The organism is Nonomuraea harbinensis, from assembly GCF_019396385.1.
In the GTDB taxonomy this organism is placed as follows: Bacteria; Actinomycetota; Actinomycetes; order Streptosporangiales; family Streptosporangiaceae; genus Nonomuraea; species Nonomuraea ferruginea.
This window is the reverse complement of the sequence record NZ_JAHKRN010000018.1, coordinates 1-56588: the sequence shown is the minus strand read 5'-3', so window position 1 is coordinate 56588 and position 56588 is coordinate 1. Positions and strand designations below refer to the sequence as shown.

The following is a 56588-nucleotide window of genomic DNA, read 5'->3' as shown; positions in this document are numbered from 1 at the left end:
GTCACCCCGCGCGAGGTCGACCCGATGCGGCTCGTCGTCGCCGACGGCCGCACCTACCTGGAGTGCTGGTGCTACCGCGCCGAGGCGATGCGGCTGTTCAGGCTCGACCGGATGCTCGGCGTCGAGGTGCTCGACGAGCCCGCCGACCCGCCGGCCGAGGCCGAGCCGATCGACGTCGCCCAGGGGGTGTTCCGGCCGTCGCCCACCGACGAGCTGGTGGAGCTGGAGGTGACCGCCGCCGGGCGGTGGGTCGCCGAGTACTACCCGTGCGAGCAGGTCGCCGAGCTGGGCGAGGGGCGGCTGCGGATCGCGCTGCGGGCCCGCGACGACGACTGGATTCTCAAGCTGGCGCTGCGGCTCGGTGACACCGGCCGGGTCGTCTCGCCGCCCGGGACGGCCGAGCGGGTGCGGGAGGAGGCCGAGCGGGCGCTGGGGCTGTACGCTCACCGGCCATGACGTGGATCCTGGTGTCGATCGGGCTCGGTGTGGCCGGGCTGGCCGTCCTGGCGGTCGCGGCCGTCCGGGTCGGCGCCGCCGCGTCCAAGCTGAACAGGGCAATTGTCCATGTTCACCATCAATTCGATCGCAAAGAGGACGCCAGGGGATGAGGCAGAGGCTCCGGCAGCGTACGATCGGGGGGAAACCGCACCTCGCTCTCATCATGAAGGGGGTCACATGAGCCTGGGAGCTCCGGAGATCATTCTGATCCTGGTGGCCTTGGTCCTGCTCTTCGGAGCCAAGAAGCTGCCGGATCTCGCCCGTGGCGTCGGCCGGTCCCTGCGCATCTTCAAGGCGGAGACCAGCGGGCTGACCGATGACGAGAAGCCCACCGTGGTGCAGGCCCAGCCCCAGCCACAGCCCCAGTCCCAGCCGGCGCCCCCGCCGCAGCTCCAGGCCACGCCCGTGGTGGAGCTGTCGGCCGAGGAGCAGGCGCGCCAGCTGGAGGAGCAGGCCGCGCGGCTGCGTGCCGCGGCCCAGACCGAGAAGCGTTCCTGACCTCGTCCACCTCGTCCCGAGGACTCATCGATGGCGCTGCTGAAACGGTCGGAGCCCAAGGCGCCGCGTGACGCCGAAGGCCGGATGCCGCTCATGGACCACCTCCGCGAGCTGCGTAACCGGCTGCTGATCGCGATCGCCGCCGTGACGGTGGGCGTGATCGCCGGCTGGATCGTGTCGGGGCCGGTGTGGGAGGTGCTCAAGGACCCCTACTGCTCCACGACCCAGTCACACCAGCTCACCGGCGAGTGCAGCCTCACCTACAACGGCATCTTCTCGTCGTTCTTCATCACGCTGAAGATCTCGCTGATGGTGGGCCTCGTGCTGGCGTCGCCGGTCTGGCTCTACCAGATCTGGGCGTTCGTCACCCCCGCGCTCTACCGCACCGAGAAGCGCTTCACGATGGGGTTCATGGCGCTGGCCATCCCGCTGTTCGTGGCGGGCGCGGCGCTGTCCTACCTCATCATGGACGTCGCCCTGGGGTTCCTGCTCGGCTTCAGCCTCGACGGCACGGTCGCCACCATCGCGATCGACCAGTACCTCGACTACGTCCTGATCATGCTGTTGATCTTCGGGGTGTCGTTCGAGCTGCCGCTGCTGCTGGTGTTCCTCAACGTCATCGGGGTGCTGCAGCACGCGACGGTGGCCAAGCACCGGCGGCTGGTCGTCTTCCTGATGTTCGTCTTCGGCGCGATCGTCACCCCTGGCGGTGACCCGATCACCATGATGGCGCTGGCCACGCCGATGATCGTGCTGTTCCTGGGCGCCGAGCTGTTCATGTACCTGCGGGAGAAGCGGCGTCCCGCCGGCGAGTTCGACCACCTGTCCGACGACGAGATCTCGCCGCTCGACCTCGGCTCCGATCCCGACGGCAAGCTGGAAGAGGATTCCGGTTCCGCGCGGTAGGGGGTAAGTTCCGGGGCGTGGCCCCCCATCTCGCCCTGCTCGTCAACCCTGCCGCCCGCGGCGGCCGGACGCTGCGCCTGCTCGAACCCGTCGCCCGCAGACTGCGCGCGGGCGGCGCCGAGCTGTCCGTGATCGTCGGCGACGACGCCGCCGACGCGCTCGACCGGGCCTGCCTCGCGGTCGCCGAGCGGCCCGACGCGCTCGTCGCCTTCGGCGGCGACGGCCTGGTGCACCTGGCCGTGCAGGCCGTGGCCGGCACCGACGTGCCCCTCGGCATCATCCCCGCCGGCACCGGAAACGACATCGCGGCCGCGCTCGGCCTCGCGCACAAGGACCCGATCGCCGCGGCCGGGACCGTCCTGCGGATGCGGCCCCGGGCGGTCGACGCCGCCCGCATCGGCACCGGTGACGGCGAGGAGCTGTTCGCCGGGGTGGTGTGCTGCGGGTTCGACTCGCGGGTGAACGAGCGCGCCAACCGGCTCACCTGGCCGCCCGGCATGGCCCGCTACCTGCTGGCCACCGCGCAGGAGCTGCGCTCCTTCGAGCCCATCCCGTTCCGGGTCACGCTCGACGACGGCGAGCCGTACGAGCGGGAGGCCATGCTCGTGGCCGTGGGCAACACCTCCTCCTACGGCGCCGGGATGCGGGTGTGCCCCGACGCGCTGCCCGACGACGGGCTGCTGGACGTGATGATGGTGGAGGCGCTGGGCAAGGCCGAGTTCCTGCGCGTGTTCCCCAGCGTCTACCGGGGCACCCACGTGACCCACCGGGCCGTCACCGTGCGGCGCGCCAGGAGCGTGCGGCTGGAGGCCCCCGGCGTGGTGGCCTACGCCGACGGCGAGCGGATCGGGCCGGGCCCGGTGACCTGCGAGATCCGGCCGGGAGCGCTGACCGTACTGACCTGACTTTGTAAAGGCGGCCGGCCCGGAGACGATCACCTTGGGACCGACCGGAATGGCGGTTTCGATAGGCTTGCGGGTATGACAACGCCAGCGGAACGCTACGCGGCCTTCCGTCAGAAGTACTCCGGTGACGAGGCCGCTCTCCGGTCGTTCCGGGGCCTGTACGAGTTCGAGCTCGACGACTTCCAGATCGACGCCTGCCGGGCGCTGGAAGCGGGCGACGGCGTGCTGGTGGCGGCCCCGACCGGATCGGGCAAGACGGTCGTCGGCGAGTTCGCCGTCCACCTCGCCCTGGAGCAGGGCCGCAAGTGCTTCTACACGACCCCGATCAAAGCGCTGTCCAACCAGAAGTACAACGACCTGGTCAAGCGGTACGGCACCGCCAAGGTCGGCCTGCTGACCGGAGACAACAGCGTCAACGGCGAGGCGCCCATCGTCGTCATGACGACCGAGGTGCTGCGCAACATGCTCTACGCCGGCTCGGCCACGCTGGCCGGGCTCGGCTTCGCCGTCATGGACGAGGTCCACTACCTCGCCGACCGGTTCCGCGGCGCGGTCTGGGAAGAGGTCATCATCCACCTGCCGGAGTCGGTCCGGCTGGTCGCGCTGTCGGCCACGGTCAGCAACGCCGAGGAGTTCGGCGAGTGGCTCGGCGAGGTGCGCGGCGACACCACGGTCATCGTCGACGAGCACCGCCCGGTGCCGCTGTGGCAGCACATGATGGTCGGCAACCGCATCTACGACCTGTTCCTGCCCGATGACGACGTGCCGCGCATCAACCCGACGCTGATGCGGGTCACGCGCGACGCCGAGCGGCTGATGGCCGGCCGCCGCGGGCGCGGCTACAACCGGCCGTCGCGGTCCAGGCCGCCCGACCGGGCGCAGGTGATCGAGAAGCTCGACGCCGAGGGGCTTCTGCCCGCGATCACGTTCATCTTCTCCCGCGCGGGCTGCCAGGCGGCCGTCCAGCAGTGCCTGTACGCCGGGATCCGGCTGACGACCGAGCGGGAGCGCCACGAGATCCGCCAGCTGGTCGACGAGCGCACCGCCCACCTGCCCGACGAGGACCTGGCCGTGCTGGGCTACCTGGAGTGGCGCGACTGCCTGGAGCGCGGGCTGGCGGCCCACCACGCGGGCATGCTGCCGGCCTTCAAGGAGGTCGTGGAGGAACTGTTCACCCGCGGCCTGGTCAAAGCGGTGTTCGCGACCGAGACGCTGGCCCTGGGCATCAACATGCCGGCCCGCAGCGTGGTCATCGAGAAGCTCGACAAGTGGAACGGCGAGACCCACGCCGACCTCACCCCCGGCGAATACACCCAGCTCACCGGGCGGGCCGGCCGGCGCGGCATCGACGTCGAGGGCCACGCGGTGGTGCTGTGGCAGCCCGCCATGGACCCGCTGTCGGTGGCCGGCCTGGCCGGCACCCGCACCTACCCCCTGCGTTCCAGCTTCCAGCCCTCCTACAACATGGCGGTCAACCTCGTCGGCCAGTTCGGGCGGGAGCGGGCCAGGGCGCTGCTGGAGGAGTCGTTCGCGCAGTTCCAGGCCGACCGGGCGGTCGTCGGGCTGGCCAAGCAGCTGCGCAAGCAGGAGGAGGCGCTGGAGGGCTACCAGGAGGCGATGACCTGCCACCTGGGCGACTTCGGCGCGTACGCGACGCTGCGCAGGCGGCTGTCCGACCGGGAGGCGGAGATGTCCCGCCAGCGCGGCGCGGCCCGGCGCGCGGCGGCGGTGCGCTCGCTGGAGGCGCTGGAGCCCGGCGACGTCATCCGGGTGCCCGGCGGCCGGCGGGCCGGGCTGGCGATCGTGCTCGACCCCGGCCGCAACCCGCGCAACAGGTCGGCGGCGACGGGGCCGACGCCGCTGGTGCTGACCATCGGCAAGCAGGTCAAGAAGCTCGACCCGGCCGACTTCCCGGTGCCGGTCGAGCCGCTGGAGAAGATCCGCATCCCGAAGAACTTCAACGGCCGCTCGCCGAAGGAACGCGCCGACCTGGTCTCCACCCTGCTGGCCAAGATCGGCGACCGCGACCTGGGCAAGCCGCCCAGGGCGCGCGACCACGCGGTGGAGGACGAGGAGATCAACGACCTGCGCCGGCAGATCAGGCAGCATCCCTGCCACGGCTGCGACGAGCGCGAGGACCACGCCCGCTGGGCCGAGCGCTACCACAAGCTGCTGCGCGAGACGCAGGGGCTGCGCCGCAGGGTGGAGGGCCGCTCCCACGTCATCTCGCGCACCTTCGACCGCATCTGCTCGGTGCTGGAGCAGCTGGGCTACCTCCACGGCGAGCACGTCACCGACGAGGGCCGCCGCCTGGGCCGCCTCTACACCGAGCTCGACCTGCTGACCGCCGAGTGCCTGCGCAGCGGCCTGTGGGAGGAGCTCGACCCGGCCGAGCTGGCGGCGTGCGTGTCGGCGCTGGTGTTCGAGTCGCGCCAGTCCGACGACGCCCGCAGGCCGAAGATCCCCGCCGGGCGGGCGCAGGACGCGCTGACGGCCATGATCCGGTTGTGGGGCGAGCTGGAGGGCATCGAGGCCGACCACGGCCTGTCCACCATCCGTGAGCCCGACCTGGCCTTCGCCTGGGCGGCGTTCCGGTGGACGAAGGGCCACAGCCTGGACGCGGTGCTGATGGACGGCGTCAACGGCAGCGAGCTGGCGGCCGGCGACTTCGTCCGCTGGATCAAGCAGCTGATGGACCTGCTCGGCCAGATCAGCAGCGCGGCCCCGCCCGGCAGCGCGATCAGGCAGACCGCGACGAAGGCCGTCGACGGGATGCGGCGCGGCGTGGTGGCGTACTCGTCGCTGGTGTGACCGCCCGCGCGCAGCGGAGCGTCCCCGCGACCGTGCTCAGGACCGTGCTCAGGACCGTGCCCGGGGACCTGCTCAGGGGAGGGCGAAGCGGACCTCGCGGGTGGCCGGCTCGGCCCTGATGAGCCGTACGGTCACGTGCTCGCCCAGCGGCAGGTCGCCGTCGCAGCGCGCGATCACGGCCGGGTCGGCCAGCTGCACCAGCCCGCCGCCGCGCTCGTGCACGTCGACCACCATCGCGGTGAACTCCTGCCCGATCAGGTCGCGCAGCAGGTAGGCCTCGACCAGGTCGACGCAGGCCCGCTCGGCCGCGCCCGCCCGCCGGCCGGAGACCGCCATCAGCTCCGGCAGCTCGGCCAGCGCCCGGCGCACGTCCGACGGCACCGGCTCGCCCGCGGCGATCGCCAGGCACACCTCGCTCGCGTAGCGGTCCACCAGCCGCCGCAGCGGCGCCGTCACATGCGCGTACGGGGCCGCGACCGCGGCGTGCTCGGCCAGTTTCGGCGGCGTCCCGTCGAAGGCCGCGTACCCGGCGCCGCGCAGCAGCACCCGCGCCTCGTGCAGGAACGCCGCGTGCCGGGGCAGCTTGGCGTCCAGGCCGTGCACCACCGCCCCGTAGGCGGCGCCCTCGGGCCACGGCACCTCCAGGGCCAGCGCCACCCGGCGCACCCGGTCCAGGTCGGCCGGGCGGGGCGCGGGCAGCACCCGGAGGACGCCGATCTCCGCCTCCAGCATCAGCTGCGCCGCAGCCGTCCCCGCCAGCAGCGACAGCTGGGCGTTCCACGCCTCGGCGGGCAGCGGCAGCCGATACTCCAGCCGGTAGCCGCCGTCGGACGGGACCAGCTGCTGCTCCGGCGTCGGGAGCGTCACCCCGCCGCGGTCGCGCTCCAGCGCCAGCCGAAGCCCGCCGATCTCGGCCAGCAGGCCGATCGTGCCGTCGGCGGTGCCGGTCTCGACCGCCGCCTGCACGTACTCGTAGTCGAGCCGCTCGCGGCTGCGCACCAGCGCCCGCAGCACGTCCACGCCGACCGTGCGGCCGTCGCCGTCGAGGTCGATCCGCCAGACCACGGCGGGCCGCTCCGCGCCCGGCAGCAGGCTGGCCGCGCCCTCCGACAGCACCGGTGGGTGCAGCGGCACATTGCCGCCGGGCAGGTAGACGGTCGCGCCCCTGGCCCGGGCCTCGGCGTCGATCACGCCGCCGGGGCGGACGAACGCGCCCACGTCGGCGATCGCGTACCAGACCCGGTAGCCGCCGCGCAGCCGCTCCAGGTGGAACGCCTGGTCCAGGTCCATCGAGCCGGGCGGGTCGACGGTGACGAACGGCAGCCCGGTCAGGTCCTCGCCGCCCGGTCTGGGCACCCGGGCCACCCAGGCGGCCTCCTCGGCCACTCTGGCCGGGAAGGCGTCCGGCAGCTTCAGCTCGCGCCGGATCCGGCCGAACCCGTCTTCGAGGCGGGCGGGGACCCCGGCCGGGACCCGGATGCTGGTCGTCTTCGACACGGGGTCAACCTATCGGGCCGGGCGACTCGCGGCATTAAACCTATATGTCGGATTCTCGTGCGCCCTAGCGGTTCAGCACGTCCAGCAACCTGTTGAGCGGCCCGTCGAGCCCGTAACGGTCGGCCAGCGCCACCAGCGCCTCCGGGTCGCGCGGCTTGGCAGGCAGCGTCAGGTCGGCGTCGGGCAGCGGCGCGTCGTGCGCGACCTTGACCACGACCGGCGCGGCCTCCAGATAGTCGCGCGCGGCGGCCAGCTTGTTGCGCGCGCCCGCGGGGAACCCCTCGGCGCCGCCCCCGTCGAGCGCCTCCAGCATCGCCGCCAGCGAGCCGAACCGGGTGACCAGCGCCGCCGCCGTCTTCTCGCCCACACCCGGGACACCCGGCAGGCCGTCGCTCGGGTCGCCGCGGAGCGTCGCGAAGTCGGCGTAGCCGCGGCCCGGGATGCCGTACTTGGCGCTCACCCACGCCTCGTCCACCAGCTGCAGGTTGCGCACCCCGCGCGCGGTGTAGAGGACCCGCACCGGGCGGGCGTCGTCGACGAGCTGGAACAGGTCGCGGTCGCCGGTCACGATGTCCACCGCGCCGGGCGCCCGGTACGTGAGCGTGCCGATGACGTCGTCGGCCTCGTAACCCGGCGACTGCGGCCGGGGGATGCCGAGCGCGTCCAGCACCTGCTCGATCACCGCGATCTGCGGCACCAGCGCCTCCGGCACCTCCTCGACGTCGCCGTGGGCGACCCTGTGGGCCTTGTACGAGGGCAGCGCCGCCACCCGGAAGGCGGGCCGCCAGTCGGCGTCCATGGTGGCCGCCAGCCCGGTGGGGGAGTGGCCGCGCACCAGCGTGGCCATCATGTCGATCAGCCCACGCACCGCGTTCACCGGCATGCCGTCGGGCGCGGTGATCGTCTCAGGGATGCCGTAGAAGGCGCGGAAGTAGAGCGAGGGAGTGTCCAGAAGCATCAGCACGTGCCCAGTATGCCCACCGCCAGCAGACACGCGTCGTCTTCCGGGTTCGGGCCGCCGATGTCCTCCAGCAGCCGGTCCAGGCCTTCGTCCAGGTCGCGGCCCGGCAGCTTGCACGCCGCCGTCATCACCAGGTCCAGGCCCTCGTCGATGTCGCGGGTGCGCCGCTCCACCAGCCCGTCGGTGAACATCAGCACCAGGTCGCCGCTCCGCAGCCGGGTCGTGGCGAGCTGGTAGGGCACCTCGCCGGTGGCGCCCAGCAGGATGCCGCGCGGCGGGGCGAGCCTGCTGGCCACGCCGTCGCGCACCAGCACCGGCGCCAGGTTGCCCGCCTGCCCCCAGGTGAACACCCGGGTAGCGGCGTCCAGATGGCCGATGATCGCCGTCGCGGTGGTGTCGGCCAGGCGGTGCAGCACCAGGTCGTTCAGCCAGGTCAGCAGCTGGTTCGGCGGCTCGCCCGTCATCGTCAGCCCGACCAGGGCGTGGCGGAGCTGGGCCATGTGCGCGATCGCCGGCAGGCCGTGGCCGGACACGTCGCCGATGGCCAGCAGCGCCCGCCCGTCGGGCAGGGCCGCCGCCTCGAACCAGTCGCCGCCCAGGCTCGCCGTCTTCTCCGCGGGCACGTACCGTACCGCGATCCTGGTGTGCGGCAGGTCCAGGCAGCCGACCGGCTCCGGCAGGATCGCCTCGCGCAGCGCCAGCATCACGTGCCGCTCCTCGGCGGCCTGCACCCGCGCCTCCAGCAGCTGGCGGCGCGACTCCGACATGATGCGTTCGGCGCGGCGGCGGCCTGTGATGTCCTGGATCACCCCGTGCACGCCGGTCGGCCCGCCGGGCGCCATCAGCGGCTCCAGGACCATGCGCAGATTGCGCACGTCACCGTCGGTACGGCGGACGCGGAACTCGGCCTGGACCGGCTCCACGCCCTGCGTCACCGTCCACAGCAGCTCGTCGAGCGCGGCCAGGTCGGCGGGCTCGACGTAGGCGGCCAGGTTCGCCAGAGGCAGCGGGCCCTGCGCCGGGTCCCTGCCGAAGATCGCGTACACCTGCTCGGACCAGACGATGCCGCCGGTGCGCAGATTCCACTCCGCCCAGCCCATGTTGCCCAGCCGCTGGGCGTGCGCCAGTCGGGCGGCGAGCAGCTCGATGTCGCCGTCGAGCATGCTCATCGGGACCTCCGGCCGGTGTGGGAACGGGACATTTGACATCACAGTACGTGATGATGCACGTGCGCTGTGTGTCTGGGGAATGGGGTGTGGTGAGAGCTTTTCGCGGATTTTAGGCGAGTACATTAAGCCTGTGACGTCCTCAGACTTGTATCCCGTGTCCCGCCTGGCCGCCGTGCGGGAGGCCACCGCCAAGGCCGGTGTCGACGCCCTGCTGCTCACGCCGGGCCCCGACCTGCGCTATGTCAGCGGCTACGACGCCAAGCCGCTGGAGCGGCTGACCTGCCTGGTGGTGCCCGCCGCGGCCGACCCGTACATGATGGTGCCGAGGCTGGAGCTGCCGGCCGCGCAGGCGTCGCCCGCCTCCCGGCTCGGCCTGGAGTTCGTGGCCTGGGACGAGACGGACGATCCCTACCGGATCGCCGCCGACCGGCTCGGGCCGGTCGGCAAGGTCGGCGTCGCCGACCGCATGTGGGCGATGGCGTCGCTGCGCTTCCGCGACGTGCTGCCCGACACCGAGCAGGTGCTCGCCGGGAGCGTGCTGCGCGAGCTGCGCATGCGCAAGTCGCCCGCCGAGGTGGCGGCGCTGCGCGAGGCCGGCGAGGCGATCGACGCCGTGCACCGGCAGGTGCCCGGCTTCCTGCGGGCCGGCCGCACCGAGCGGGAGGTGGCGCGCGACATCGCCGAGGCCATCCTCGCCACCGGCCACGCCACCGTCGACTTCACCATCGTCGCCTCCGGGCCCAACGGGGCCAGCCCGCACCACGACGTGTCCGACCGGGTCATCCAGGCCGGCGAGCCGGTCGTGGTCGACATCGGCGGCCAGATGCCCAGCGGCTACTGCTCCGACTCCACCCGCACCTACTGCGTCGGCGAGCCGCCGGCCGACTTCGCCGCCTACTACGAGGTGCTGCGCCGCGCCCAGGACGCGGCCTGCGCGGCCGTCCGCCCCGGGGTGTCGTGCGAGTCGATCGACGCGGCCGCCCGCGACATCATCGCCGAGGCGGGCTACGGCGACCACTTCATCCACCGCACCGGCCACGGCATCGGCGTCGAGGGCCACGAGGACCCGTACATCGTCGCCGGCAACGGCGAGCCGCTGGAGCCCGGCTTCGCCTTCTCCATCGAGCCCGGCATCTACCTGCAGGGGTCACACGGGGCGCGGATCGAGGACATCGTCGTCTGCACCGAATCAGGCGCCGACCGTCTCAACGCCACCACCCGGGAGCTCGTCGTCGTGTGATCGTGTGCCGCCCCGGTGTCGTCAACGTCGTGATGCCGGGGCGCGCGAACCGGCCCGTCGTGGCGTAAGGGCGGGTGGTGGGCGGCGTGGGGCGGAATGTCGGGGGTGATCGCTAGCGTCCGTGCCATGCCCGTCGCCGTTCCGGCGCATCGTGCGCCTGGGACGCCCCCTGCGCGGGCGTGACCAGGCGGAGGTGCTCAGGTGAACCCGTGGCGGGAGGTCGTCGACCGGATCGAGGACGGGACGCTCGACGAGCTGGTGACGTTCCTGCACTCGCTCAACGACCTCGGCAGGCGAGCCGTCGCCGCGCACCTGCCCTCGTACGTGGCCGAGGTGCGGCGCGAGGGCATGGAGGGCCGCTGGTGGCTGCAGGACCGGGCCCCCAGGTTGCGCGCCGCCGGGGCCGCGTGCCTGAGCGGGGCGGCGCAGGTCGCCGACTGGCTCGACCGCCAGGACCTGCGCCAGGTGCGCGACCCGCGGACCGACGCCGCCCGCATCGTGTCCCTGCTCTCCCCCCGTACGGACGAGTGGCGTGCCGACCTCGCCGTGCGCCTGGTGGAAGGGCTGCGGCCGGTGCGGCGGCGCGGGTCCGACGAACGGGTGCCCAACTGGGAGCTGGCCGCCGCGCTGGTCGAGGCCACCGGCGTCGAGCCGCCCGGCAACGACGCGTTCGCCGAGGGCTGGGCGTGGCGGCTGGCCATGGCGGTCTGGATGACACAGGACGTGCCGCCGCTGCTCGACGTCGTGGCGCCCCGCCTGTTCGAGGCGGCCGGGGTGGCCGCCGCGCTCAACTGGAGCGAGGCCCGCAACCATGGCGTCTCCGCGGCGGCACGCCTGGCGGGCATGGCCGCGGACGGGCTGGTCAAGCGGGAGACGATGGTCGACGGCTGCGCCGGCCGGTTCATGGCCGGGGGAGCGCCCGAGGAGGTCGCGCCGTTCGTGACGCTCTGGAGCTGTCTGGCCGTGGACGTCACCGAGATCCCGGTGCTCGACTTCGTCCGCCTGCTGCCGTCGGCGTCCCCGGCGCTGGCGGGGCTGCTGACCGGGGAGCTGCGCCGGGCCGACGCGGCCGGGCTGCTGGACGACGAGCTGTTCGGCGAGGCCGTGCGGTCGCTGGCCTTCCGCCCGGAGAAGAAGAACGTCGCCGCGGCCCTCTCCTGGATCGCCGACCGAACCACGCCCTCCCGGGCCCCCGCCGCCCTGCACGCCCTCGCCACCGTGTTCACCGAGGAGTCCCCCGCACTCCGCGACCGTGCCGCCCGCCTCGCCACCACCCTCGCCCACCAGGCCCTCACCCCTTCCACTCCGGAGTCCCCCGCCGCTCCTCGCCGGAAGCCCGCGAAGGGCCGCGCGCACACACCGGCCACCGAGCAGCCGCAGAAACCGGCGGTTGTCGCAAACGGCGAGAACTTCACTCGGGAGGTGAGAGACGTCGAGAACCTCTCCAGGAAAGCGCGGGCCACCGAGGACGTCGCCAGCGAAGCGGGGGCCGCCAAGCACCTCGTGAGGGATGCGGGGCCCTTCGAGACGCTCGTGAGGGAGGTAGGAGACGGCGGGACCCTTACGCGCGGCGCGGGAGATGGCCTCGCCAGGGAGACGCAGGCCACCGAGAACCTCATGAGGGATGGGCGGGCCGCCGAAAACCTCGCGGGGGAGGTGGGAGACATCGAGAACGTCGCCGGGGGCGGTGCGTTGGAGGCGGTGGAGGTGGTGCGGGAGGCGGCGGGCGGGCTGCCCGTGCGGTGGCGGGAGCGGCTGGGCGCCGTCATCGGGCCGATCCCGGTGCGGGAGGAGGTGGGGCCGGTTCCGCCCGCGCCGGTGCCCGGCGGGCTCGCGCCGCTGCCTCCTCCGATCACGACCCCCGGCGAGGTCGCGTACGAGCTGGGCGCCATGAGCTGGCAGATGGAGCTGCAGCGGGCCGAACGGATCCTCGCCGCGCTCGTCACACTGGCCCACCGCGACCGCGACGCCCTGGCCGAGGCCCTGCGGCCGTGGCACCGGACGGCGGCCGAGCGGCAGCCGTACCTGCTGACCGGCCCTCAGCAGGACCTGCAGCGCTTGCTGGCCCGGTGCGCGCTGGCGGTGGTGGCGCCCGGCGAGAGCGGGGTGCCCGACGACATGGTCGCCCAGGACGTGCACTGGAACTACCCGCACCCGCTCCAGCGGTTCCTGGCCCGGCGGCTGAACGAGGTGATCGAGCTGTTCGAGTCGGGCGGGAGCGTCCCCGTGCTGCTGGCCACCCCCACCGAGCCCACCGGCCACGTCGACCCGGTGACGCTGCTGGAGCGCATGGAGTCGCCGGGCGGCGCGGAGCCGCTCGAAGCCGACTTCCACCAGGCCCTGCTGCGCCTGCCGCGGCGGCTCGACCCCGCACTGGCCGAGCGCGCCGACCGGCTCGGGTCCGCGCCCGGACGGGCGCTGGCCCACTGGCTGCGCCGTGGCGGCCTGCCCGATCCCGACGTGACGTGCCAGGTGCGGACGAGGGCGAATCAGTACGGTTCCGCGTCCGTAGAGGTGGACGGCCGGATCGCGGCGCCGCGAGAGATCCCGCCGCCGATCGCCGAGCTGTGGACGCCGTTCGAGGGGACGCGCTACCTGTCGTACCCGCACACCATGGCGGCGTGGCCCGCGATCATGCCGTCGCACCGGGAGGTCGTCGCCGCCCATCTGGCCCGCTTCCTCCCTCAGGGCTTCAGCCGCAGCGACGGGGTCCAGGCGATCGTGGCGGCGCTCGCGCACGCTGACGGACCCGCAGGCGACGCGGTGGCGGCCGTCGTCACCTTCGGCCTCGGCCACCGCCGGCCGGAGCGGCGCGGCCACGCCGTCGACGCGCTCGTCACGCTGACCACCCGGGGCGAGCTGCCCGCCGCCGCCGCGGGCCGGACCGTCGTCCAGCTCCTCGGCGCGGACGCGGTCAGGCTGGGCGCACTGACCGAGGCGCTGCAGCAGGCCACGACCGCCGGCGCGTACACGGGGGTGTGGGGTGTTCTCGCCGAAGCTCTGCCCGCGCTGCTGCCCGCGCCGGGCGAGCGGCCCCGCGCCGGTCTGGCGGGCCTGCTGGCGGTCGCCGCCGAGACCGCGGCGTACGCGCGGACGGCAGGCCCCCTGCCACCGTTGGCCCCGGTGCGGGGACGGCCCGGGATCGAACGGCTGGCCGAGGTGGCGGCCCGCCGGGGAGGCAGCAGGATGGCCGAGGAAGCCCGCCGTCTCCTGGAACTCGTCAGCGGCTGACGGCCGGGCGATCGTGGGGCCGAAGCCGGGGCGGGCAGCCGCGGCTACGCGGCGGGGATCACGCCGGCCGGGGCGGTGCTGGTGTTGTCCGCGGTGCCGTCGTGGCCGGGCGGCGGTTCACGGCCGGCCTCTCCTGCGCAAACGGCAGCCGCTGCCCGCGCGAGTGTGACCGCTGCCACACCGTGATTCAAAGGTGTATCAAATCCGCTCCAACCACCTCTGGGAAAGGCGAGGGAGGGAGGAAGCGATGTTCGTGGGGAGAGAAGCCGAGCTCGACCTGCTACGAGCCGAGCTGCGCCTGTCGGCCGCCGGGCCTGCCCGCAGGGCGGTGGTCGAAGGGCCGGAAGGCATCGGCAAGACCGCTCTCATCCGGCAAGCGCTCGGCGACGCTTCCAAGGTCCGGACGCTCGCCGCCTGCGGCGACGCCGGCGAACGGCACCTGCGGTACGGGATCGTCCGCCAGTTGCTGCCCGACGTGGCGGGGGACGATCCGTGGACCGTCGGCCAGGCCATGTGTGAGGCGATCCGCCGCTCGCAGGCCGACGGGCCCGTGGTCGTGCTGGTGGACGACGCGCAGTGGGCCGACCGGCCGTCGCTGCGCGCGCTCTGCTACACCGTGCGGAGGCTCGGCGGCGAGCGGGTGCTGGTGCTGGTCGCCTGCCGCGACGCCGACGATCCGTGGCTGCCGGTGGGTCTGCGGCGGCTGCTGACCGGCGACGGCGCCTGCCGGATCTCCCTCCAGGGACTCTCGGTCGCGGAACTGGCCAGGCTGCCCGAACGGGCGCCTGAGGGCGCGACCGGGGGACGGCCGCCGAAGGACATGGGGAGTCCTGGAAAGGCGGCCGGTACGAGGCGGCGGCTCCCGGGGGGAGAGAAGAACGGGGAGCCGCCGCCCGGGGAGGAGAGCGGGCGCGCCGGGCCGGCGCTCATGGTGCTGAGCAGGGGACCCGGCGCCACAGGGGCGAGCACGGGCCAGGCGTCCGCCAGGGAGACGCTGCCCCCACAGGCGGCGGCGCGGCTGCACGCGCACACCCTGGGCAACCCGCTGCACGCCCGCGCGATGCTCGCCGCCTTCCCGGCGTCGGCGCTCGCCGATCCAGGGGTGCGGCTGCCCGCCCCCGTCACGTACGCGGCCACGTTCACGCGGCGGCTGCGATCCTGCGGGCCGAGGGCGCGGGCGCTCATCGCGGCGTGCGCGGTGCTGGGGGACGGCTGCACCCTGTACGAGGCCGCCACGGTGGCCAGGGCGATGGCCGGCACAGCGGCGAGGGCTGGAGCCGACCACTCCCCGGAGACCGGAGCGCGTACGGAGGGAGCGACCGGCGCCCGGACACCGGAGCTGGACGCGCTGGAGAACGCGGTGGAGGCCGGGGTCCTGGTCGAGGAGGCCGGGCGGGCGATCCGGTTCCGGGAACCGCTGGGGAGGGCCGCAGCCTACGACGCTCTCGGAGCCGGGACGCGGGCGCGGCTCCATCTGGCCGCCGCCCGGATCGCCGGCGACACCGGCGCCGAGCTGCGCCACCGGGCCGCCGCCGCGTCCGGCCCCGACGAAGGGCTGGCCGAGGAACTCGCCCGGTACGCGGCCAAGGAGGCGCAGCACGGGCTGTGGCACGAGGCCGCCACCCACCTGGAGCTGGCCGCCGGGCTCACCCACTCCGCCGGAAGGCGCGACGAGCTGCGCACCACGGCCCTGGAGCACGTCCTGGTCGGCGGCGACGTCGTCCGCGCCGCCCAGCTGGCCGCGTCGCCGAACGCCGACCCGCGCCCCGTGCGCCGCTACGTGCTCGGCAGGCTCGCCCTGGCCGAGGGCCGCCTGGAGGACGCCGGGAGGCTGCTGGAGGAGGCGTGGTCGCACCGGGAGCCGCCGTACGCGGCCGACGTCGCCGAGCGGCTCGCGTGGCTGCGCCTGCTCGGCGACGACCGGCCGGAGGCGGCCCGGTGGGCGAGGCTGGCGCTCGACCAGCCGATCCAGAGCCGCGCCGCGCGACCGTACGACGTGCTGGCCCTGGCCGGGGACCTGTGCCCGCAGGCGCCTCCGGGGAGCCTGGCCGAGGCGGTGCGGCTGCTGCGCGAGGACGAGGTCGGCCCGGCCCGCGAGGTGCTCGACCGGGCGGCGGGCGAGCTGGCCGAGGCCGGGCTGCCCTGCCACCGGCTGCTCGCGCTCGCCCTGCTGGCCGTGGCCGAGTACCGCGACGGTCGCTGGGACGACGCGGTCGAGCGGGCCGAGCGGGCCGTGGCCGAGGCCGCAGGGCTGGGGCAGCGGTGGCTGCTGCCGTGCCTGGAGGTGGTGTGCGTGGCGCCGCTGGCCGCCAGGGGCGAGCACGACCGGGCGCTGGCGCACGTCACGGCGGCGCGGGAGGAGGCCGGGCGCCAGCGCAGCGTGCTCGGCGAGACGCAGGCTGATCTGGCCATGGCCGTGCTCGGGGCCGGGGCGGCGCCGCCCACCGCCGGGGACGCGTTCGTGCCCGACCCGCGGCCGCAGCTCGTCGAGACGTTCGTGGCGGAGGGCGCGCTGCAGGAGGCGCAGGTCGTGCTCGACGGCCTGGCCGACGCCGGTGACGGGCCCCGGGCGCGGGCCCAGCGGGCCAGGCTCGAAGGTCTGCTGTTCGCCGCGCGGAACGTTCCAGCCGCCGCCGAGGAACGCTTCACCGCCGCGCTCGAACTCGCGGGCGACTCCGGATGCCGCATGGAGGAGGCACGTGTGCTGCTCGACCTGGGCCGGCTGCTGCGCCGTACCGGAAGGAGGAGGCTGGCGGCCGAGCGGTTGCAGGCCGCGCGGGCGGACTTCGCGGGGCTGGGGGCCAGGCCCATGGTCGCGCGGTGCGCGCAGGAACTGGAGGCGTGCGGGCTGGAGCCGGCGGTGACGGCGCGGCTGGGGCTGACGCCGCAGGAGTTCAGCACCGCGACGCTGGTGGCCGACGGGCTGACCAACCGGCAGATCGCCCGCGAGCTGCTCATCAGCGTCAAGACCGTCGAATACCACATCGGGAAGATCTACACCAAGCTCGGCATCGGCTCCAGGGTGGCGCTGGCCGCCCGGCTGGCCGCCTACGGGGAGAACCCCTAGCCGGGTCCTGAGGCGGGAGCCTGCCCGGCTCCCGCACGGTGACGGCCGCGCCGGGAGGAGGGGACCGGCGCGGCCGGCCACGAAGCCGCGTGGCGGCGGGAACGGCGATGCTCATCCAAGGGTCCTGGCGGCATCGCCGGGAACGCCCGCCACGCACGGCCGGGTGCGCGCACACAGCGCGCACCCGGTCATTCCCACCGCATGGGGAATCCGCCACCCGATGGACCCGTCAGACGCGGATCCAGGAGGTGACGACGGGCCCGCCCCCGCGCGGGACCACCCGGAGCCGGAGCGGGCCGGGTGCGAGGGCGTCGGCGGTGAAACGGCCCAGCGCGTCGGAACGCACCCGCTGCTCACCGTCGCGGCGCTGCACGCGGATGTCCGTCTCCTCGGCCGGGACCAGCCGCCCCATCAGGCGCGGCCCCGACACCTCCATCTCCACCTCCACCGTCGCCGTGCGGAACGTCAGCAGCCGGGGCGCGCCCGATCCGCGGACCCGCGTCGCGGCCTGCTCGTCCCACGAGTCGAAGGCGAGCAGGGCCAGCTCGGCGTCGAGCGTCCGGAGCGTGAACGCCTGCATGGCGTCCTCCATCAGCTGCGGCGGCACCGGATCCAGCAGGCGCGCGATCACGCGCAGCTCGTTCTCCAGAGCGAGGTCGTCATCCATGTCGTTCACTCGGAACTCCCGGATACTCCGCGTCGTTCCACCAGCGTTCCGAGCCGCTTCAGGCAGCGTCCCCGCATGGGACCGACGCTGCCCACCGCGATGCCCAGGCCGGTGGCGACTTCCTGGTAGGTGGGCTTCGGCGAGGCTATGAGGACGCGCAGCAGGAGCCGGCAGCGCTCCGACAGCTCCTGGAAGGCCGCCCAGACCTCCTGGGCGCGCTCGGCCTCCGCGACCTCCTCCTCGGCTTCCAGCAGCAGCAGCTCGGGCGAGCGCTCGTCCACGTCGAACCCGATCAGCGCGACGTCGCTGACCGGGATGGCCCGGCCGCTGGTGCGGATCACGCGCAGCGCTTCGTTCCTGGCCGTGGCGGCCAGCCAGGCTCCGGCCCGTTCGGGGTCGCGGATCCTGGTGAGATTCTCGGCGAACCGGAACCAGGTGGTCTGCGCGACGTCCTGGGCGTCGGCCGCAACCGGCAGGTAGGCGCGGGAAACCGCCCACACCAGGCCGCTGAAGCGCTGGTAGAGCTCCCTCCAGGCGTCGGCCTCCCCGCCGGCGGCTGCTTTGACGAGGGCTGCGGTGTCGTCCAGCGCGGTGTCTTCCACGGTGTCGTCCAACGTCCTTTTCGGTCCAGGGGCGGAAAGCTCATGATATTTCGTGAGCCGCTCCAGGACAGGAGAACGTCCCGTCACCGCAGGTAACCGCTGAGATCCGGTACGGGCAGCCGGCCCGCCACGAGCTGGCGCGCGGCCTGCCGCGACGAGATGCCGGCCTCGGACATCCGGGCCGCGATCAGCCCGGCCACGATCGGGGTGGCGAAGGAGGTGCCGCTCCACTGCGCGAGCCCGGTGAACGTGGCCGTGTCGCCCGCCTTCATCACCCCCACGCAGGTGCAGCCGGAGTAGAGAGGGGTGTCCGAGTGGCGGCAGGACGCGCTGTGCGGGTAGCCGTAGGTGTACTGGCCGGAGGCGAACGCGTTCACCAGCCGCTCGCCCTGCGCGTACACGGTCACCCAGTCGCCGTGGTTGCTGAAGCACGCCCTGCCCAGGCCATCCTCGCGCAGCGCGCCCACCGACACCACCAGGTCGCCGGAGGCGTTGACCGGCTGCCCGGCGTAGGCGGCGGGCCAGAACGGGTCGGTGCCGCCGTCGTTGCCCGCCGCCGCCACCAGCACCGTCTCCGGGTGCAGCGTCAGCTCGGCCATGAAGTCGGCCAGGCCGAGCAGCGCCGCCGCGTCGCGCGTGCGGGTGCCCGCCGACAACGACACGATGTCGGGCCAGCCGTGGGCGCCGAGCGTGTCACGGACGGCCAGCCCCAGCTCGTCCTCCGGCACCGCGCCCGCGTACGGGAACGTCCGGTGGACGCGCACGTCGGCGGCCGGCGCGGTGCAGCGCACCACCCCCGCGACGAACGTGCCGTGCCCGGTGTACGGGCCGATCACGCCGCCTGCGACCTCGTCGGTGACGTCGCCGTCGACGGCCGGGATCGCGGGGTCGCCGGAACCCGCCGCCAGCCACGGGTGGTCGAGGTAGCCGGGCACCAGCCCGGTGTCGAGCACGGTCACCCGCACCCCGGCGCCGGCGTCGCGGGCGCCCGGCGGCGGCCGCAGCGGCCCGGAGGCCGGCACGGGCTCGTCGCCGGGGCACAGGTTGACCCCGGCCACCGAGACCAGGTGGACCGGCGTGGCCCGCATCCGGCGCGCGGTGAGCGTGTCGGCGACCAGCCGGGCGCTGCGGTCGCCCACGTACAGGCGGCGCACCGACACCCGGCCCGCGTCGTGCTCGGGCGGCCACACCACCCGCGGGTCGGCCTCGCCCGGCACCAGGTCCTGGACCATGTTGCCCGCCCGCTCCAGGTCCTGCGCGGGCACCAGGACGTGGCCGTCGAGCTCGGCGTATCCGGGCGCGACCGAGGAGCCGGGCGTGGCGCCCTCCGGCCCGGCGACCGCGCGCAGGCCGTCGGGCAGGGCGGCGTTCACCATCTCCAGCTGAGTCCAGAAGCGGGCGTCGCCACCCGGATCCGGTGTCGTCATCGTCGGTTCCTCCCGGGGAGTGTCGCCTTGGCCGGCGGGAGGCCAGTCCATCAGGCCGCCCCGACACTTATGAGCGCCCGTGCCGACGGTTGATACACCACGTGGACGCGGGCCTGGGGCGGCTCTACCATCTATGCGTGTCTGGGCCCCGCGAACCCGGCGATTCACACGACGTGCTCGCCATGGTGTTCGCGCGCCCCAAAGAGGCGCTCCAGGCCGCCAGGGCCATCCTCGCGGGGCGGCGCGGCCCGTACGACTCCTCGATCGCGCGGCAGGCGATCGGCATCCTGCACCGCGAGTTCGGCGACATCGAGGCCGCGATCGGCGAGCTGCGGCAGGCCGTGCGGCTGGCGCGCAGGTCCGGCTCGCCGGACCGGGAGGCCGACGTGCTCGCCACCCTCGGCATCGCGCTCGTGCACCACGGCCGCACCCGTTCCGGGCTGTCGGCGCTCGACTCCGCCGCAGGCCGGGCCACCGGCACCACCCGCGCCCGCGTCCTCTTCCGGCGGGCCGGGGCCCGCTGGATCCTCGGCCGGCACGGCGACGCGCTCGACGACCTCGGGGTGGCCGCGCCCGCGCTGCGCCGGGCCGGCGACACCGTCTGGGCCGCCCGCGCGCTCAGCCTGCGCGGCCACGTGCAGCTCGCGCTCGGCGGCGTGCGGGCCGCCGACGCCGACTTCCGCACCGCGCAGCGCATGTTCGCCACCACCAGGCAGGAGCACGACTCGGTCGTCGCCGTGCAGAACCGGGGCGTCGCCGCCTTCGTGGCCGGCGACCTGCCCACCGCGCTGGCCCTGCTCGACGAGGCCGACCAGGGGTTCCAGCGGCTCGGCACCCCGATGCCCGACCTGGTCGCCGACCGGTGCGCGGTCATGCTCGCCGCCGGACTCGCCCGCGAGGCGCTGGAGCAGGCCGACGCCGGGCTGCGGCTGATCGCCCGGCTGCGCGGCCAGGCCACCCGGCGGGCCGAGCTGCTGCTGCTCGCCGCCAGGGCCGCGCTGCTGGCCGCCGACCCGGCGACCGCCCGCGAGCGCGCCGCCGAGGCCCGGGCGCTGTTCGCGAGGCAGCGGCGCGCCTGGTGGGCCGAGCACGCCCGGCTCATCCTCGTCCAGGCCGGGCTGGCGGAGGGGGCCACGCCGCGGCTGCTCGCCGACGCCCGCCGCCTCGCCGGCCGGCTCGGCGAGCTCGGCTCTCCCGACGCGTGGCAGGCTCACCTGCTGGCCGGCCGGATCGCGCTGAAGCTGGGCCGGACCGCCGAGGCCGACAGCCACCTGACCGCCGCGGCGCGGGCCAGGCACGGCGGGTCCGCCACCGCGCGGGCCGGCGGGTGGCTGGCCGAGGCGCTGCTGGCCGAGGCGGCCGGGCAGCCGCGCCGGCTGCTGCGCGCCTGCCGGGCCGGGCTCGAGCTGATCGAGGAGCACCGGCTCACGTTCGGCTCGTCGGAGCTGCGCGCGCTCGTCACCGCCCAGGGCGCCGAACTGGTCGAGCTCGCGCTGCGCCACCTGCGCCGCGCCGGACGCAGCCGCGAGCTGCTCGGCTGGACCGAGCGCTGGCGCGCCACCGCGATCGCCGTGCCGCCCGCGCCGCCGGCGGACGATCAGGAGCTGCTCGGCCGGCTCGCCGCGCTGCGCCGGGTCGACCAGCTGCTGGCCGCCGCGCGTTCCGGCGGCGCCGCCTCCGCCCCTCGCCTCGAACGCGAGCGCGCCGCGCTGGAGGCCCGGGTACGGGCCGGGACGCTGCGCCTGCGCGGCCCCGGCTGGCGGGAGGAACGCGGCTTCGACTGCCGCCGGGTGCTGGACGCGCTCGGCCCCGGCGGGCGGCTCGCCGAGCTGGTGCTCATCGACGGCACCCTGCACGTGCTGCTGTGCGGCGACGGGCGGGTGCGCTCCTACGCCGTCGGGCCGGCCGAGCGGGCGGTCGCCGAGACGGAGTTCGCCCGGTCCCGGCTGCGCCGCCTCGCCTACCAGCTCCGGCCCGACCCGGGGGAGCTGGCCGCGCTGGGACGGCGGCTGGAGGAGGCCGTGCTCGGGCCGGTCGCCCCCCTGCTGGCCGGCGGGCCGTGCGTGGTGGTGCCGCCCAGCGTGCTGCACGCCGCGCCGTGGGGGCTGCTCCCGTCGCTGCGGGAGACCGCCTTCAGCGTGGCGCCGTCCGCCGCCGCCTGGCTGCGCGCCCGCGCGTCGGCGCCGCCACCCGGCGGCGTCGTCCTCGTCGGCGGGCCTGACGTGCCCAACGCCAAGGCCGAGATCCAGGCCATCGAGGAGCTGTACGAGGACCCGGGGCCCACCGTGCTGGAAGGAGGCACGGCCACGGCGCAGGCGGTGCTGGAAGCCATGGACGGCTGCCGGCTCGCGCACGTGGCCGCCCACGGCACCTTCCGCGCCGACAGCCCGATGTTCTCCTCGCTCCATCTCGACGACGGCCCGCTCACCGGCTACGACCTCGAACGCCTGCGCCGCGCCCCCTACCGGCTCGTCCTGTCCAGCTGCGACTCCGCCCAGATGGCCGCCGTGGGCGCCGACGAGCTGCTCGGCCTGGCCACCGCGCTGCTCCACCTCGGCACCGCGGGCATCGTCGCCAGCGTGGTGCCGGTCAACGACGAGAACGCGGTCCCGCTCATGGTCCGGCTGCACGCCGGGCTCAGCAGCGGACTGGGCCTGGCCGAGGCGCTGAGGCGGGCGAGGGGCGACGACGTCTCGTTCATCGCCATCGGGGCCTGACGCCACGCTGCTGTACCTTGATCGGATGATGCTGATCATGTGACAATTCGCTACACAGCGATATCAGCCGGTTATTGGGGGGAGTCGCCGATGTTCCCGACCGAGCGGCCGTGAGGACCCCCGGCGAGCTTGACGAGGCCTTCGAACTCGGCCGCACGTGCGCGCTGGCGGCCGAGTGCGACAGAGACCTGCGGCGCTGTGCCCAGATGTACGGAGGCCTTTTCCCGGGGGCGGCGTTCGGCCCGGAAATCTACTCGGCTCTGACCCTGACGAGCGCGTTCGGGGCGCCGTGGGCCACGGCGGAGCGGCTCAAGGTGGTCAACCGCGCCGCGCTGTGGGTGCTCGCCCTGGACCGGCTCGTCGACCACACGGCCACCACCCGCGAGCAGGTGAACGAGCTGATCGGCGACTGCCTGGCGGTCGCCGACGGCGCCGCTCCCAGGGCGGCCGTCACCCGCTTCCTGGCCGACCTGCGCGACGAGCTGGCCACCGTCCAGGAGTTCGCCGACCTGCACTGGCTCTGGCGCGAGCAGCTCGGCAGGACCCTGGCGGGGATGGGCAGGGCGTGGGTGTGGCGCGACACCGCGGCCGAGGTCTCACTCGACCGCTACGTCGGCAACGCCGACAGCCGCGGCACCTGCTTCGTCGACCTGTCCCACCTCATCTACGCCGGCGACGCGTGGGTCAGGGATCACCTGGAGGACCTGCGCCCGGCCAGCGAGCAGGTGCAGCGCTACCTCCACCTGCTCGGCGACCTCGCCTCGTACCGCAGGGACCTGAGCTGGGGCGGGCTCAACGTGCTGCTGCTCGGGGTGGCGAGGGCCGACGTGAACGAGGCCATGACCGGCCTCGCCCGCGACGCGGGCGAGCTGATCCACGGGGTACGGGAGCGCAGCCCGCGCACGGCCACCTACTTGTGGCGACAAATCGGCTTTAGTGCTGGTTATCACAATATTTCGGGCTATGACCATCAGAAGTGGTGAAGCGGTTCGATGCCCTGACAACCGGGTTTACTCGGTGGAGAAATCCGCCCCACCTGAAGGTGCTGTAGGCGACAAAAGTTACATATTGATTTTTAAGAGGCATGGGTGCTTGAGTGGGGTTTACGGCATTGCTAGGGTGACTCGATGCCAGGCAGATGGATCTCCCTGACTCGCCTTGACAAGCACCGTTGATCGGGCCGAGGCGTGCGGGCGCGGCACGGCCGCGGAGGGACGTACAGGCGGTGCTGGATGGACTTCGGGCGCTCTGATCACTGGCGGCTGCCCGTCCCGATCAAGATCTTGATCGCCGGCGGCTTCGGCGCGGGCAAGACCACCATGGTCGGCGCGGTGTCGGAGACCAGGACCGTGCGCACCGAGGAGATGCTCACCCACGCCGGCGTCACCGTCGACGACCTGACCGGGGTGGAGACCAAGCCCACCACCACCGTGGCCATGGACTTCGGCCGCATCACGATCCGCGGCGACTACACCCTCTACCTGTTCGGCACCCCCGGCCAGGAACGGTTCTTCTTCGTCTGGGACGAACTGGCGCTGGGCGCGCTCGGCGCCGTCGTGCTGGCCGACACCCGCCGCCTGGCCGACTGCTTCCCGGCCATCGACTACTTCGAGAAGCGCGGCCAGCCCTTCGTGGTGGCGCTGAACTGCTTCGACGGCGCCCGCCCCTTCACCATCGGCGAGGTGCGCCAGGCGCTCGGCCTCGACCCCGGCGTGCCGATCGTGCGCTGCGACGCCCGCCGCCGCGAGTCCGGCAGGGACGTGCTCGTCACCCTCGTCGAGCACGCGATGCGCATGGGCGCCTCTCCCGTCGGGTCCATGTCGTGAACGCGACCGGCTACCTTTGACCGATGGAGGAGATCGATCGCCGGATCGTCGCGCTGCTGGCCCGCGACGGCCGGATGAGCTTTACCGACCTGGCCAGGGAGACCGGGCTCTCGGTCTCGGCGGTCCACCAGCGGGTGCGCCGCCTGGAGAAGCGCGGCGTGGTGCGCGGCTACGCCGCGATCGTCGACCATGACGCGATCGGGCTGCCGCTGACCGCGTTCATCTCGATCAAGCCGATCGACCCGGCCGCCCCCGACGACGCCCCCGACCGGCTGGCCCACCTGAGCGCGATCGAGGCGTGCCACAGCGTCGCGGGCGACGAGAGTTACATCCTCAAGGTCCGCGTGGGGTCCCCCGTGGCGCTGGAGGAGCTCCTGCAGCAGATCAGGGCCGCCGCCAACGTGTCCACCCGGACCACCGTGGTGCTGAGCACCCCGTACGAGCACCGCGCCCCCGACGTGACCCGGGGCGGCGAGAGCGCCGGGCCCGATCGACCGCCGGCCGCGTGAGATCATAGAGGCGCCGCCTCGACTGGAGCACCACATGATCGCCAATAGCACCGCCGCGATGACCACTCGCGCCGAGACGCGCGAGGAGCTGAGCCGGGTCTCCTACGACCTGCTCGTCATCGGCGGCGGCATCCTGGGCACGTCCGTCACCTGGATGGCCGCCCAGGCGGGGCTGCGCGTCGCCATGGTCGACGCCGGCGACTTCGCCGGGGCCACCTCCAGCGCCTCGTCCAAACTCGTCCACGGAGGCCTGCGCTACCTCCAGACCGGCAACGTCAAGCTCGTCGCGGAGAACCACAGGGAGCGCCGGGCGCTGGCCGGCGACATCGCCCCCCACCTGGTCAAACCGCTCACGTTCGTGGTCCCGATCTACCGCGGGGGCCCTCACGGCGCGGCCAAGCTCGGCGCGGGCGTGTTCCTCTACTCCGCGCTGTCGGTGTTCGGCGACGGCGTCGGCAAGGTGATCACGCCGCAGCAGGCGCAGGCCAGGGTGCCCGCGCTCAAGATGGACGGCCTGCGCTCCGCCGCCGTCTACGGCGACCACCAGATGAACGACAGCCGGGTCGCGGTCATGACCGTGCGCGCCGCCGTCGACGCGGGCGCGACCGTGCTCAACCACGCCGAGGTCGTCGGGCTGCGCAAGACCGGCGCCACCGTCACCGGCGCCGAGCTGCGCGACCGGCTCGACGGCGGCGAGTTCGGCGTGTCGGCCCGGCTGGTGCTCAACGCGACCGGCCCGTGGATCGACCACCTGCGCCGCATGGAAGACCCCGGCGCCGAGCCCAGCATCCGCCTGTCCAAGGGCGCCCACCTGGTGCTGCGCCGCCACGAGCCCTGGAAGGCCGCGCTGACCATCCCGATCGACAAGTACCGCGTGTCGTTCGCCATCCCGTGGGAGGACCACCTCCTGCTGGGCACCACCGACGAGCCCTACGAGGGCGACCCGGCCGGGGTGCGCCCCACCGAGGCCGACATCACGCAGATCCTCGACGAGGCCGGCCACGCCGTGCTCGGCTCCCAGCTGGGCCGCGACGACATCACCTACTCCTTCGCCGGCCTGCGTGTGCTCCCCGGCGGCCCCGGCCAGGTGACCGCGGCCAAGCGCGAGACCGTGCTCACCCGCGGCACGGGCGGCATGCTGTCGGTCGCCGGCGGCAAGTGGACCACCTACCGCCACATCGGCCGGGTGGTCCTCGACACGCTCGCCCACCTGCCCGGCCACCCGCTCGGCGACGACCTGGCCGACATCCTGCCGGCCGTGCCGCTGCCGGGGCTGGCGAGCCCCGACGCGGTGGCCATGCGGCTGTGGACCGAGCGCGACCCCGACGCCCGCATGGACCCCCTGGTGGCCCGCCACCTCGCCTCCCACTACGGCTCGATCGCCTTCGACCTGGCCCGGCTCATCCGCGACGACCCCGGCCTGGGCGAGCGCATCCACCCCGACGGCCCCGACATCTGGGCTCAGGCGGTCTACGCCCGCGACCACGAGTGGGCGGTCACGGTCGACGACGTGGTCCGTCGCCGCACCACGCTGACCGTCCGCGGCCTCGACACCCCGTCCGTACGCGAGCGCGTGGCCGCCATCCTGGCCCGCTGACCCGCCTTTCGGTCAAGTGTGGCCGAAGACGCGGTCCGGGCGAGTCCTTCGACCCGGACGGCGACGCTCCGGCGAGAGAGAGTGAGCGCAGCCGAACACGCAGCGAAGGTGACCGACATGGCCGTTCTCCTCGGTACGAAGCCCGCTCACGACGACCCGCTGGGCGAGACCTGCTTCGCCAGGGCGGCCGGCGCGCTGGACGCCCACCGGGCCGGAGCCGCGCACGCCTGCGCCTCCTGCGGCGCCGCCTGGCCGTGCGCGCCCGCGCTGGCCGCCGCCTTCATCCTCGAACTCCACTAGCGGCCGCTCACCCGCCGCGCAGGGTCGCCGTGGTGAGCCTGCGCAGCGCCTCCGCGTACGGCGGGTCGAACCAGTAGCCGGCGTGCCAGCGGGTCTCCGGCAGCGGATCGCCCGGCTCCGGCCTGGCCGGGTCCCAGCAGAACAGGTCCACCGCCGACAGCGACTCGCGCGGCCCGAACGGGTCCACCCGCCCCAGGACGGGCCCGCCGATCGGGTCGCTCAGCCGGTAAAGGTTGAACCAGGGCACCGCGTCCCGTACCGCACCCAGCGCGGCGGGCCCGAAGTAGGCGGGGAAGAACGCCGCGTACAGCCGCCGCAGCGGCGAGCCGTGCGTGAGCAGCCGCACCCGCCCGCGCGCCGCCGGGTCGAGCTGCAGCACCACCGAGGCGGCGATCACGCTGCCCTGGCTGTGTCCGGAAAGCAGCACCAGATCGGCGTCATCCCTGGCCAGCCGGCGCACCCGGGAGATCAGCTCGGGCACCACCCGCTCGGTGTAGCAGGGCGGGGCGAGCGGGTGGGTGGCGCGCGGCCAGAACGTGGACACGTCCCACAGGATCCCGATCGTCCGGCGCAGCCCAGGATCGCTGTACGCGCGCCGGCCCAGCAGCACCAGCCCGACGAGGAACGCGGCCATCGCCCAGCTGCCGATCGTGGCGAACAGCCCGGCCAGCCCGTCCACCGGGCTCAGCAGCCGGAACTGGTAGAACACGGTCACCAGGGCGAACCCCGCCAGCCCGATCCCGGTCAGCAGCCCCAGCACCTGCCCCGCCCGGTCGGTCAGCCCGGCCAGCGCCCAGCAGCCGGCCACCTCCTCGCTGTGCCGCCCGTAGTGCGGCTCCAGCCCGGGAGTCAGCCGGGCCGCCTCGGACCTGCGCGCGTTCCACAGCACGAGCCCGACCACCACCAGGCCCGCGACCAGGACCGGCACCAGCGCGGCCGTCCACCACACCGGCTCGTCCAGGAACAGCCTGTGGCCCACCGGCCCGCCCGCGCCCGGTGAGGCCGGCACGCCGAAGAACGAGGCCGTCCAGAACATCACGCCCAGGCCCAGCGCGTTCGCCACGGCCGCGGCCACCAGCAGCGCGAACCAGCTCGCCAGCCCGCCCAGCGCCCGCGGCCCCGTCCCCCGGTCGCGCCGGGCCAGCCACCAGGTGCCCGCCAGCGTGAACGCCACCAGCCCCAGCGTCAGCACGAACTGCACCGTCCCCGCCCCGACCCCCGGCAACTGGCGCGAGCCGGACGCGCCGGGCAGCCCGGCCGCCGCCGCGACCAGCGTCACGGCCAGCACCGCCGCGCCCGCCGCCTCCAGCGCCGCGCAGACCCGGCTCAGCACCGCCCCGCCGGGATCGTCGGCACCCGGATCCACCCGCCGCGCCACCCCCGGCGCCACCACCGCCAGGACCGCGGCCACCAGCACCACGGCGTTCGCCACCGCCAGCACCAGCCCGAGGCCCGAGCGGGTGAACGGGGCCGCCACGGCCAGCCCGATCCACCCGAGGGCGAACGCCACGTGCACCGCCCGCAGCCGCCGCACCGGCTCGTCGCCGTGCCACAGCCGCGGCCGGGCCAGCAGCACGCCCGGCCGCTCGAACCCGTCGGGCGGCATGGCGGTCCGCTCGTCCCGCTGCCACGTCCGCCGCCCGACCACCCACAGCACCACCACCACGGCGAGCGGCACCAGCGCGGTCACGGCCAGCCGCCGCGAGTGCTCGGCGCCCCACAGCTCCGCCATCCAGCGCACCCAGCCGGGCGCGGTCGCGTACGCGCACGCCCGCCCGGCGGCGGTGCACTGCCAGCCGATCAGGTCCACGCTGGCCCGCGTGACGGCCGCCACCAGCGTGCCCGTCAGCAGCAGCGCGAACAGCCGCTGAGCCGCCTCCAGGGCCCGCCGCACCGGCCGCCCGCCCTCCGGCCTGGGCAGCATGAAGTACGCCAGGTTGGCCAGCGCGAACGGCAGGAGCAGCAGCCACAGCGCGATGGTCCGGCCGCCGGAGGTGAGCCCGGCCCACGCGTACGCCTCGCGGTGACGCTCGCCCGGCACGTCCGCGTCCTCGGTCTCCGGCCGGCCCGCCGGCCACCAGCGCCGGTAGAACCCCGTCGTCCCGTCGCCCGCGACCAGCAGGGGATGCGGATGGTTGAGCATCTCCCCGGGCGGCGTGCCGGACACGCCGTGCACCCGCAACTCGGTCATGCCGTTCGTGCTGGTGTCCAGGAACCCGTCCATGACCGCAGCATGATGAGGGCACGCGTGACACGCCAGGGACAGGCCTACTCTGTCACGCCCACGACAGTGTCAAAGGTGGACGAAGCGGGCACACAGCCGGGCTTTCGCGGCCTCGGCGGCGCCGAAGCGGTCGAGGGCGTGACGTCAACCCGTCACGCCCGTCGAGTCGAGCACCTCGTCCCGCACCGTGGCCAGCGCCAGGTCGAGCGCTCCCACCAGCACGGGGTTGCCCGCCACCTGCGACAGCCGCACCCGCGGGCGGGCGATGGTCAGCGCGTGCAGCTCCTCCTCGATCAGCCGCCGCAGCGGCTCCCCGCCCGCCAGCGGCACCGCGCCGGTCAGCACGATCAGCGCCGGATCCATCACCGAGGTGATCGCGGCCAGCCCCACCGCCAGCCGCCCCGCCACCTCCCGCAACGCCGCCTCACCCGAATCCGCGGGCACCGCGTCCACCGCGCCGGCCATGCGGGTGTCCGGCGGGTTCGCCGCCGTGCTCTCTTGCGGTGGGCCCGCCGGCGGGTCCTCGGCGGCTCGGGCCGCGTTCCTGACCGTCTCGCGGAGGTCCGCGCCCGGGATGCCGTGCCGGCGGAGGACCCGCAGCACCGCCGCGCCGCCGGACAACGCCTGGAAGCCGTGGTCGGCGTACGGGCCGCTCTCGCGTGCCGTGGGCGCGCCCGGCGCGGGCATGTAGCCGACCTCGCCCGCACCGCCCGTCGCGCCACGGTGGAGCCGGCCGCCGAGGACGATCGCCGAGCCGATGCCCGCGTCGGCCCACAGCAGGACGAAGTCCGGCGTGCCCGCGGCCGCCCCGTGCGCCCGCTCCGCCAGGGCCACCAGGTTGACGTTGTTCTCCACCGACACCGGCACGCCCAGCCCCATGGACAGCCGGTCCACCAGGTCGTCGACGTGCCAGCCGGGCATGTCCTCGGCGGTCGCGTACCCCAGCCGCCCCGTCGTCGGGTCGACCGCCGCCTGCACCCCGATCACCAGATGGCGCGGCGGTGCGGGAGGCCGCGCCCCGGCCAGCGCGGCGCGCAGCCCGCCGATCAGGTCGCCGCCGGGCGGCTCCAGCACGTGCTCGCCGACCACCGCCCCCGTCAGGTCCGCCACCCGCGCCTCGATCCTGCCCGAGGTGACGTCCAGCGCGGCCGCGTACGCCGCCGCCGCGTTGACCCGGTACACCTCGGCGGTACGGCCCGGCAAGCCCTCCCGCACCCCGTCCAGCACCACCAGCCCCGCCTCGCGCAGGCGGAGCAGCAACTGCGACGCCGTCGGCTTCGACAGCCCCGTCAGCGCGCCCAGCTCGGGACGGGTGAGCGGCCCGCGCTCCAGAAGCAGGCGCAGGGCCGCGCGATCGTTGATCGCGCGTAGCAGACTGGGAGTGCCCGGTACGGAACCGCTCACTGTCACCTCTTCCCCCGGAGGTTAGGAAACTTTCCTAACCGAAGGTGACCGTAAGGAGCGCCGGGGCGTCCGGTCAAGAGGTGCGGCGAACCCGTGACCGTACCGCAGAGAGGGTCGCGCAGAATGAAGGGGCCGCACGGGAGAGGGGAGAGAGTGAAACGCGGGAGAGCGCCGCGACAGGCATGCTAATCTCATCGTTTGTCGTAACAACAAGCAGAATGGCCCGGAGTGTCCCATTAACCACAATAATGGTCTGGCGGCAACCCGTCAATCGGAACTCGCCAGGGAGCAGGCGTACGTCACCCGCCTCTACGAGCGGCTGGACGAGCTGCGCGAGCGCACCCAGCACCAGTTGAAGGAGGTGCTGGCGTCCGGCGCCGTCGGAACGATGCAGAACCGGTCGGAGCGCGACACGTTCGCCGACATGTACGCCTCCCGGCTGGCCCGGCTGTGGGCGGTGGAGCGCGGCCTGGTCTTCGGCCGGCTCGACCACGTCGACGAGGGCCGGCTCTACATCGGCAAGCTCGGCCTGACCGACGACGAGCAGGAGCGCCTGCTCATCGACTGGCGGGCCCCGGTCGCGCAGCCGTTCTACCGCGCGACCCCGGCCGCTCCCATGGGCCTCACCCGGCGGCGCCACCTGCAGACCCGGGGCCGCACGGTCGTCGCGGTCGACGACGACCTGCTCGACCTCGACGCGCTCACCGAGGACGACCGGGCCACGCTCAACGGCGAGGCCGCCCTGCTGGCGGCGCTGGACGAGCGGCGCACCGGCCGGATGCGCGACATCGTGGCCACCATCCAGGCCGAGCAGGACAAGGTGATCAGGTCCGACCTGAACGGGGTGCTCGTCGTCCAGGGCGGCCCCGGCACCGGCAAGACCGTCGTCGCGCTCCACCGCGCCGCCTACCTGCTCTACACGCACCGGGAGCGGCTGGAGCGGCGTGGCGTGCTCATCCTCGGCCCCAACCTGACCTTCCTGCGTTACATCGAGCAGGTGCTGCCCTCGCTCGGCGAGACCGACGTGCTGCTGTCGGCGGTCGGCGAGCTCTATCCCGGGCTGACCGCGACCGCCAGGGACAAGCCCGAGGTGGCCGCGGTCAAGGGCGACCTGCGCATGGCCGAGGTGATCGCCAGGGCGGTGCGCGACCGCCAGCGCGTCCCGCGCAAGCCCGTCGAGCTGCGGCTCGGACGTTACACCCTGACCATGGACCGCAAGATGCTGGAGTCGGCCGCGAACAAGGCCGCCCGCTCCCGCCGCCCGCACAACCAGGCCCGCGCCGTGTTCGTCCGCTCCCTGCTCAACGCGCTGGCCCGGCAGGCCGCCAGACAGATCGGCAAGGGCCTGATCGACGACGACGAGCTGGCCGACCTGCGCGAGGAGCTGCGCACCGAGCCGGTCGTCAGGTCCGCGCTCAACCGGCTCTGGCCCTATCTCACGCCGCAGCGGCTGCTGCTCGGCCTGTACGGGTCGCCGGACCGGCTGGGTTACGCCGCCGCCGGCCTGACGCCCGAGGAGCGGGCCCTGCTGCGGCGCGACGGGGCCCGGGGCGGCGAGTGGACCGAGTCCGACGTGCCGCTGCTGGACGAGGCCGCCGAGCTGCTCGGCGAGATCGACGAGCAGGTGCTGCGGGCCAGCGCGATGGCGGCGGAGGAGGAGCTGGCCGCGGCCCGCCAGGCCGAGGAGCACGAGCGCGAGGCCGAGCTCGCCTACGCCCGCGAGGTGCTGGAGCTGACCGGGCTGTCCGACGTCATGGAGGCCGAACGGCTGGCCGAGCGCCAGCGCGGCGAGGGCCCGCACCTCACCACCGCCGAACGCGCCGCCGCCGACCGCACCTGGGCCTACGGTCACGTCATCGTGGACGAGGCGCAGGAGCTGTCGCCGATGGCCTGGCGGGCCGTCATGCGGCGCATCCCGACCCGGTCCATGACGATCGTCGGCGACATCGCCCAGACCGGTTCGGCGGCCGGGGCGCGCTCCTGGGCCGAGGTGCTCGACCCGTACGTGGCCGGGCGGTGGCGCCAGGAGCGGCTGACCGTCAACTACCGCACGCCCGTCGAGCTCATGGAGGTCGCCGCCCGCGTGCTCGCCACCATCGACCCCGGCCTGGAGGCGCCGCGGTCGGTCCGCGAGATCGGGGCGAGCCCGTGGGCCGCGCCGCTGGCCGAGCTGCCCGCGATCGTCGCGGACGAGGTGGCAGGCGGGGGCAAGGTCGCGGTCGTGGCGCCCGACGAGCTGCTCGCCTCGCTGGGGGAGTCGGTGGAGGGCGCCGTGGTCGTCACCCCCGGCGCCGGGCGCTCCCGCGGCGCGGAGGCGCTCGACGCGCCCGTCGCCGTGCTCGGCGTGGCCGACGCCAAGGGGCTGGAGTTCGACTCGGTGATCGTGGCCGAGCCGGACCTGATCGCGGCCCAGTCGCCGCGCGGCACCAGCGATCTGTACGTGGCGCTCACCCGTGCCACGCAGCGGCTGGGCGTGGTCCACGATCGCCCGCTCTCAGATGCTTTGCGCGGCTTGGCGAGGCGGCCCGATGGAGACTCCGGCAGTGCCGATGGGGTGCCTGCCGTGCCGGGTAATGGCCGCCCACCTGGGAAAACTTGATGTTTCTGCTGATCGGGACACGGTTGACATCTGAGGCTGAGTCGGTAGTTTGCTGCCCAGTCCAGCACGGGACTTGGCCGGTTGGCCGTCTCTGACATCGCCGGATCCTGCGTCCGTGACGGAGCGTGGCTTCGTCCACACAGCCAGGTGCAGGGCCGTCGGTCCGTCGAGTCGGGGCACCCCAACCGGGCGGGGGGTTGGACCCGGGACGGGCCCGGGAGCCCAGTAGACAACGGAATTCCGCGCTCGCCGCCGACGAGACGGGTCCGGTCCGAAGGGTTTCCGGGCCCTCTTCCCGTTCCCGTGCGCCGGGCTCGTCAGTGCGCCGGGTGGTCCCGTTCCTCGCGGGATCACCCTGTCGCCGCGTCCGGCATGACCGGAGAGCGCCTCCGGGGCGGTAGCGTTTTCGCATAGCAAGGCGTGCGGATCGCGAGGAGACCCCGCAGTGGTGCAGGAGAAGACGGGCCGACCGGCCACCCCCGGAGACGGGAGCGGCCCGCCCACGCCCTCATCCGCCGCCCCGGCCGTTGAAAGTTTCACCGGCTCTGCCGCTCCCACGGACGGCGAACGACCGCCTCCGGCCGAGCGTGCGGGCTCTCGTCCCAGTGGTGATGGGCCGTCGGAAGGGCGGAAGCGGCGGGGGCGGACGGTGGGGGAGTCGCGGCGGGTGCTGGCCGCCCGGCTGGGCGCCGCCGTGGCCGGTGGGGTGCTGCTCTATCTGGCGTTCCCGCCGCTCGGGTGGTGGCTGTGCGCGCCGCCCGGGCTGGCGCTGATCGTCGCCTCCCTGTACGGGGCGTGGCCCAGGAGGGCGGCGTGGATCGGCTACGTCGCCGCGGCCGTGTTCCTGACGCCCGCGCTGGCCTGGGTCAGCACGATCGGCGTCGACGTGTGGATCATGCTGGTGGCGGTCGAGAGCCTGTTCTACGCGGCCATGGCCGCCGCGGCGGCGCTGGTTCTCCGGCTGCGGCTGTGGCCGGTGTGGTTCGCGGCGCTCTGGGTGGCGATGGAGTGGGCGCGCGGGCTCGTCCCGATCGGCGGGTTCCCGTGGGCGCGGGTGGCCTTCAGCCAGGGCGAGTCGCTGTTCACCCCGTACGCAGCGCTGGGCGGCGCTCCGCTGGTCTCGTTCGCCGTCGTGGTGTGCGGCGCCCTGATCGCCCACGCGGTGCTCGTACGGCCGCGTACGGGCCTGCTGCGCGGGGTGCCGGTCGCGCTGGCCGTGGCCGTCCCCGTCGTCGCCCTGGCCGTGCCCAGGCCGCCGGACGAGGGCCGCACGGTCAACGTCGGCATCGTCCAGGGCAGTGTGCCGGGCCGAGGCATGCACATCTTCGGCGACGAGCCCGCCGTCGTGCTGAGGAACCACGCCGAGGAGACCAAGCGGCTGGCCGGGCGGGTCCGCGCCGGCGAGCTGCCCGCGCCCGACCTGGTGGTGCTGCCGGAGAACTCCACCGACATCGACCCCTACACCGACGCGTTCGCCTACGGCACGATCCACGACTCGGTGCGCGACATCGGCGTGCCCACCCTGGTCGGCGCGGTCGTGGCGATCGGCGACGAGCATCGCGCGACCCGCAGCCTGGTGTGGGATCCCGCCACCGGTCCCGGCGACTACTACGACAAGCAGAACCTGGTGCCGTTCGGCGAGTACACCCCGTTCAAGGAGCTCGTGCTCGCCCTGTACGAGCGCGCCAACCTGGTCGGCAGGCAGTCCGTCCCCGGCACCGGACCCGGCGACCTGAAGATGGGCCCGGTCACCGTCGGCGCCGTCAACTGCTACGAGGTGGCCTACGACGGCACCGTGCGGGCCACCGTGCGGGCCGGCGGCACGCCGCTGGTGGTACAGACCAACAACGCCTCCTACGCCCTGTCCAATCTGCCCGCCCAGCAGCTGGCGATGTCCCAGCTGCGGGCGGTCGAGCACAACAGGGCGGTCGTGACGGCGGCCACGACAGGCATCTCCGCGTTCGTCACGCCGGACGGTAAGGTCTCGTGGCAAACCAGGGAACTGGTCGCCGACAGCACCGTTGTAACCGTGCCGATACGCACCGAACAGACGATCGCCACGAGGGTCGGCGCGGCTCCCGAGTGGGCATTGATGATGTTGGGAGCGGCGGCCACCGTCGTCGCCGCCCGGCGCGGGCGCCGGGCCGACCGGATGATGGGGGACGACTGACGATGGAGACGCTCGGCCGGGTGCTGGTCATCGTCCCGACCTACAACGAGCGCGAGAACCTGCCGTCGATCACCGAACGGCTGCGGGCCGCGCTGCCCGAGGCCCACCTGCTGGTGGCCGACGACAACAGTCCCGACGGCACCGGCAAGATCGCCGACGAGCTCGCCTCGGAAGACGACCACGTGCACGTCCTGCACCGGCCGGCCAAGCAAGGGCTCGGCGCCGCCTACATCGCGGGGTTCCGGTGGGGGCTGGGCGAGGGCTACGACGTGCTGGTGGAGATGGACGCCGACGGCTCGCACCAGCCGGAGGAGCTGCACAAGCTGCTGACGTCGCTGTCCGAAGGGGCCGACCTGGCGATCGGGTCGCGTTACGTGCCGGGCGGCAAGGTGAGGAACTGGCCGGCCACGCGTGAGCTCCTGTCCCGGGGCGCCAACCTCTACACGCGGATCATGCTCGGCCTGCCCGTCCGCGACGCCACCGCGGGGTTCCGCGCCTACCGGGCGGCCGTCCTGGAGAAGGTCGGGCTGGCCGACGTGGAGTCGCAGGGCTACTGCTTCCAGGTCGACCTGACCCTGCGCACCTGCCGTCACGGGCTGCGGGTCGCGGAGGTGCCGATCACGTTCGTCGAGCGGACGGTCGGCACCAGCAAGATGAGCGGCCGGGTGATGGCCGAGGCGTTCTGGCGGATCTTCCAGTGGGGGCTCGTCGGGCTGCCCGCGCGGCTGCGCGGCCGGCGCTCCTGACCGCAGGAACGCGAGGACGGTTCCGGGCGTTGTTCTACCTAGACGTGTCCTTGATGTGCACAGAACGAGGCGACGATGCGGCTTCTGCTTTTCCTGGCCTTCCTGGCGATCCCCATCCTGGAGGTGTGGCTGCTGATCCAGGTCGGGTCGGTGATCGGCGGCTGGCCGACCGTGGGCCTGCTGGCGGCGGCGGCGCTGCTCGGCTCATGGCTGGTGCGGCGTGAGGGACGCCGCGCCTGGCACAGGCTGCAGGAGTCGATGCGCACCGGCGTGATGCCCGAGCGCGAACTGGCCGACGGGGCGCTCGTGCTGGTGGGCGGCGTGCTCCTGGTGATGCCGGGATTCCTCAGCGACGTGGTCGGCCTCGCGTGCGTCCTGCCGTTCACCCGGCCGGGGATGCGGCGGCTCGGCGGGTGGTTCTTCGACCGGCGGGTCAAGCGGATGGCGGCGGCTTCCCCGTACGCGAACATGTTCCCGCCCCAGTCCGCGGGGCCGGTGCGCGCGGACGTCCCGCAGGCCGGACCTCACGGCGGCGCGCCGCGCGGGAAGGTCGTGCACGGCGAGGTCATCCGCGAGGACCGCGACTAGCGACGCCGCCGGTCACGCGCGCAGCAGAAAACCCCCGGGCCGCCGGCCCGGGGGTTCACCGTGAGAGTGATGTCAGGCGCTCTTGCGGCGCTGGGCCCTCAGGACCGCCAGCCGCTCGTTGAGCACCTCTTCCAGATCTTCGATGGACCGCCGCTCGAGGAGCATGTCCCAGTGAGTCCGCGGCGGCTTGGTCTTCTTCGACTCCGGCTGCTCGCCGTCGACCCGCACCGCGGTCGCGCCGCACATGCGGCACTCCCAGGTCGCGGGAATCTCAGCCTCGGCGGCAAGCGGAACCTCGAAGCGATGCCCCTTGGGGCAGGTGTAAGACACCTCCTGGCGCGGGGCCAGATCCGTGTTACGGTCGTTCTCGTAGCTGGTTGCCCCGAGCCGGGTGCCACGAAGCGCGCGCTCGCCCATGTTTGAATGCCTCCTACAGGGCCCCCATGCGTGGGGGGTCTGTCTCCCACGGTGTGTAACGCTTGGTACCGTGATGGGATTCCCACCCACGGGGAGATCCAATCGCTATACCGCCGAGGAGTTCGGGGACGCGCCCGCTCGTCAGAGGTTCCTCGGCACCTCGTTGCCCGCCGCGCGGATCGCCTTCGGCAGGTTGACCAGCGCCAGCAGCACGAACCCGAGCACGAAGAAGACGACCATCGACATGATGGCGATGCGGTAGCTGTTGGTGAGCTGCAGCGCGATCGTCACCGTCAGCGCGCCGATGAACGCCGACCCCTTGTCGCTGATCTGCAGCAGGCTGAAGTACTCGGCTTCCCGGCCCTTCGGGATCACCTGGGAGAAGAGCGAGCGCGACAGCGCCTGGGTGCCGCCGAGCACGATCGCGATGGCGAAGGCCATGAGGTAGAACTGCACCGCCTGCCCCTCGCGGACGAACAGCGCCATCACCACGATCACCGTCCACACCACGATGCTGGCCAGCACCGTGCGCTTGGTGCCGAACCGCTCCGCCAGCCTGCCCAGCAGCAGCGCCCCGAAGAACGCCACGAACTGCACCATGAGGATCGCGGTGATCTGCACCGTGCGGTCCAGTTTGAGCGCCTCGGAGGCGAAGGCCGCGCTGTTGCCGATCACCGTCTGGATGCCGTCGTTGTAGACCAGGTAGGCCACCAGGAACAGCAGCGTCAGCGGGTAGCGGCGCAGCTCCTTCAGCGTCCGCCAGAGCTGGCGGAAGCTGCCGCCCACCGACGCGAGCGCGGTGTGCTCGTGCGCCGGCGCCGGCCGGTTGCGCAGCCGCAGCAGCGGCACGATCGTGAAGGTGGCCCACCACAGCCCGGCCGACATCATCGCGATGCGCACCGACTCGCCCTGGGTCAGCCCCAGGCTCTCGTGGCTCAGGAAGAGCACCAGGTTGAGCGCCAGCAGCAGCCCGCCGCCGAGGTAGCCGATCGCCCAGCCCCGCGAGGACACGCGGTCGCGCTCGTCGGGGGTGGAGATCTGCGGCAGCCACGAGTCGTAGACGACGACCGAGGCCCCGTAGGCGACGTTCGCGATGACGAACAGCCAGCCGCCGAGCATGTAGCGGTCGCCCTCGACGAAGAACAGTCCCATCGCGGCGAGCGCGCCGACGTAGGCGAAGACGCCGAGCATCTCCCGCTTGCGGCCGGTGTGGTCGGCCAGCGCGCCCACCATCGGCAGGACCACGATCTGCAGCAGCACCGCCACGGTCGTGATCAGGCCGAAGAACGCGACCGGCCGGATGTCCATGCCGAGCACGTCCACGTAGCCCAGGCCCGGGTTCTGCGCGGCGAGCCGGTCGAAGCCGGCCGCGCAGGTGGCGGCGTCGACCTGGGCGAAGTCCTTGGCGCACGAGGCGGTCTTGGCGACCTCGATGATGTACGGGCCGAGGAAGACGGAGATGATCGTGGTGTAGAAGGCGGAGTTGGCCCAGTCGTAGACGTACCAGCCGCGCTGTTCGCGCCGGCGCACGGCGGGTGACTCGGAGGCGGGGTCGGAGGCCGCGGGGGGTGCGGGTACGGACATGTTGTGGAGTCGCTCCTAGGCGGCCATGCGGCCGGGATGCCACTGGCCGCGCCGCTCCAGGACGTCGCGCAGCCCGGTGATGTTGTCGGTCATGATGCCGTCGACGCCCAGATCGAGCAGGTGCTCCATCCGGGGGGTGTCGTTGATGGTCCAGACGTGCACCTGCATGCCGAGCGCGTGGGCCGTCCGCACCAGGTGGCGGGTGGCGACCCGCAGCCCGCGGAAGCCGACCGGCACCTGGGCGCACGGGATCGCCGCGCGTTTCAGCCTGGCCAGCAGGCGGCCGTAGCCGGAGGTGGCGGCGGCGGCCCGGAGCGCGGCCACGCCGCGCGGCCCGAGCGCCGAGCACACCTCCCGCCCGAGCGCCGCCCTGGCCAGCACCAGCCGCTCGTCGGAGAACGAGGTGAGGCAGATCCGGTCGTAGGAGTTCGTCCGGCGGATCGCCTCGGCCAGCGGCGCGATCGCCCCCGGCTCCTTCACGTCGATGTTGAACCGGATCTCCGGCCAGGTGCCCAGCAGGTCCTCAAGCAGCGGGATCTCGTGGACGCCGCCGATGCGGGCCCGCTTGACCTCCTGGTAGGGCAGCTCCGAGACGCGGCCCCGCCGGTCGGTCACCCGGTCCAGCGTGTGGTCGTGGAAGGCGAGCAGCACGCCGTCGGAGGTGGCGTGCGCGTCGGTCTCCAGATGGGTGTAGCCGAGCCGCACGGCCCGATCGAACGCCTCGAAGGAGTTCTCCGCCCCCTCCAGCGCCCCGCCCCGGTGGGCGAAGGCCAGCGGGCCCGGATGGTCGAGAAAGGCGAATCGGCGGCTGAGCACGGTCTGAAGTATGCCTTCCACGGGTGAACAAAAAGATTACGAATCGGGTAGATTCTGCCACTCCTGGCGGCGGGCCTCGGCCAGCGCGATGGCGGCCGCCACCGCCACGTTGACCGAGCCGACCCGACCCACCTGCGGGATGTAGCAGACGCCGTCGGCGGCGTCCAGCAGCGCGGGGGAGCAGCCGTGGTCCTCGCTGCCGACGACCAGGCACACGTCGCGGCCCAGCGCGGCCCGGTGCAGCGGCACCGCCTCGGCGGTCAGCTCGACCGCCATCACGGTGAAGCCGTCCTCCCTGGCCGCCTTGACGGCCTCCAGCGCGGGCACCGGGTCGTGCCACTTCACCAGCCGGTCGGTGCCGAGCGCGGTCTTGCCCGCCTTCGGGTTGGTGGGCGGGGTGGCGTTGCCGGCCAGCCAGATCTGCTCCACGCCGAACGCCGCGGCGGTACGGAAGATCGACCCGACGTTGAACGGGCCGGTGACCGACTCCAGGATCAGCGCCAGGCGGTTGGCGGTGTTCCTGCGCCAGGTGCGGTTGAGCCGCTTGACGTCGGTGGGGCGCAGCTGCCTTCTCATCTTTCGACCTTCAGTACGCGGTAGGAGGCTCTGGAGGCCTCGCGGGAGGCCCGCCAGCCCTGCTCGCCGAGCCAGCGCTGCAGGGAGTCGGAGCCGAGGTGTTTCTGGACGACCAGGTGGGCGGCGCCGCCGGGGGCCAGCCGCGTCAGCCACCTGGTGAGCATGTCGTGCAGGGCCGCCTTGCCGATGCGGATCGCGGGGTTGGACCAGATCGCCTGGAACGTCACGTCGTCGGGGACCTCGTCGACATGCATCGACCTTACTTTGTCAAGGCCCGCGGCCCGGGCGTTGCGCGCCGTCAGCTCGACGGCCCGCCGGTTCACGTCGACGGCCCACACGGTCGCCTCGGGCGCCCGGGAGGCCATCGTCAGCGCGATAGGGCCGTAGCCGCAGCCGAGGTCGAGCAGGTCGCCGTGCGGGGGCGGCGGCGGGACCGTCTCCAGCAGGATCTTCGTGCCGAGATCGACCCGCTCGGGCGAGAACACGCCGCTGTCGGTCTCCAGCCGCAGATGGAGGTCGGGCAGGACGAGGTCGGCCTGACCCGGCCTGCTCTCGGCCCCCGGCCGTTCGGAGAAGTAGTGCCCCACAGCGGAGAACGTTACGGGATCCGGCTGCCGAACAAGACCGCCGCGCCCCCGACCAGCAGCCCGGCGAAGAGCGCGGCCAGGATGAACTGCTGGGTGATCTCCTGTTCGACCACCTTGTAGCCGAGCGAGGTGCCGATCTGCTCGTAGACCTCGCGCAGCTCGCTGCCGGACTCGGCGGTGTAGGCGCGGCCGCTGGTGCCGTCGGACAGCGCCTGCAGGGTCTGCTTGTTGACCGGGACGTTCACCGGGCGGCCGTCGATGGAGACGGTGCCGTCGGGGGTGCCGTAGGCGATCGTGGAGACCGGCACGTGGGCCTGCTGCGCGGCGTCGGTGGCCTCGCGGACCGAGCGCCCGGAGGTGTTGTCGCCGTCGGACAGCAGCACGATCGCCGAGGGCGGCGGGTCGCTGGTGGCGTCCTGGTCGAAGGAGCGGACCGCGTCGAGCGAGTTGAAGACCGCTTCGCCGATGGCGGTGCCGGGGCGGGTGCTCAGGTTGCCGATGGCGGTCGCCACGGCCTGGTGGTCGGTGGTGGGGGAGATGACCACGTTGGCGGCGCGGGCGAAGGCCACCACGCCGACGTTGAACCGGTCGGGCAGCTCCTGGACGAACGCCTGGGCGGCGGTCTTGGCCGCGGAGATGCGGTCGGGCTCGACGTCGCCGGCGTCCATGGACAGCGAGACGTCCAGCGCGATCATGATGGTGGCACGGTCGCGCGGCACCCGTACCTCGCCGGCGGGCCGGGCGGCGCCGACGACCAGCAGCGACATCATGACCAGGAACAGCACGGGGGGCACGTGGCGGCGCCAGCCGGGGCCGCTCGGCGCGACGAGGTTGAGCAGGGCCAGGTTGGTGAAGCGCACGGTGTAGCGGCGCCGGGCGAACTGCGCGGCCACGTAACCGGCGATGAGGAGCACCACCAGCACGAACAGCCACAGCCAGGCGGGCGACAGGAACGTCAAGGGTTCACCTTCCGGTGTGCCAGGTGGCTCATGCGCCGCTGGCGCAGGACGAACTGGGCGACGTCGAACACCCAGTCGCGGTCGGTGCGCAGCACCAGGTGTCCGACGCCGGCACGGCGCAGCGCGAGGCGGGTGCTCTCCCGCTGGAAGGCGGCGGCCTCCGCGTAGTCGCGGCGGATTTTCGGGGAAAGGTGCACTTCGCGTACCTTCCCGGTCTCCGGGTCGGCGAACGCGACGCGGCCCACGTCGGGCAGTTCGAGTTCGCGCGGGTCGATGACCTCGACGGCCAGCGTCTGGTGGCGGGCCGACAGGCGGCGCAGCGGGCGCTCCCAGGGGCGTTCGGCGTCGGGGTCCAGGGTGGGTGCGGCATCCAGGAAGTCGGAGACGATCACGCGCATGCCGCGCCGCCTGCGGGTGGCGGCCAGGACGTCGATGCCCTCGGCGAGGTCGGGCGGGTCGGCGACCACCTGGCCGCGCGGGGCGTCCATGAGCGCGCTGAGCAGCCCGTACAGGGCGGGCCTGCCGGTGCGGGCGGGCATGCGGTGGATGTGCTCGTCGTGGATGACGAGCGCCCCGAACCGGTCGGCCATCCGGCTGGACAGGAACCCGATGGCGCCGACGGCGGCGACGACCAGGTCGCGCTTGTCGGTGTCGGCGGTGCCGAAGTCCATGCTGGGGGACAGGTCGGCCAGCGCCCAGGTCTCCAGCTCGCGGTCGGCGACCAGGTCGCGCACGTGCGGGACGGTCGTGCGGGCGGTGACGTTCCAGTCCATGCGCCGCACGTCGTCCTCGCCGGGCACGTAGACGCGGCTGTCGCCGGCCTCGCTGCCGGTGCCGGGCAGCAGGCCCTGGTGGGCGCCGTGCAGCAGCCCGTCGAGCCGCCGGGTCACGGTGAGCTCCAGGCGGCGCAGGGCCTGTTCGGCTGTGCTCATTCGGTGCTCATTCGGCTCAACGGTTCTGGTTCCAGACGACGAGGGGCGGGGGGACGGCGTGCAGGATCTGGCGTACGACCTCTTCGGGGTCGACGCCGTCGGCGAGGGCGTCGAAGGTGAGCATGAGCCGGTGGGACATGACGTCCACGGCCACGTCGCGCACGTCGTCGGGGAGCAGGTAGTCGCGGCCGCGCAGCACGGCCAGCGCCCGCCCGGCGGAGACCAGGCCGAGCGTGGCACGCGGGCTGACGCCGACCTCGATGGTGTCGACCAGGTCGGGCAGGCCGTACTCGGCGGGGGAACGGGTGGCCATGACCAACCGGACGACGTAGTCGGCGACGAGCTGGTGGACCGAGACGTTCTCGGCCGTCTCCTGCAGCGCGGTCAGCCGTTCGGGGTCGAGCACCCGGGAGGGCGCGGGCGGGGTGACGCTCATGCGCTGGAGGATCTGCAGCTCCTCGTGCGCGCTCGGGTGCGGCACCCGCACCCGGAACAGGAAGCGGTCGCGCTGCACCTCGGGCAGCGGGTAGACGCCTTCGGACTCGATCGGGTTCTGGGTGGCCAGCACGATGAACGGCCTGGGCAGCGGGTGGGTGACGCCCGCGAGCGTGACCTGCCGCTCGGCCATGACCTCCAGCAGCGCCGACTGGACCTTCGCGGGGGCGCGGTTGATCTCGTCGGCGAGCAGGAAGTTGACGAACACCGGGCCGAGCTCGACGTCGAACTTCTCGGTGGACGGATGGTAGACGCGGGTGCCGACGATGTCGCTCGGCACCAGGTCGGGCGTGAACTGGATGCGGGCGAACGTGCCGCCCACGACGGTGGACAGGGTCGAGGCGGCGAGGGTCTTGGCGACGCCGGGGACGCCTTCCAGCAGGCAGTGACCACGCGCCAGCAGCGCGACGATCAGCCTCTCGACCATGTGATCCTGCCCGACGATGACCCGCCGGACCTCGTCGAGGGTCTGACGCAGCACGTCCGCGTCCGTTCCGCCTGGCAACTCTTCGGCGACGCTCATGACGCTATTCCACCAAAGGTGTCGCAAACGTGCACGACGCCACGTCTGTGCTTTCATGGCAGATGTGGCCAGTCCGCTTCAGTACGGCGATCCACCACGGCTCGGGCCGTACGTGGTGCAGGCGCGCCTGCACACCGCCCCGGCCGGTTTCGTCTACCTGGGCCAGGGGCCCGACGGCCGCGCGGTCTCACTGGCCCTGCTGACGAGAGGCGCGGCGTTCGACCCCGCGGCGCGCGACCGGTTCGTCACGGCGATCAGGCAGGCGGCGCCGGAGCAGGAGCGGCCGGGCGTGCGCGGCTGGTTCGGGCGCGGCGGCAGGTCGCGGACCGCGGTGCTGGACGAGACGCCGCCGGTGCTGGCGATCAACACCGGCCGGGCGCCGTGGGTGGCGGTCCCGTACGCGCCGGGCCGCCCGGGGGCCGAGCGGTTCCTGGACCCGGTGATGGTGGGCGGCACGCTCATCGGGCAGGCGCACGGCCCGGACTTCGTCCCGTACTGGCTGACCGACCGGGCGCCGGCGCTGGCGCCGCCGGTCAGGCGGCGGCCGCTCACCGAGACGCGCAAGCGGGTGCTGATGGCGGCCCTGGCCCTGGTGCTGCTGCTGTTGCTGGTGACGGTGTTCCTGCTGCTGATGCTGCTGGGACGCTCCGGCGGCGACCCGATGCCGCAGCCGCTGCCGCCGACGCAGTTCCTGCCGACCCCGCCGCCGACGCCGACCTCGCCGGAGCCGCAGGAGCCGACCCCGTCGCCGTCGCCCTCGCCGTCGCAGAGCGGTGAGCAGACGCCCGGCCGCTCGCCCGGTGACGACTCCTCGCAGGATCCGCAGCTTTGACTCTCCTGTAACGGGAGGCTTTAGCCTCGCCGTCATGGAGTTCATCGTTCACGACACCGTTTCCGCCATGGCCGCGACGCTCGGGGAGCCGCTGGAGCGGCGGCCGGACGCGCTGCGGGAGATGCTGGCACCGATGCGCGAGGTGATCCCGATGCCCGGCGACATCGTCGACATCCACCACCAGGGCGGCGGTTTCCGTGTCGACGGCGAGGACCCCCGTTACCTGGAGGCGCTCGACCGGCTCGCCGCGGCGGACGTGCTGGGCCAGGTGGAGCGCGAGCTGGAGCGGGCCTCGGCGGCGCTGGGGCACCTGAAGCAGGCCGAGACGCTGCAGGTGATGTTCGTGCTCGGCAACCCGGACAACGCCCATCTGATGGGCACCGTGGGCGGCTACTACGGCATGGGCGGCGCCCCCGGCTGGCTCTACCTGCTGGCCTGGCCGGACGAGGGGGTCATCGGGCGGATCGCGCACTGCGCCGTGCACGAGTTCCACCACAACGTGCGGTACACGAACGTGGAGTGGGACCCGGAGAACGTCACCGTGGGGGAGCACGTGATCTCCGAGGGGCTGGCGGAGGCGTTCGTGCGCGAGCTGTCGGGGCCGGAGGCGATGGGGCCGTGGTCGTCGATGGTGACCGGCGCGGACTTCGACCTGGCGTACGAGCGGATCATGGCGGACTTCGGGCTGCGCGGCATGTGGAACACGCCCGCGTACGTGCTCGGCGACGACGCGACCCGGGCGTTCGGGCAGGAGCCCAAGGGGATCCCCAACATGGCCGGGTACGCGGTGGGGCTGCGGCTGGTGGACCGGGCGCTGGCCGGGACAGGCAGGACGGTGGCAGAGCTGTCGGGGGTGCCAGTCGCCGAGATCGTCCGTACGGCCGGGTAGGGGCGCGCCGGTCAGCCGGGGGAGACGAAGCCGGACTCGTAGGCGGCGATGACCGCCTGCGTGCGGTCGCGCGCGCCGAGCTTGGTGAGCACGTTGCCGACGTGGGTTTTGACGGTCTCGGGGCTCACCACCAGCTCGGCGGCGATCTCGCCGTTGGACAGGCCCCTGGTCATGAGCCGCAGCACGTCGCCCTCGCGCCCGGTCAGCCGGTCGACGCCGGGCACGCGGGCGCCGGGCCGTCGCGCGGCGAGCGCGCGGATGGCGGCGGGGAACAGCAGCGACTCGCCGGACGCCACCAGCTTCACAGCCCGCACCAGCTCCTCCGGCCTGGCCCGCTTGAGCAGGAACCCGTCGGCGCCGGCGCGCAGCGCGTCGTACACGTAGTCGTCGTTCTCGAACGTGGTCACCACCAGGACCTTGGGCGGGTCCTCCAGGGCGGTCAGGCGGCGGGTGGCCTCGATGCCGTCGAGCGCGGGCATGCGCACGTCCATGAGCACCACGTCGGGCCGCTCGCGCCGCACCACCGGCAGCACCGCGGCGCCGTCGGCGGCCTCGCCGACCACGGCCAGGCCCGGCTCGGTGTCGATGATGATCCGCAGCCCGGCCCGGATGAGGTCCTCGTCGTCGGCCAGCACGACCCTGATCGTCATGGCTCCGACCGTAGCGGCAGCCGGGCCGAGACCCGCCAGCCGCCCCCGTCAGGCCCCGCCGTGATCTCACCGCCCAGGAGCCTGACCCGCTCCCGCATCCCCTCCAGCCCTCTGCCCCCGCCCCGCGTGCCGTGGTTCGCGCCGGTGCGGTTGCCGATCCGCAGGCAGAGGTCCCCGTCGCGGACGTGGGCCGACAGGCGGATCGGGCCGCGGCCGTGTCTGATGGCGTTGGTGAGGGCCTCCTGGACGATCCGGTAGGCCTCGCGGGAGACCACGGCGGGCACGGACGACAGGTCGCCGACCTCCTGCCGCACCTCGGCCCCGGTGGAGCGCACCAGCGCGTCCAGGTCCGCCAGGGTGGCCCGCGGCGCCCGGTCGCGGTCGTCGCCGGCGCGCAGCACGCCGAGCACGTGGTCCAGGTCCTCCAGGGCGGCGCGGGCCGACTGCTCGATCGCCGCCAGCGCCGTCCGGGCGGTGCCGGGGTCGCGGTCGAGGACCCGGCCCGCGGCGGCGGCCTGGAGCGTGACGACGCTGAGCGCGTGCCCCACCGAGTCGTGCAGCTCGCGGGCCAGCCGGTTGCGCTGGGCCAGCAGGCGGGCCCGCGACTCGGCCGCGGCCAGCCGCTCGGCCGGGGTGGGGCCGAGCAGCGCCGGGGCGAGCCTGGCCAGCAGCCCGCCGGACGCGGACACGAGCAGGACGAGCAGCGCCAGCATGGCCAGCCCCGCGGCGGGCCAGCCGATCGCCGACCAGCCGGGCTGCACGCGCACGCCGAGCACGTCGGCCGGATCGCCGGTGAACGGCAGCGCCATCGTCACCGCCGTGAACGGCACGATCGCGAGTGTGCAGCCGCTGGCCAAGCCGCCGATCGCCAGGTGCAGGGTGTACCAGGCGGCGGTGCGCCGGCGTTCCTGCCAGGAACGCCGGCCCTCCTGCGGGGCGGTCTCGACGGCGACGCCGAGCAGGCTCTGCGCCGCGTTCACCTCCAGCGCGCGCACCGGCAGGAACAGGCCGGTGAGCGCCACCACCGGCAGCGCCGCGGCGAACACGCCGAGCTGCAGGGGCAGCAACAGCAGGGTCGTCGACTCCCGCTGCGCCCATCCGGCGATCAGCACCCCGGCCATCATGTACGGCATCAGCAGCGCGCCGCCGAGGATCAGGCACGCCCACCGCCGCGCCAGGCGCCGATTCCATCTCACACCGGTGATTCTATGTCGAGCTTTATTCGCTCTCGGTGGAATGCGCTTTTGGAGAAATGCGCCCAAGGCGAAAAGATCCCTTAGTCGAGGGCGCGCGGGTCTAGCGTCGACCATGCAATTGGTTCGAGTCGGAAAGGGCGACGTCCATGACGGAGAACGCGCGTACGCAATGGCCTGACCAGCTCAGCCAGCGCCTTCTGAAGGAACGCATCCTCGTTCTCGGCCAGGAAGTCGACGACGACATATGCAACCGGCTGTGCGGTGAGCTGCTTTTGCTGGCGGCCGAGGATCCCAAGCGCGACATCACGCTTTACATCAATTCGCCGGGCGGTTCCGTGCAGGCCGGCATGGCGCTGTACGACATGATGCAGTTCGTGCCGTGCGACGTGGCGACGGTCGCGATGGGGTTCGCCGCCTCGATGGGGCAGCTGCTGCTGTGCGCGGGCGCGCCCGGCAAGCGCTACGCCCTGCCCAACGCCCGCGTCGTGATGCACCAGCCGCTCGGCGGCATCGGCGGCTCGGCCACCGACATCCAGATCCAGGCCGAGAACATGATCTACACCAAGCGGCGGATGGCCGAGATCATCGCCCACCACACCGGCCAGCCGCTGGAGCGCATCCAGGCCGACTCCGACCGCGATCGGTGGTACACCGCGCAGGAGGCTCTGGAGTACGGGTTCGTCGACCACATCGCCGAAGGGATGAACTGACATGAGCGGGCGATACGTCCTGCCGTCCTTCACCGAGCGCACCTCGTACGGCATCAAGGAGATGAACCCGTACAACAAGCTCTTCGAGGACCGGGTGATCTTCCTCGGCACCCCCATCGACGACACCGCGGCCAACGACGTGATGGCCCAGTTGCTCACGCTCGAGTCGATCGACCCAGACCGGGACATCAACCTCTACATCAACTCGCCGGGCGGTTCGTTCACCGCGATGACCGCCATCTACGACACGATGCAGTTCGTCCGGCCGGAGATCCACACCGTCTGCGTCGGCGAGGCGTCCTCGGCGGCGGCGGTGCTGCTGGCGGCGGGCACGCCGGGCAAGCGGGCCGCGCTGCCGCACGCCCGGATCCTGCTCCACCAGCCGGCCACCGAGGGCGGCCGGGGCCAGTCGAGCGACCTGGAGATCCACGCCAGGGAGATCCTGCGGATGCGCGACCAGCAGGAGGAGATCCTGGCCCGCCACACCGGGCGCACCGCGCAGGAGATCAGGCGCGACATCGAGCGTGACCGCGTCTTCACCGCCGAGCAGGCGCGCACCTACCGGCTGATCGACGACATCTACGCCTCCCGCAAGCGGTCCCTGGTGACCGCCCGCTGAGCCGCGGGCGCCCGGAAGATGGGCTCCGGGCGCCCGCACCTGTAACCCCTGGACCCGTCCCCTCCCGCGCTGGACGAAGGTCGCTACGCTTGCGGGGATTTGTCGGGGTCTCGGGGGAGAAGTGGCGTGCCGCTGGAGCAGGTCCTGATGTTGCTGGTGGCCGCCGCCGGAGCGGGCTGGGTGGACGCCGTCGTGGGCGGCGGCGGGCTGCTGCAACTGCCCGCGCTGATGATGGCCGGGGTGGCGCCGGTCGAGGCGATGGCGACGAACAAGTTCTCCTCCGTGTTCGGCACCGCGTCCGCCGCCGTCACGTACACCCGCACCACCAAGGTGGACCGGCCGGTCGCGCTGCCCGCGGCCGGGCTGGCCGTGCTCAGCGCGGCGCTCGGCGCGTCGGCCGCGGCGGCGATCTCGGCGGAGGTGCTGCGGCCTCTGGTCATGGTGATCCTGCTCGGCGTGGCGGCGTTCGTCACCCTGCGCCCGGCCATGGGCGCGGTCGCCCGCCCGCAGCTCCGCACCCGGGCCCGCGTGACGGTGGCGGTGCTGACGGCGGGCGTGGCCATCGCCTTCTACGACGGCATCATGGGCCCCGGCACGGGCACGTTCCTGATCATCGCGTTCACCGCCCTGCTCGGCCTCGACTTCGTCTCCGCCTCCGCCTCGGCGAAGATCATCAACACCGGCACGAACATCGGCGCCCTGCTGTTCTTCGGCTGGCACGGCCACGTGCTGTGGGTGCTCGGCCTCGGCATGGCCGCCTGCAACATCGCCGGCGCCCAGGCCGGCGCCCGCATGGCGATCCGGCGAGGCACGGGTTTCGTCCGGATCGTGTTGCTCTGCGTCGTGGCGGCCATGGTGTCCAGGCTCGCCTGGCAGCAGTTCGGCTGACGATCAGGTGACACGTTCGTACGGACACCGTCAGCGGGCGCGCAGGGCGGCGGCGGCGAGGGCGACGAAGGCGGCCAGGATCGCGGGGATGGCCAGGGCCCGGGGCAGGCCGGCCAGCTCGGCGGCGGCGCCGATGAGCACCGGGCCCGACAGGAAGCCCAGGTAGCCGATGCTCGCCGTCCTGGCCAGGGCCCGGCCCGCGAAGGCCGGGTCGCGGTGCCCGGCCGCCGAGAAAACCTGCGGCACGATGCACGACAGCCCGGCCCCGAACAGGCCGAACCCCGCCACGCCCGCCACCGGGTGGCCGACGAGCAGCGCCATCCCGAGCCCGGCCGCCGCCAGCAGGCCGCACGCCCGGACCAGCGGCACCGGGCCGAACCTGGCCGCCAGCCGGTCGCCCGCCAGGCGGCCCGCCGTCATCATGATGGAGAAGGCGGCGTAACCGGCGGCGGCGAAGCCGGCCGCGGTTCCCATGTGCTCGCGCAGGTAGACCGCGCTCCAGTCGGCCGCCGCGCCCTCGCCGACCAGGCAGCAGAACGCCAGCACGCCCAGGAACACGATCCCCTTCGGCCGGCTCCCCGGCCCGGCGGGCTCCCTGACCGGCGGCGGGCGCAGCGCCCACAGCGACGCCCACAGCGCGAGCGCGGTGATCGCCGCGCCTGCCGACCAGAACGTGACCGCGGGGGAGAGGCCGGCCTGCGCGAACACCCCGCCGGCGGCGGCGCCCGCGAACCCGCCGAGGCTGAAGACGGCGTGGAAGGAGGACATGACGCGCCGCCCCCACGCCCGCTCCACCACCACCGCGTTGGCGTTCATGGACACGTCCAGCACGCCGTGCACCGCGCCGAAGGCCAGCAGGGCCAGCGCCAGCGTCGCCAGGTTCACCGCGTACGCGGGGGCGACCAGGGCGGGGCCGTGCAGCAGCGCGGCGGGGATCATCACACGGGCGCTGCCGAACCGGTCCACCAGCCGGCCGACCGCCTGCATGCCCGCCATCGCGCCGGCCGCCAGCCCCAGCAGCGCGAGGCTCAGCTCGCCCTCGCCGAGCCCGAGGTCCTGCTTGATGGCCGGGATCCGGGCCGTCCAGGTGCCTATCGCGGCCCCCGCCAGCAGGAACAGCAGGTAGACGGCGACCCTGGCGCGCCGGACGTCGCCCGGGTCGAGGCCCGTGTCCCCGCCTCCCGCACCGCCACTTACCACCGGATCGGTCGCGGGGTTCTGGCGAGATCGGGGGTTGTGGCCGGGTGCGGCGGTCTCGGGGTTTTCCGGGGGCCGGGGGGCGCGGCCGGGTGTGGCGGTCACGAGGGTTCCTGGACGACGCGGACCGTGACCCCTGCCGCGAGGAGGGCGTCGTGCTCCTCGCGGGGGATCCCGTCGTCCGTCACGACCACGTCCAGCCGCGAGATCGGGCACACCGCGCCGAACGCCGTGCGCGCGAACTTGCCCGAGTCGCACACCGCGATCACCCGCCGGGCCGACGCGATCGCCGCCCGCTTGATCGCCACCTCCGGCAGGTCGTGCGCGGTCAGCCCCTGCGCGGCCGACAGCCCGCAGCAGCCCACCACCGCCGTGTCGAACCGCAGCGCCCCGATGGACGTCTCGGCCAGCGGGCCCATGAAGTTCAGCTCGCCCGGCCGCACTTCGCCGCCGGGCAGCACCAGCCGCACCCGCGGCGCCGCCGACAGCAGCGACACCACCTGCAGCGCCAGCGGCACCACGGTCAGCCGGCGGTCCACCAGCGCCCGCCCCACCTCGGCCGCCGTGGTGCCGCCGTCGAGCACCACCGCCTCCCCGTCGGCGATCAGCGAGGCCGCCTCGGCGCCGATGCGCCGCTTGGCCTCCACCGCCTCCCGCTCCCTGAGCGCGTAAGGCGGCTCCTCGCCGCGCAGCAGCAGCGACAGCGCGCCGCCCCTGATCCGCCGCACCACCCCCTGCTGGGACAGCTCCTCCAGGTCGCGCCTGATCGTCATCTCCGACACCCCGTGCTCCTCGGCCAGCTCGGCGACGGAGACGGTGTCGTTCGTCCGCAGGGCGTTGAGTATGCGATGTAAACGATCCATATGTTCATATAAACATGGACAATGTGCGCTCTACAATAGGCGCATGCGCGCCAGCCGTCTGCTCTCCCTCCTCCTGCTGCTGCAGACGCGCGGCCGGATGACCGCGCCCGAGCTGGCCGAGGAGCTCGAGGTGTCGATCCGTACGATCTACCGCGACGTGGAGGCCCTGTCGGCCGCCGGCGTGCCGGTCTACGCCGACCGCGGCCCCGCCGGCGGCTACCAGCTGCTCGACGGCTACCGCACCCGGCTCAACGGGCTGACCGCCGAGGAGGCGTCGTCGCTGTTCCTGGCCGGGCTGCCGGGCCCCGCCGCCGAGCTGGGCATGGCCGAGCTGGCCGCCAACGCCGAGCTGAAGCTGCTGGCCGCGCTGCCGCCGGAGCCGCGCTCGCAGGCCGCGAGGATGCGCGAGCGGTTCCTGCTGGACGTGCCGGGCTGGTACCGCGGGCCCGACGACGTGCCCCACCTGAGCGAGGTGGCCGAGGCGGTGTGGGCGCAGCGGCCGCTGCGGATGACCTACCGGCGCTGGGGGCGGCAGGTCGTCGAGCGGCTCGTCCACCCGTACGGGCTCGTGCTCAAGGGCGGGTCGTGGTATCTGGTCGCCGCACCGCCCGGCGAGAGCCCGCGCACCTACCGGGTGGCGCGCGTCCTCACCCTCGCCGCCGAGCCCGGCCGCTTCGACCGGCCGGAGGGCTTCGACCTGGCCGGGTTCTGGAAGGCGTACGCGGCCGAGTTCCGCGAACGGATGTACACCGCGACCGCCGAGATCAGGCTCGCCCCCGGCATGGAGGAGCTGCTCGCCTACACGATGGGCCAGGACGTGGTGGCGGGCGCCCTGGCCGGGGCCGCCGAGCCCGACGCCGAGGGGTGGCGGACGCTCACCCTGCCGGTCGAGTCGATCACCCACGCCCGCTGGCTGCTGCTGCGCATGGGCGCGGGTGTGGAGGTGCTCGGCCCGCCCGAACTGCGCGCTCTCATGGTGGAGGCGGTGGCGGAGCTGCGGAAAATGTATGAGTAAGTCGGGCCCGTTCCTGGCACGATGCCCGGTATGTATCTCCTAGCGTTCATCGGCGCGTGTGTCCTGGTGGCGATGGCCCCGGGCGTCAGCACCGCCGTCATCCTGCGCCAGACGCTCCGCTCCGGGCGCGGCTCCGGCATGGCGGCCACGCTCGGCAACGAGACCGGCATCCTGCTGTGGGGGCTGGCCGCCGCCTTCGGGCTGTCGGCGCTGCTGCTCGCCTCACAGCTCGCCTACGACGTCATGCGGGTCACCGGCGCGGTCGTCCTGGTGGTGATGGGCGCGCAGGCGCTGTGGCAGGCCCGCAAGGGCGGGGCCGCCGCCGTCGAGGTCACGCCGGTGGACGGGTGCCGCCGCGCCTACCTGGCGGGGCTCGGCACGTGCGTGGCCAACCCGAAGGCGGCGGTGTTCGCGATGTCGTTCCTGCCGCAGTTCGTGCCGCAGGGCGCAGATGTGCCGCTCACCCTGGTCACGCTCGCCGTCGTCTGGGTGCTGGTCGACATGCTCTGGTACGGGCTGCTGGTGTGGGCGGTGACCCGGGCCAAGGACCTGCTCGGGCGGCCCGCGGTCAAGCGGCGGCTGGAGCAGGTGTCCGGCGCCGTCCTCGTCGGGCTGGGTGTGCGACTGGCGCTGGAGGGCCGATGACGATCTGGTACGAGCGGGCGGGCGAGGGCGAGCCGGTGGTGCTGCTGCCGTCGAGCGCCGCCGACGCCGGCATGTGGGACGGCCAGTGGGACGCGCTCGCCGCGCGGTTCCAGGTGATCAGGGTCGACTACCGGGGGTTCGGCCACACCCCGTACCAGGCCGACCGGCCCTACAGCGACGCCGGCGACGTGGCCGAGGTGCTCGCCGAGCTCGGCGTCGAGCGGGCGGCGCTGGTCGCCTCCTCGTACGGGTGCCGGGTCGCGCTGCAGCTGGCCGGCCTGGCCACCCGGCTGGTGCTCATGAACCCCGGCTCCGGCCTGCCCGAGACCGAGGACGTGGTGGCGTTCGGCGAGGAGGAGGACCGGCTGCTGGAGGCCGGCGACGTCGAGGGCGCCGCCGAGCTGAACGCCCGCACCTGGCTCGGGCCGGAGGCGGACGAGGCCACCCGGCGGCGGGTGGTGGAGATGCAGCGGCACGCGTTCGCGGGGCAGCTGGCCGCCGACCCCGAGCCTTCGCAGTTCTCGCCGGAGTACGACCTCGACGCGATCAAGGTGCCCGCCCTGATCGTCACCGGCCCGTACGACCTGCCGTACTTCCGCGCCGGCGCCCGCCACCTGGCCGGCCGGCTGGCGGACGCCGAGCTGGTCGAGCTGGAGTGGGCCGGCCATCTGCCCGCTCTGGAACGGCCGGAGGAGGTCACCCGGCTGTTGCTGGACTACCTTTAGACCATGGCGGACGATCTGGCCGAGCTGGTGCGGCAGGCCCAGGACGAAGACCCGCTGCGCGCGCTGCAGGCCACCGCCGCGCTGCGCCGCGAGATCGAGCGGGTGGAGGCCGTCCAGGTGCGGCGGGCCCGGGTGGCCGGCCTGCCCTGGGCGCAGATCGCGCACGCGATCGGCGTCACCAAGCAGGCCGTGCACAAGAAGTACGGCAAACGCTAGGCCCACCGGCGGGCGAACCAGCCCAGCACGATGTTCCACGAGTAGCCGCGCCGGATCCGCCCGGCCACGTCGGGCGGCAGCGTGTCGAGCCCCCGGTGCTCCAGCGTCACCTCGGTGCCGCCGTCGACCTCGGTGAACGCGACCTCGATCTCCATCCGGCCGGTCGGGTTGATCAGGTCGGCCCAGACCAGGCGGTGCGGCGGATCCCAGGTGAGGATCCGGCCGGTGTCGACGTGGCCGCCGTCGGACCACAGCTCGCGCAGGTAGCCGTGCTGGAACCGGATGCCGACGGCCCGCTCCGGGTCGACCCAGCTGTGCCGGCCGCGCACATACCAGGCGTCGATCTCGTCGGTGAAGACCCGGAAGGCGGTCGCGGGGTCCACCGGCACGGTGACGCCGGCCCTGACGGTGCTCACCGGCCGCGCTCCACGTGGTCCTTGAAGGAGCCGAGCTGCTCGGCCCAGAACGCCTGCACCTGGTCCAGCCAGGCCTGCAACGCGGTGAACGGCTCGGGCCGCAGGGTGTAGACGCGCAGCCGGGCGTCGTCGCCGCCGGCCTCGGCGCGTACCAGGCCGCCCGCGCGCAGCACCCGCAGGTGCCTGCTCAGCGCGGGCGCGCTCATGCTGACCGCCTCCGCCAGCTCCCCGGCCGGCCGGGGGCCGTCGCGCAGCAGGTCGATCACCTTGCGCCGGGTCGGGTCGGCGAGCGCGGCCAGCGTCGCGTCCAAGTCGTTAACGTGTTGGTTAATCGTTGCCTTCTCGGTTAGATTAGTGCTTAACGTTGTCGTTGAATATTATCGCGGAGGTTTCGCGTATGCCTACCGAGCTCGGCTACTACACCCTGTCGGTGAAGGACCTGGACCGGGCGGCGGCCTTCTACGGGCCGCTGTTCGGCTGGGAGTTCACGCGCGAGCACGAGACGTACCTGCACGTCACCAACAGCACCCTGCCCATGGGCCTGAACGCCGGCGGCCCGTCGTCCCAGCCGAACCTCTACTACAAGGTCGACGACCTCGACGCCGCCATCGCCCGGGTCCACGAGCTGGGCGGCACCACGGACGAGCCGTACGAGAGCAAGTCGGGCCGCGGCTGCGCCTGCACCGACGACCAGGGCACGGTCATCAGCCTCTGGCAGCCCGCGCCCGGCCTCTAGCCTCCTTCCAGGTCCCGGCCGCCCGGCCCGGCCGGGCGGCCGTACGGTGCGTCCCCGGTGAAAGGCCCCGCTCGCGGACAGGAACTGACCGCGAGATCTCCTACCGTTCGGGCGTCACCGACCGAAGGAGATCCGCATGACCATCCTCGTCACCGGCGCCACCGGCAACGTGGGCCGCCCGCTCGTGGAGCGGCTGCTGGCCGCCGGCCACCGGGTGCGCGCACTCACCCGCGACCCGGCGCGCGCGAACCTGCCGGAAGGCGCGCGGGCCGTCGCCGGCAACCTGGCCGACGCCGGATCCCTGGCCGCCGCCTTCGAAGGCGTCACCGCCGCCCATCTGATCACCTTCGACGGGGCCGACTACTCGCCCCTGGCGAACGGCCCCGCCATCGTGGCCGCCGCGGTCGAGGCCGGGGTGCGCAGGGTGACGGTGCTCCAGGGCGGGCTGTCCAGGAGCCCGCTGGAGGAGGCGGTCGCGGCGAGCGACCTGGAGTGGACGTTCGTGGGACCGGTGGAGTTCATGTCGAACGTCCTCGAATGGGCCGGCTCCGTCAAGGAGGAGGGCGTGGTCCGCGACGGGTTCCCCGAGGCCAGGAGCGCCATGGTGCACGACGCGGACATCGCCGCCGTGGCCGCCGCCGCGCTCACCTCCGGGGGGCACGCCGGGCGGGAGTACGTGGTGACGGGCCCGGAGGTGTTCACCACGGCTGACAAGGTACGGGTGCTGGGCGAGGTCCTCGGCAGGGAGATCCGCTTCGTCGAGCTGAGCCTCGAGCAGATCACCGCCGAGTGGCGGCGGCAGGGCTACTCCGAGGAGGACGTCGCGTTCTTCCTCACCGTGCGCGCCGACACCCCGGAGGTGGGCCGCACGGTGCGGCCCACCGTCGAACAGGTCACCGGACGGCCGCCCCGCACCTTCCGCCAGTGGATCGAGGAGAACGCCGCCGCGTTCTCCTGACTACGGCTTGCGGCCCACGCCCGCGTAGTAGACGGCCTCCCGGTCGGCGTAGAGCGTCTCAGGCGTGGGGCGCCAGCGCGGCAGCGCCACCACGCCCGGCTCCAGCAGTTCCAGCCCGTCGAAGAAGCCGGTCAGCTGCTCGTGCGTGCGCAGCGTGATCGGTACGGCGCCGCTCTCGTTCCAGCTGCGCACCCCGTCCTCCAGCTGCTTGCCGACCAGGCCGTGGGAGATGGCCAGGTGACTGCCCGGGGCCATGGGGGCCATCAGTCGCTGGATGATCTCCTTGGGCCGGTCGCTGTCGGGCAGGAACTCCACCACGCCCAGCAGCACCAGCCCGACCGGCTGCGAGAAGTCCAGGTACTCGGCCGCCGCGGCCACGATCTCGGCGGGCTCGCGCAGGTCGCTGTCGATGAACCAGGTGTCGCCCTGCCCCGGCCCGCGCAGCAGCGCCCGCGCGTGGGCCAGCACCACCGGGTCGTTGTCGACGTACACGACCTTGCAGTCGGGCGAGACCGACTGGGCGACCTGGTGGGTGTTGTCGGCCGTGGGGATCCCGGTGCCGATGTCGAGGAACTGGCGGACGCCCGCCTCCCCGGCCATGTAGCGCACCGCCCGGCCGAGGAACTCGCGGTTCGTCTTGGCCAGGATCGGCAGCTCGGGGACCGCCTGGAGGATCTGCTCGCTGACGACGCGGTCGACCTCGTAGTTGTCCTTGCCGCCCAGCCACAGGTCGTAGATCCGGGCCGGGCTCGGGATCTCGGTGTTCACACGGCTGAGCGGATCGTCGGTCATCGTCGTGCCTTCCGGGAAGGGGCTGTACGCGACTGAGCCTAACGCGAGGAAGATCCCAAGTCTCGATCTTGCCCCGAGAGCTCCCGTTCCGCAGGACTTCGCGCCCTCCCGGAGATGCGGGCGCCGGGACCTCAGGGGGCTGAGGTCCCGGCGCCGGTCGGTGGGCGGCCGGTCAGTCGATGGTGATCAGCCC

Annotated in this window: 53 protein-coding genes (1 of these 53 running past the window's edge); 30 read left to right on the top strand and 23 right to left on the bottom strand. The window is 73.5% G+C overall.

The features are described 5' to 3' along the window. The 6 genes from KME79_RS19965 to KME79_RS19940 form a co-directional block, all read left to right on the top strand. Window positions 1–456, top strand: partial view of a helix-turn-helix transcriptional regulator gene (locus KME79_RS19965; protein WP_148031432.1) — the 3' portion only. It extends 510 nt beyond the left edge of the window; only the last 456 of its 966 coding nucleotides appear in the window; its start codon lies beyond the left edge, outside the window; the stop codon is at window positions 454–456. Continuing rightward, the gene (locus KME79_RS19960; protein ID WP_187281141.1) at window positions 453–608 is read left to right on the top strand and encodes a hypothetical protein; all 156 of its coding nucleotides are present in this window, start codon (window positions 453–455) and stop codon (window positions 606–608) included. Before KME79_RS19965 ends, KME79_RS19960 begins: the two co-directional genes overlap by 4 nt. A 67-nt stretch (window positions 609–675) precedes the next feature. Beyond that, window positions 676–996 (top strand): Sec-independent protein translocase subunit TatA, encoded by a 321-nt coding sequence (gene tatA / locus KME79_RS19955; RefSeq protein WP_148031433.1) that lies wholly within the window; start codon window positions 676–678, stop codon window positions 994–996. A gap of 30 nt (window positions 997–1026) precedes the next feature. After that, entirely contained in the window at window positions 1027–1902 is an 876-nt protein-coding gene (gene tatC, locus KME79_RS19950; protein WP_246640117.1) for a twin-arginine translocase subunit TatC, read from the top strand. 17 nt (window positions 1903–1919) lie between these two features. Then, window positions 1920–2807, top strand: a complete 888-nt coding sequence (locus KME79_RS19945; RefSeq protein WP_219545716.1) for a diacylglycerol/lipid kinase family protein — start codon at window positions 1920–1922, stop codon at window positions 2805–2807. A gap of 75 nt (window positions 2808–2882) precedes the next feature. Beyond that, complete coding sequence (locus tag KME79_RS19940) at window positions 2883–5618, top strand: DEAD/DEAH box helicase (RefSeq protein WP_148031435.1); 2736 nt, start codon at window positions 2883–2885, stop codon at window positions 5616–5618. Between the two features lie 72 nt (window positions 5619–5690). On the opposite strand, the gene KME79_RS19935 is transcribed toward KME79_RS19940, so the two are convergent. The 3 genes from KME79_RS19935 to KME79_RS19925 form a co-directional block, all read right to left on the bottom strand. Further along, window positions 5691–7115 (bottom strand): RNB domain-containing ribonuclease, encoded by a 1425-nt coding sequence (locus tag KME79_RS19935; RefSeq protein WP_219545715.1) that lies wholly within the window; start codon window positions 7113–7115, stop codon window positions 5691–5693. Window positions 7116–7179: 64 nt separating this feature from the next. Beyond that, a complete protein-coding gene (locus KME79_RS19930) occupies window positions 7180–8073 on the bottom strand; it encodes a 5'-3' exonuclease (RefSeq protein WP_219545779.1) in 894 nt (297 codons plus the stop codon). Further along, the gene (locus KME79_RS19925; protein WP_219545714.1) at window positions 8073–9245 is read right to left on the bottom strand and encodes a PP2C family protein-serine/threonine phosphatase; all 1173 of its coding nucleotides are present in this window, start codon (window positions 9243–9245) and stop codon (window positions 8073–8075) included. The genes KME79_RS19930 and KME79_RS19925 overlap by 1 nt, the downstream gene beginning before the upstream one ends. A gap of 130 nt (window positions 9246–9375) precedes the next feature. Between KME79_RS19925 and KME79_RS19920 the strand changes: the two genes are divergently transcribed. From KME79_RS19920 to KME79_RS46380, 3 genes are all read left to right on the top strand, one after another. Further along, a complete protein-coding gene (locus KME79_RS19920; RefSeq protein WP_308248984.1) occupies window positions 9376–10485 on the top strand; it encodes a M24 family metallopeptidase in 1110 nt (369 codons plus the stop codon). A 201-nt stretch (window positions 10486–10686) separates the two neighbouring features. After that, window positions 10687–13716 carry a DUF7824 domain-containing protein gene (locus KME79_RS47015; RefSeq protein WP_219545712.1) on the top strand — a complete coding sequence of 1010 codons (3030 nt, stop codon included), beginning with the start codon at window positions 10687–10689 and terminating at the stop codon, window positions 13714–13716. A 247-nt stretch (window positions 13717–13963) separates the two neighbouring features. Continuing rightward, window positions 13964–16783 (top strand): AAA family ATPase, encoded by a 2820-nt coding sequence (locus KME79_RS46380; protein ID WP_219545711.1) that lies wholly within the window; start codon window positions 13964–13966, stop codon window positions 16781–16783. Window positions 16784–17012: 229 nt separating this feature from the next. On the opposite strand, the gene KME79_RS19905 is transcribed toward KME79_RS46380, so the two are convergent. The 3 genes from KME79_RS19905 to KME79_RS19895 form a co-directional block, all read right to left on the bottom strand. Next, a complete protein-coding gene (locus KME79_RS19905) occupies window positions 17013–17459 on the bottom strand; it encodes a hypothetical protein (protein WP_187281145.1) in 447 nt (148 codons plus the stop codon). Beyond that, the gene (locus tag KME79_RS19900; RefSeq protein ID WP_219545710.1) at window positions 17456–18064 is read right to left on the bottom strand and encodes an RNA polymerase sigma factor; all 609 of its coding nucleotides are present in this window, start codon (window positions 18062–18064) and stop codon (window positions 17456–17458) included. Before KME79_RS19900 ends, KME79_RS19905 begins: the two co-directional genes overlap by 4 nt. A 71-nt stretch (window positions 18065–18135) precedes the next feature. Beyond that, entirely contained in the window at window positions 18136–19479 is a 1344-nt protein-coding gene (locus KME79_RS19895; RefSeq protein ID WP_219545709.1) for a S8/S53 family peptidase, read from the bottom strand. 137 nt (window positions 19480–19616) lie between these two features. Here KME79_RS19895 and KME79_RS19890 point away from each other — a divergent pair, with 137 nt between their 5' ends. From KME79_RS19890 to KME79_RS19865, 6 genes are all read left to right on the top strand, one after another. Continuing rightward, window positions 19617–22196: a CHAT domain-containing protein gene (locus KME79_RS19890; protein WP_219545708.1), complete on the top strand. Its 2580-nt coding sequence runs from the start codon at window positions 19617–19619 to the stop codon at window positions 22194–22196. A gap of 110 nt (window positions 22197–22306) precedes the next feature. Then, window positions 22307–23179, top strand: coding sequence for an isoprenoid biosynthesis enzyme family protein (locus KME79_RS19885; RefSeq protein WP_148031440.1), 873 nt, complete (start codon window positions 22307–22309; stop codon window positions 23177–23179). Between the two features lie 249 nt (window positions 23180–23428). Further along, a complete protein-coding gene (locus KME79_RS19880; protein WP_148031441.1) occupies window positions 23429–24022 on the top strand; it encodes a GTP-binding protein in 594 nt (197 codons plus the stop codon). A 23-nt stretch (window positions 24023–24045) separates the two neighbouring features. After that, entirely contained in the window at window positions 24046–24531 is a 486-nt protein-coding gene (locus tag KME79_RS19875; RefSeq protein WP_148031442.1) for an Lrp/AsnC family transcriptional regulator, read from the top strand. 34 nt (window positions 24532–24565) lie between these two features. Next, window positions 24566–26128 carry a glycerol-3-phosphate dehydrogenase/oxidase gene (locus KME79_RS19870; RefSeq protein ID WP_219545707.1) on the top strand — a complete coding sequence of 521 codons (1563 nt, stop codon included), beginning with the start codon at window positions 24566–24568 and terminating at the stop codon, window positions 26126–26128. A 117-nt stretch (window positions 26129–26245) separates the two neighbouring features. Next, on the top strand, window positions 26246–26428 hold the full coding sequence (locus KME79_RS19865; protein WP_148031444.1) for a hypothetical protein: 183 nt from the start codon (window positions 26246–26248) through the stop codon (window positions 26426–26428). Window positions 26429–26435: 7 nt separating this feature from the next. On the opposite strand, the gene KME79_RS46375 is transcribed toward KME79_RS19865, so the two are convergent. Together KME79_RS46375 and KME79_RS19855 are read right to left on the bottom strand one after the other, a co-directional pair. Then, a complete protein-coding gene (locus KME79_RS46375; RefSeq protein WP_219545706.1) occupies window positions 26436–28652 on the bottom strand; it encodes a hypothetical protein in 2217 nt (738 codons plus the stop codon). A gap of 144 nt (window positions 28653–28796) precedes the next feature. After that, window positions 28797–30056 (bottom strand): ROK family transcriptional regulator, encoded by a 1260-nt coding sequence (locus KME79_RS19855; protein ID WP_219545705.1) that lies wholly within the window; start codon window positions 30054–30056, stop codon window positions 28797–28799. A 319-nt stretch (window positions 30057–30375) separates the two neighbouring features. On the opposite strand from KME79_RS19855, the gene KME79_RS19850 reads away from it, so the two are divergent. The 4 genes from KME79_RS19850 to KME79_RS19835 all read left to right on the top strand — a co-directional run bounded on the left by KME79_RS19850 (window position 30376) and on the right by KME79_RS19835 (window position 36159). After that, window positions 30376–32655, top strand: coding sequence for a HelD family protein (locus tag KME79_RS19850; RefSeq protein ID WP_504739480.1), 2280 nt, complete (start codon window positions 30376–30378; stop codon window positions 32653–32655). A gap of 649 nt (window positions 32656–33304) precedes the next feature. Continuing rightward, entirely contained in the window at window positions 33305–34825 is a 1521-nt protein-coding gene (lnt, locus tag KME79_RS19845; RefSeq protein ID WP_308248983.1) for an apolipoprotein N-acyltransferase, read from the top strand. A gap of 2 nt (window positions 34826–34827) precedes the next feature. Beyond that, the gene (locus tag KME79_RS19840) at window positions 34828–35571 is read left to right on the top strand and encodes a polyprenol monophosphomannose synthase (protein ID WP_219545704.1); all 744 of its coding nucleotides are present in this window, start codon (window positions 34828–34830) and stop codon (window positions 35569–35571) included. 75 nt (window positions 35572–35646) lie between these two features. Further along, window positions 35647–36159 carry an FxsA family protein gene (locus tag KME79_RS19835; RefSeq protein WP_148031449.1) on the top strand — a complete coding sequence of 171 codons (513 nt, stop codon included), beginning with the start codon at window positions 35647–35649 and terminating at the stop codon, window positions 36157–36159. A gap of 72 nt (window positions 36160–36231) precedes the next feature. Here the strand turns inward: KME79_RS19835 and KME79_RS19830 are convergent, their stop codons facing one another. From KME79_RS19830 to KME79_RS19795, 8 genes are all read right to left on the bottom strand, one after another. Continuing rightward, window positions 36232–36576: an RNA polymerase-binding protein RbpA gene (locus KME79_RS19830; protein ID WP_043625492.1), complete on the bottom strand. Its 345-nt coding sequence runs from the start codon at window positions 36574–36576 to the stop codon at window positions 36232–36234. 141 nt (window positions 36577–36717) lie between these two features. Then, window positions 36718–38160: an MFS transporter gene (locus KME79_RS19825; RefSeq protein ID WP_219545703.1), complete on the bottom strand. Its 1443-nt coding sequence runs from the start codon at window positions 38158–38160 to the stop codon at window positions 36718–36720. Between the two features lie 15 nt (window positions 38161–38175). Continuing rightward, on the bottom strand, window positions 38176–38976 hold the full coding sequence (locus KME79_RS19820; protein WP_219545702.1) for a glycerophosphodiester phosphodiesterase family protein: 801 nt from the start codon (window positions 38974–38976) through the stop codon (window positions 38176–38178). A gap of 36 nt (window positions 38977–39012) precedes the next feature. Next, window positions 39013–39552, bottom strand: coding sequence for a TrmH family RNA methyltransferase (locus tag KME79_RS19815; RefSeq protein WP_148031452.1), 540 nt, complete (start codon window positions 39550–39552; stop codon window positions 39013–39015). Then, window positions 39549–40139, bottom strand: a complete 591-nt coding sequence (locus tag KME79_RS19810; protein ID WP_148031453.1) for a class I SAM-dependent methyltransferase — start codon at window positions 40137–40139, stop codon at window positions 39549–39551. Before KME79_RS19810 ends, KME79_RS19815 begins: the two co-directional genes overlap by 4 nt. 11 nt (window positions 40140–40150) lie before the next feature. Continuing rightward, a complete protein-coding gene (locus KME79_RS19805; RefSeq protein WP_148031454.1) occupies window positions 40151–41098 on the bottom strand; it encodes a VWA domain-containing protein in 948 nt (315 codons plus the stop codon). After that, on the bottom strand, window positions 41095–42030 hold the full coding sequence (locus tag KME79_RS19800) for a DUF58 domain-containing protein (protein ID WP_219545701.1): 936 nt from the start codon (window positions 42028–42030) through the stop codon (window positions 41095–41097). Before KME79_RS19800 ends, KME79_RS19805 begins: the two co-directional genes overlap by 4 nt. A 16-nt stretch (window positions 42031–42046) precedes the next feature. Beyond that, window positions 42047–43048 carry an AAA family ATPase gene (locus tag KME79_RS19795; RefSeq protein WP_148031456.1) on the bottom strand — a complete coding sequence of 334 codons (1002 nt, stop codon included), beginning with the start codon at window positions 43046–43048 and terminating at the stop codon, window positions 42047–42049. 55 nt (window positions 43049–43103) lie between these two features. Between KME79_RS19795 and KME79_RS19790 the strand changes: the two genes are divergently transcribed. Both KME79_RS19790 and KME79_RS19785 read left to right on the top strand, forming a co-directional pair. Beyond that, window positions 43104–43880, top strand: coding sequence for a hypothetical protein (locus tag KME79_RS19790; RefSeq protein ID WP_187281146.1), 777 nt, complete (start codon window positions 43104–43106; stop codon window positions 43878–43880). A 34-nt stretch (window positions 43881–43914) separates the two neighbouring features. Then, window positions 43915–44769, top strand: coding sequence for a DUF2268 domain-containing putative Zn-dependent protease (locus tag KME79_RS19785; RefSeq protein WP_219545700.1), 855 nt, complete (start codon window positions 43915–43917; stop codon window positions 44767–44769). Window positions 44770–44780: 11 nt separating this feature from the next. On the opposite strand, the gene KME79_RS19780 is transcribed toward KME79_RS19785, so the two are convergent. Both KME79_RS19780 and KME79_RS19775 read right to left on the bottom strand, forming a co-directional pair. Continuing rightward, entirely contained in the window at window positions 44781–45419 is a 639-nt protein-coding gene (locus KME79_RS19780; protein WP_219545699.1) for a response regulator transcription factor, read from the bottom strand. Continuing rightward, on the bottom strand, window positions 45416–46615 hold the full coding sequence (locus KME79_RS19775; RefSeq protein WP_308248982.1) for a sensor histidine kinase: 1200 nt from the start codon (window positions 46613–46615) through the stop codon (window positions 45416–45418). Before KME79_RS19775 ends, KME79_RS19780 begins: the two co-directional genes overlap by 4 nt. A gap of 146 nt (window positions 46616–46761) precedes the next feature. Here KME79_RS19775 and KME79_RS19770 point away from each other — a divergent pair, with 146 nt between their 5' ends. The 3 genes from KME79_RS19770 to KME79_RS19760 all read left to right on the top strand — a co-directional run bounded on the left by KME79_RS19770 (window position 46762) and on the right by KME79_RS19760 (window position 48832). Continuing rightward, complete coding sequence (locus KME79_RS19770) at window positions 46762–47325, top strand: ClpP family protease (RefSeq protein ID WP_148031459.1); 564 nt, start codon at window positions 46762–46764, stop codon at window positions 47323–47325. 1 nt (window position 47326) lies between these two features. Then, on the top strand, window positions 47327–47944 hold the full coding sequence (locus KME79_RS19765; RefSeq protein WP_148031460.1) for an ATP-dependent Clp protease proteolytic subunit: 618 nt from the start codon (window positions 47327–47329) through the stop codon (window positions 47942–47944). A gap of 126 nt (window positions 47945–48070) precedes the next feature. Then, window positions 48071–48832, top strand: a complete 762-nt coding sequence (locus tag KME79_RS19760; protein ID WP_148031461.1) for a TSUP family transporter — start codon at window positions 48071–48073, stop codon at window positions 48830–48832. Between the two features lie 30 nt (window positions 48833–48862). Here the strand turns inward: KME79_RS19760 and KME79_RS19755 are convergent, their stop codons facing one another. Both KME79_RS19755 and KME79_RS19750 read right to left on the bottom strand, forming a co-directional pair. Further along, a complete protein-coding gene (locus tag KME79_RS19755) occupies window positions 48863–50134 on the bottom strand; it encodes an MFS transporter (RefSeq protein WP_308248981.1) in 1272 nt (423 codons plus the stop codon). Further along, a complete protein-coding gene (locus tag KME79_RS19750; protein ID WP_219545697.1) occupies window positions 50131–50892 on the bottom strand; it encodes a DeoR/GlpR family DNA-binding transcription regulator in 762 nt (253 codons plus the stop codon). The genes KME79_RS19755 and KME79_RS19750 overlap by 4 nt, the downstream gene beginning before the upstream one ends. A 43-nt stretch (window positions 50893–50935) precedes the next feature. Here KME79_RS19750 and KME79_RS19745 point away from each other — a divergent pair, with 43 nt between their 5' ends. Genes KME79_RS19745 through KME79_RS19730 form a run of 4 tightly spaced genes read left to right on the top strand, consistent with a single transcriptional unit; the run spans window position 50936 to window position 53493 of the window. Beyond that, window positions 50936–51907, top strand: coding sequence for a helix-turn-helix transcriptional regulator (locus KME79_RS19745; protein WP_148031464.1), 972 nt, complete (start codon window positions 50936–50938; stop codon window positions 51905–51907). Between the two features lie 30 nt (window positions 51908–51937). Then, complete coding sequence (locus KME79_RS19740; protein WP_219545696.1) at window positions 51938–52552, top strand: LysE family translocator; 615 nt, start codon at window positions 51938–51940, stop codon at window positions 52550–52552. Further along, window positions 52549–53277, top strand: coding sequence for an alpha/beta fold hydrolase (locus tag KME79_RS19735; RefSeq protein ID WP_219545695.1), 729 nt, complete (start codon window positions 52549–52551; stop codon window positions 53275–53277). Before KME79_RS19740 ends, KME79_RS19735 begins: the two co-directional genes overlap by 4 nt. Before the next feature lie 3 nt (window positions 53278–53280). Next, complete coding sequence (locus KME79_RS19730; RefSeq protein WP_148031467.1) at window positions 53281–53493, top strand: hypothetical protein; 213 nt, start codon at window positions 53281–53283, stop codon at window positions 53491–53493. Here KME79_RS19730 and KME79_RS19725 read toward each other — a convergent pair. Together KME79_RS19725 and KME79_RS19720 are read right to left on the bottom strand one after the other, a co-directional pair. After that, window positions 53490–53909, bottom strand: coding sequence for an SRPBCC domain-containing protein (locus tag KME79_RS19725; RefSeq protein WP_187281147.1), 420 nt, complete (start codon window positions 53907–53909; stop codon window positions 53490–53492). The genes KME79_RS19730 and KME79_RS19725 overlap by 4 nt on opposite strands. Then, window positions 53906–54220, bottom strand: a complete 315-nt coding sequence (locus tag KME79_RS19720; RefSeq protein ID WP_246640116.1) for an ArsR/SmtB family transcription factor — start codon at window positions 54218–54220, stop codon at window positions 53906–53908. Before KME79_RS19720 ends, KME79_RS19725 begins: the two co-directional genes overlap by 4 nt. A gap of 86 nt (window positions 54221–54306) precedes the next feature. Between KME79_RS19720 and KME79_RS19715 the strand changes: the two genes are divergently transcribed. Together KME79_RS19715 and KME79_RS19710 are read left to right on the top strand one after the other, a co-directional pair. Then, window positions 54307–54645 (top strand): VOC family protein, encoded by a 339-nt coding sequence (locus tag KME79_RS19715; protein WP_148031470.1) that lies wholly within the window; start codon window positions 54307–54309, stop codon window positions 54643–54645. Between the two features lie 136 nt (window positions 54646–54781). Further along, entirely contained in the window at window positions 54782–55603 is an 822-nt protein-coding gene (locus tag KME79_RS19710) for an NmrA family NAD(P)-binding protein (protein WP_219545694.1), read from the top strand. Here the strand turns inward: KME79_RS19710 and KME79_RS19705 are convergent, their stop codons facing one another. Next, a complete protein-coding gene (locus KME79_RS19705; RefSeq protein ID WP_219545693.1) occupies window positions 55604–56395 on the bottom strand; it encodes an SAM-dependent methyltransferase in 792 nt (263 codons plus the stop codon). Window positions 56396–56588 lie beyond the last annotated feature (193 nt).

Coding starts and splice junctions, on each gene's coding strand:
- KME79_RS19730 (WP_148031467.1), top strand. CDS start 53,281: ATGGCGGACGATCTGGCCGAGCTGGTGCGGCAGGCCCAGGACGAAGAC.
- KME79_RS19780 (WP_219545699.1), bottom strand. CDS start 45,419: ATGACGATCAGGGTCGTGCTGGCCGACGACGAGGACCTCATCCGGGCC.
- KME79_RS19790 (WP_187281146.1), top strand. CDS start 43,104: ATGGCAGATGTGGCCAGTCCGCTTCAGTACGGCGATCCACCACGGCTC.
- KME79_RS19705 (WP_219545693.1), bottom strand. CDS start 56,395: ATGACCGACGATCCGCTCAGCCGTGTGAACACCGAGATCCCGAGCCCG.
- KME79_RS19815 (WP_148031452.1), bottom strand. CDS start 39,552: ATGAGAAGGCAGCTGCGCCCCACCGACGTCAAGCGGCTCAACCGCACC.
- KME79_RS19735 (WP_219545695.1), top strand. CDS start 52,549: ATGACGATCTGGTACGAGCGGGCGGGCGAGGGCGAGCCGGTGGTGCTG.
- KME79_RS19800 (WP_219545701.1), bottom strand. CDS start 42,030: ATGAGCACAGCCGAACAGGCCCTGCGCCGCCTGGAGCTCACCGTGACC.
- KME79_RS19930 (WP_219545779.1), bottom strand. CDS start 8,073: ATGCTTCTGGACACTCCCTCGCTCTACTTCCGCGCCTTCTACGGCATC.
- KME79_RS46380 (WP_219545711.1), top strand. CDS start 13,964: ATGTTCGTGGGGAGAGAAGCCGAGCTCGACCTGCTACGAGCCGAGCTG.
- KME79_RS19750 (WP_219545697.1), bottom strand. CDS start 50,892: ATGGATCGTTTACATCGCATACTCAACGCCCTGCGGACGAACGACACC.
- KME79_RS19960 (WP_187281141.1), top strand. CDS start 453: ATGACGTGGATCCTGGTGTCGATCGGGCTCGGTGTGGCCGGGCTGGCC.
- KME79_RS19875 (WP_148031442.1), top strand. CDS start 24,046: ATGGAGGAGATCGATCGCCGGATCGTCGCGCTGCTGGCCCGCGACGGC.
- KME79_RS19715 (WP_148031470.1), top strand. CDS start 54,307: ATGCCTACCGAGCTCGGCTACTACACCCTGTCGGTGAAGGACCTGGAC.
- KME79_RS19765 (WP_148031460.1), top strand. CDS start 47,327: ATGAGCGGGCGATACGTCCTGCCGTCCTTCACCGAGCGCACCTCGTAC.
- KME79_RS19825 (WP_219545703.1), bottom strand. CDS start 38,160: ATGTCCGTACCCGCACCCCCCGCGGCCTCCGACCCCGCCTCCGAGTCA.
- KME79_RS19940 (WP_148031435.1), top strand. CDS start 2,883: ATGACAACGCCAGCGGAACGCTACGCGGCCTTCCGTCAGAAGTACTCC.
- KME79_RS19870 (WP_219545707.1), top strand. CDS start 24,566: ATGATCGCCAATAGCACCGCCGCGATGACCACTCGCGCCGAGACGCGC.
- KME79_RS19835 (WP_148031449.1), top strand. CDS start 35,647: ATGCGGCTTCTGCTTTTCCTGGCCTTCCTGGCGATCCCCATCCTGGAG.
- KME79_RS19795 (WP_148031456.1), bottom strand. CDS start 43,048: ATGAGCGTCGCCGAAGAGTTGCCAGGCGGAACGGACGCGGACGTGCTG.
- KME79_RS19830 (WP_043625492.1), bottom strand. CDS start 36,576: ATGGGCGAGCGCGCGCTTCGTGGCACCCGGCTCGGGGCAACCAGCTAC.
- KME79_RS19740 (WP_219545696.1), top strand. CDS start 51,938: ATGTATCTCCTAGCGTTCATCGGCGCGTGTGTCCTGGTGGCGATGGCC.
- KME79_RS46375 (WP_219545706.1), bottom strand. CDS start 28,652: ATGGACGGGTTCCTGGACACCAGCACGAACGGCATGACCGAGTTGCGG.
- KME79_RS19840 (WP_219545704.1), top strand. CDS start 34,828: ATGGAGACGCTCGGCCGGGTGCTGGTCATCGTCCCGACCTACAACGAG.
- tatC (WP_246640117.1), top strand. CDS start 1,027: ATGGCGCTGCTGAAACGGTCGGAGCCCAAGGCGCCGCGTGACGCCGAA.
- KME79_RS19880 (WP_148031441.1), top strand. CDS start 23,429: ATGGACTTCGGGCGCTCTGATCACTGGCGGCTGCCCGTCCCGATCAAG.
- KME79_RS19770 (WP_148031459.1), top strand. CDS start 46,762: ATGACGGAGAACGCGCGTACGCAATGGCCTGACCAGCTCAGCCAGCGC.
- KME79_RS19710 (WP_219545694.1), top strand. CDS start 54,782: ATGACCATCCTCGTCACCGGCGCCACCGGCAACGTGGGCCGCCCGCTC.
- KME79_RS19865 (WP_148031444.1), top strand. CDS start 26,246: ATGGCCGTTCTCCTCGGTACGAAGCCCGCTCACGACGACCCGCTGGGC.
- tatA (WP_148031433.1), top strand. CDS start 676: ATGAGCCTGGGAGCTCCGGAGATCATTCTGATCCTGGTGGCCTTGGTC.
- KME79_RS19895 (WP_219545709.1), bottom strand. CDS start 19,479: ATGACGACACCGGATCCGGGTGGCGACGCCCGCTTCTGGACTCAGCTG.
- KME79_RS19785 (WP_219545700.1), top strand. CDS start 43,915: ATGGAGTTCATCGTTCACGACACCGTTTCCGCCATGGCCGCGACGCTC.
- KME79_RS19745 (WP_148031464.1), top strand. CDS start 50,936: ATGCGCGCCAGCCGTCTGCTCTCCCTCCTCCTGCTGCTGCAGACGCGC.
- KME79_RS19925 (WP_219545714.1), bottom strand. CDS start 9,245: ATGAGCATGCTCGACGGCGACATCGAGCTGCTCGCCGCCCGACTGGCG.